The 52600-nt window shown below is 39.4% G+C and carries 53 protein-coding genes, 6 tRNA genes, 1 other RNA gene and 1 riboswitch (1 of these 61 only partly in view); of the genes, 28 read left to right on the top strand and 32 right to left on the bottom strand.

Going from position 1 to position 52600, the window contains the following annotated elements; genetic code table 11:
• From AC1PJ9_RS02630 to AC1PJ9_RS02610, 5 genes are all read right to left on the bottom strand, one after another.
• The coding region (locus AC1PJ9_RS02630; protein ID WP_479761706.1) for a GTP-binding protein at positions 1-709 on the bottom strand (709 nt) is incomplete at its 3' end.
• A 94-nt stretch (positions 710-803) separates the two neighbouring features.
• Complete coding sequence (gene fusA, locus AC1PJ9_RS02625; RefSeq protein WP_263613080.1) at positions 804-2942, bottom strand: elongation factor G; 2139 nt, start codon at positions 2940-2942, stop codon at positions 804-806.
• 178 nt (positions 2943-3120) lie between these two features.
• Complete coding sequence (gene rpsG, locus AC1PJ9_RS02620) at positions 3121-3591, bottom strand: 30S ribosomal protein S7 (RefSeq protein WP_001138055.1); 471 nt, start codon at positions 3589-3591, stop codon at positions 3121-3123.
• Positions 3592-3750: 159 nt separating this feature from the next.
• The gene (rpsL, locus tag AC1PJ9_RS02615; RefSeq protein WP_002050319.1) at positions 3751-4125 is read right to left on the bottom strand and encodes a 30S ribosomal protein S12; all 375 of its coding nucleotides are present in this window, start codon (positions 4123-4125) and stop codon (positions 3751-3753) included.
• 200 nt (positions 4126-4325) lie between these two features.
• A complete protein-coding gene (locus AC1PJ9_RS02610) occupies positions 4326-5642 on the bottom strand; it encodes an EcsC family protein (protein WP_311087068.1) in 1317 nt (438 codons plus the stop codon).
• 296 nt (positions 5643-5938) lie between these two features.
• Between AC1PJ9_RS02610 and AC1PJ9_RS02605 the strand changes: the two genes are divergently transcribed.
• The 6 genes from AC1PJ9_RS02605 to AC1PJ9_RS02580 all read left to right on the top strand — a co-directional run bounded on the left by AC1PJ9_RS02605 (position 5939) and on the right by AC1PJ9_RS02580 (position 12354).
• Positions 5939-7168: a beta-ketoacyl-ACP synthase II gene (locus AC1PJ9_RS02605; RefSeq protein WP_004738399.1), complete on the top strand. Its 1230-nt coding sequence runs from the start codon at positions 5939-5941 to the stop codon at positions 7166-7168.
• An 18-nt stretch (positions 7169-7186) separates the two neighbouring features.
• Positions 7187-7639, top strand: a complete 453-nt coding sequence (gene hemJ / locus AC1PJ9_RS02600; protein ID WP_311087067.1) for a protoporphyrinogen oxidase HemJ — start codon at positions 7187-7189, stop codon at positions 7637-7639.
• A gap of 170 nt (positions 7640-7809) precedes the next feature.
• Complete coding sequence (locus AC1PJ9_RS02595) at positions 7810-8670, top strand: pirin family protein (protein ID WP_311087066.1); 861 nt, start codon at positions 7810-7812, stop codon at positions 8668-8670.
• A 90-nt stretch (positions 8671-8760) separates the two neighbouring features.
• On the top strand, positions 8761-9321 hold the full coding sequence (locus AC1PJ9_RS02590; protein ID WP_311087065.1) for a hypothetical protein: 561 nt from the start codon (positions 8761-8763) through the stop codon (positions 9319-9321).
• A gap of 386 nt (positions 9322-9707) precedes the next feature.
• Entirely contained in the window at positions 9708-11333 is a 1626-nt protein-coding gene (locus AC1PJ9_RS02585) for an NAD+ synthase (protein ID WP_022575859.1), read from the top strand.
• Positions 11326-12354 carry a hypothetical protein gene (locus AC1PJ9_RS02580; protein WP_311087064.1) on the top strand — a complete coding sequence of 343 codons (1029 nt, stop codon included), beginning with the start codon at positions 11326-11328 and terminating at the stop codon, positions 12352-12354. Before AC1PJ9_RS02585 ends, AC1PJ9_RS02580 begins: the two co-directional genes overlap by 8 nt.
• A gap of 43 nt (positions 12355-12397) precedes the next feature.
• Here the strand turns inward: AC1PJ9_RS02580 and AC1PJ9_RS02575 are convergent.
• The 7 genes from AC1PJ9_RS02575 to AC1PJ9_RS02545 form a co-directional block, all read right to left on the bottom strand.
• Positions 12398-12474, bottom strand: a tRNA-Met gene (locus AC1PJ9_RS02575).
• 157 nt (positions 12475-12631) lie between these two features.
• Positions 12632-13588 carry a carnitine monooxygenase, reductase subunit CntB gene (gene cntB, locus AC1PJ9_RS02570; RefSeq protein WP_311087063.1) on the bottom strand — a complete coding sequence of 319 codons (957 nt, stop codon included), beginning with the start codon at positions 13586-13588 and terminating at the stop codon, positions 12632-12634.
• A 47-nt stretch (positions 13589-13635) separates the two neighbouring features.
• On the bottom strand, positions 13636-15087 hold the full coding sequence (locus AC1PJ9_RS02565) for an NAD-dependent succinate-semialdehyde dehydrogenase (protein WP_311087062.1): 1452 nt from the start codon (positions 15085-15087) through the stop codon (positions 13636-13638).
• Between the two features lie 64 nt (positions 15088-15151).
• Positions 15152-16267, bottom strand: coding sequence for a carnitine monooxygenase subunit alpha (gene cntA / locus AC1PJ9_RS02560; RefSeq protein ID WP_199985201.1), 1116 nt, complete (start codon positions 16265-16267; stop codon positions 15152-15154).
• A 42-nt stretch (positions 16268-16309) separates the two neighbouring features.
• Positions 16310-17284: an alpha/beta hydrolase gene (locus AC1PJ9_RS02555; protein WP_311087061.1), complete on the bottom strand. Its 975-nt coding sequence runs from the start codon at positions 17282-17284 to the stop codon at positions 16310-16312.
• A gap of 11 nt (positions 17285-17295) precedes the next feature.
• Entirely contained in the window at positions 17296-18948 is a 1653-nt protein-coding gene (locus AC1PJ9_RS02550) for a BCCT family carnitine transporter (protein ID WP_001984224.1), read from the bottom strand.
• A 20-nt stretch (positions 18949-18968) separates the two neighbouring features.
• Positions 18969-20081: a tartrate dehydrogenase gene (locus AC1PJ9_RS02545; protein ID WP_001129656.1), complete on the bottom strand. Its 1113-nt coding sequence runs from the start codon at positions 20079-20081 to the stop codon at positions 18969-18971.
• 103 nt (positions 20082-20184) lie between these two features.
• Between AC1PJ9_RS02545 and AC1PJ9_RS02540 the strand changes: the two genes are divergently transcribed.
• Complete coding sequence (locus AC1PJ9_RS02540; RefSeq protein ID WP_057076700.1) at positions 20185-21165, top strand: LysR family transcriptional regulator; 981 nt, start codon at positions 20185-20187, stop codon at positions 21163-21165.
• Between the two features lie 52 nt (positions 21166-21217).
• Here AC1PJ9_RS02540 and AC1PJ9_RS02535 read toward each other — a convergent pair whose 3' ends face one another.
• From AC1PJ9_RS02535 to coaD, 5 genes are all read right to left on the bottom strand, one after another.
• Entirely contained in the window at positions 21218-22402 is a 1185-nt protein-coding gene (locus AC1PJ9_RS02535) for a porin family protein (RefSeq protein WP_311087060.1), read from the bottom strand.
• Positions 22403-22550: 148 nt separating this feature from the next.
• Positions 22551-22627 (bottom strand) — tRNA-Met (locus tag AC1PJ9_RS02530).
• A 64-nt stretch (positions 22628-22691) separates the two neighbouring features.
• Positions 22692-23046: RNase P RNA component class A (gene rnpB, locus AC1PJ9_RS02525), an RNA gene on the bottom strand.
• Positions 23047-23073: 27 nt separating this feature from the next.
• Positions 23074-23337, bottom strand: a complete 264-nt coding sequence (locus AC1PJ9_RS02520) for a YfhL family 4Fe-4S dicluster ferredoxin (protein WP_004703368.1) — start codon at positions 23335-23337, stop codon at positions 23074-23076.
• Between the two features lies 1 nt (position 23338).
• Positions 23339-23830 (bottom strand): pantetheine-phosphate adenylyltransferase, encoded by a 492-nt coding sequence (gene coaD, locus AC1PJ9_RS02515; RefSeq protein ID WP_000047853.1) that lies wholly within the window; start codon positions 23828-23830, stop codon positions 23339-23341.
• 135 nt (positions 23831-23965) lie between these two features.
• Between coaD and smpB the strand changes: the two genes are divergently transcribed.
• Positions 23966-24442: an SsrA-binding protein SmpB gene (smpB, locus tag AC1PJ9_RS02510; RefSeq protein ID WP_263613070.1), complete on the top strand. Its 477-nt coding sequence runs from the start codon at positions 23966-23968 to the stop codon at positions 24440-24442.
• A 51-nt stretch (positions 24443-24493) separates the two neighbouring features.
• Here the strand turns inward: smpB and AC1PJ9_RS02505 are convergent, their stop codons facing one another.
• The 4 genes from AC1PJ9_RS02505 to rluD form a co-directional block, all read right to left on the bottom strand.
• Positions 24494-25765, bottom strand: a complete 1272-nt coding sequence (locus AC1PJ9_RS02505; protein ID WP_311087059.1) for a hypothetical protein — start codon at positions 25763-25765, stop codon at positions 24494-24496.
• Between the two features lie 152 nt (positions 25766-25917).
• The gene (locus tag AC1PJ9_RS02500) at positions 25918-26469 is read right to left on the bottom strand and encodes a flavodoxin family protein (protein WP_263613068.1); all 552 of its coding nucleotides are present in this window, start codon (positions 26467-26469) and stop codon (positions 25918-25920) included.
• A 221-nt stretch (positions 26470-26690) separates the two neighbouring features.
• The gene (gene pgeF / locus AC1PJ9_RS02495) at positions 26691-27428 is read right to left on the bottom strand and encodes a peptidoglycan editing factor PgeF (protein ID WP_311087058.1); all 738 of its coding nucleotides are present in this window, start codon (positions 27426-27428) and stop codon (positions 26691-26693) included.
• A 10-nt stretch (positions 27429-27438) separates the two neighbouring features.
• The gene (gene rluD, locus AC1PJ9_RS02490; protein WP_311087057.1) at positions 27439-28491 is read right to left on the bottom strand and encodes a 23S rRNA pseudouridine(1911/1915/1917) synthase RluD; all 1053 of its coding nucleotides are present in this window, start codon (positions 28489-28491) and stop codon (positions 27439-27441) included.
• Positions 28492-28562: 71 nt separating this feature from the next.
• On the opposite strand from rluD, the gene AC1PJ9_RS02485 reads away from it, so the two are divergent.
• A complete protein-coding gene (locus AC1PJ9_RS02485; RefSeq protein ID WP_311087056.1) occupies positions 28563-29684 on the top strand; it encodes an outer membrane protein assembly factor BamD in 1122 nt (373 codons plus the stop codon).
• 158 nt (positions 29685-29842) lie between these two features.
• Positions 29843-31708, top strand: a complete 1866-nt coding sequence (locus tag AC1PJ9_RS02480) for a DNA primase (protein ID WP_311087055.1) — start codon at positions 29843-29845, stop codon at positions 31706-31708.
• Here AC1PJ9_RS02480 and hemA read toward each other — a convergent pair.
• Positions 31705-32988, bottom strand: a complete 1284-nt coding sequence (hemA, locus tag AC1PJ9_RS02475) for a glutamyl-tRNA reductase (RefSeq protein ID WP_311087054.1) — start codon at positions 32986-32988, stop codon at positions 31705-31707. The two genes, AC1PJ9_RS02480 and hemA, sit on opposite strands and share 4 nt — an antisense overlap.
• An 88-nt stretch (positions 32989-33076) precedes the next feature.
• Between hemA and AC1PJ9_RS02470 the strand changes: the two genes are divergently transcribed.
• From AC1PJ9_RS02470 to panD, 11 genes are all read left to right on the top strand, one after another.
• Positions 33077-34786, top strand: a complete 1710-nt coding sequence (locus AC1PJ9_RS02470) for a tetratricopeptide repeat protein (protein WP_311087053.1) — start codon at positions 33077-33079, stop codon at positions 34784-34786.
• Between the two features lie 4 nt (positions 34787-34790).
• Entirely contained in the window at positions 34791-35369 is a 579-nt protein-coding gene (gene lolB / locus AC1PJ9_RS02465; protein WP_311087052.1) for a lipoprotein insertase outer membrane protein LolB, read from the top strand.
• 18 nt (positions 35370-35387) lie between these two features.
• Entirely contained in the window at positions 35388-36221 is an 834-nt protein-coding gene (gene ispE / locus AC1PJ9_RS02460; protein WP_311087051.1) for a 4-(cytidine 5'-diphospho)-2-C-methyl-D-erythritol kinase, read from the top strand.
• Positions 36220-36294 (top strand) — tRNA-Gln (locus AC1PJ9_RS02455). The genes ispE and AC1PJ9_RS02455 overlap by 2 nt, the downstream gene beginning before the upstream one ends.
• Before the next feature lie 26 nt (positions 36295-36320).
• Positions 36321-36395: transfer RNA gene (locus tag AC1PJ9_RS02450), tRNA-Gln, on the top strand.
• Positions 36396-36415: 20 nt separating this feature from the next.
• Positions 36416-36490, top strand: a tRNA-Gln gene (locus AC1PJ9_RS02445).
• Positions 36491-36581: 91 nt separating this feature from the next.
• Positions 36582-36656 (top strand) — tRNA-Gln (locus tag AC1PJ9_RS02440).
• A gap of 36 nt (positions 36657-36692) precedes the next feature.
• Positions 36693-37643 carry a ribose-phosphate pyrophosphokinase gene (locus AC1PJ9_RS02435; protein ID WP_002120445.1) on the top strand — a complete coding sequence of 317 codons (951 nt, stop codon included), beginning with the start codon at positions 36693-36695 and terminating at the stop codon, positions 37641-37643.
• A 98-nt stretch (positions 37644-37741) separates the two neighbouring features.
• Positions 37742-38038 carry a 50S ribosomal protein L25 gene (gene rplY, locus AC1PJ9_RS02430; protein WP_263613059.1) on the top strand — a complete coding sequence of 99 codons (297 nt, stop codon included), beginning with the start codon at positions 37742-37744 and terminating at the stop codon, positions 38036-38038.
• Positions 38039-38058: 20 nt separating this feature from the next.
• Positions 38059-38640, top strand: coding sequence for an aminoacyl-tRNA hydrolase (pth, locus tag AC1PJ9_RS02425; RefSeq protein ID WP_002050315.1), 582 nt, complete (start codon positions 38059-38061; stop codon positions 38638-38640).
• Between the two features lie 130 nt (positions 38641-38770).
• Positions 38771-39151 carry an aspartate 1-decarboxylase gene (gene panD / locus AC1PJ9_RS02420; protein WP_016142035.1) on the top strand — a complete coding sequence of 127 codons (381 nt, stop codon included), beginning with the start codon at positions 38771-38773 and terminating at the stop codon, positions 39149-39151.
• 52 nt (positions 39152-39203) lie between these two features.
• On the opposite strand, the gene AC1PJ9_RS02415 is transcribed toward panD, so the two are convergent.
• Both AC1PJ9_RS02415 and AC1PJ9_RS02410 read right to left on the bottom strand, forming a co-directional pair.
• Positions 39204-39764, bottom strand: coding sequence for a GDYXXLXY domain-containing protein (locus tag AC1PJ9_RS02415; protein WP_311086660.1), 561 nt, complete (start codon positions 39762-39764; stop codon positions 39204-39206).
• A complete protein-coding gene (locus AC1PJ9_RS02410) occupies positions 39764-41545 on the bottom strand; it encodes a DUF2157 domain-containing protein (RefSeq protein ID WP_311070142.1) in 1782 nt (593 codons plus the stop codon). The genes AC1PJ9_RS02415 and AC1PJ9_RS02410 overlap by 1 nt, the downstream gene beginning before the upstream one ends.
• Before the next feature lie 176 nt (positions 41546-41721).
• Positions 41722-41871: riboswitch (FMN riboswitch) on the top strand.
• Positions 41872-41961: 90 nt separating this feature from the next.
• Here AC1PJ9_RS02410 and ribB point away from each other — a divergent pair.
• Complete coding sequence (gene ribB, locus AC1PJ9_RS02405) at positions 41962-42621, top strand: 3,4-dihydroxy-2-butanone-4-phosphate synthase (RefSeq protein ID WP_311070143.1); 660 nt, start codon at positions 41962-41964, stop codon at positions 42619-42621.
• Positions 42622-42679: 58 nt separating this feature from the next.
• Here the strand turns inward: ribB and AC1PJ9_RS02400 are convergent, their stop codons facing one another.
• Complete coding sequence (locus tag AC1PJ9_RS02400; protein ID WP_311070144.1) at positions 42680-43354, bottom strand: HAD-IA family hydrolase; 675 nt, start codon at positions 43352-43354, stop codon at positions 42680-42682.
• 97 nt (positions 43355-43451) lie between these two features.
• Between AC1PJ9_RS02400 and AC1PJ9_RS02395 the strand changes: the two genes are divergently transcribed.
• The gene (locus tag AC1PJ9_RS02395) at positions 43452-44219 is read left to right on the top strand and encodes a hydroxymethylpyrimidine/phosphomethylpyrimidine kinase (RefSeq protein ID WP_311070145.1); all 768 of its coding nucleotides are present in this window, start codon (positions 43452-43454) and stop codon (positions 44217-44219) included.
• Between the two features lie 45 nt (positions 44220-44264).
• Here AC1PJ9_RS02395 and lysM read toward each other — a convergent pair whose 3' ends face one another.
• The 6 genes from lysM to AC1PJ9_RS02365 all read right to left on the bottom strand — a co-directional run bounded on the left by lysM (position 44265) and on the right by AC1PJ9_RS02365 (position 47939).
• Positions 44265-44738 (bottom strand): peptidoglycan-binding protein LysM, encoded by a 474-nt coding sequence (lysM, locus tag AC1PJ9_RS02390; protein WP_263613054.1) that lies wholly within the window; start codon positions 44736-44738, stop codon positions 44265-44267.
• 189 nt (positions 44739-44927) lie between these two features.
• Complete coding sequence (gene acpP / locus AC1PJ9_RS02385; RefSeq protein WP_001279871.1) at positions 44928-45164, bottom strand: acyl carrier protein; 237 nt, start codon at positions 45162-45164, stop codon at positions 44928-44930.
• 84 nt (positions 45165-45248) lie between these two features.
• A complete protein-coding gene (gene fabG, locus AC1PJ9_RS02380; protein WP_000191300.1) occupies positions 45249-45983 on the bottom strand; it encodes a 3-oxoacyl-ACP reductase FabG in 735 nt (244 codons plus the stop codon).
• On the bottom strand, positions 45980-46966 hold the full coding sequence (gene fabD / locus AC1PJ9_RS02375) for an ACP S-malonyltransferase (RefSeq protein ID WP_151687833.1): 987 nt from the start codon (positions 46964-46966) through the stop codon (positions 45980-45982). Before fabD ends, fabG begins: the two co-directional genes overlap by 4 nt.
• A 152-nt stretch (positions 46967-47118) precedes the next feature.
• Positions 47119-47304 carry a 50S ribosomal protein L32 gene (rpmF, locus tag AC1PJ9_RS02370; protein WP_000290730.1) on the bottom strand — a complete coding sequence of 62 codons (186 nt, stop codon included), beginning with the start codon at positions 47302-47304 and terminating at the stop codon, positions 47119-47121.
• 74 nt (positions 47305-47378) lie between these two features.
• Positions 47379-47939, bottom strand: coding sequence for a YceD family protein (locus AC1PJ9_RS02365; protein ID WP_002050389.1), 561 nt, complete (start codon positions 47937-47939; stop codon positions 47379-47381).
• A gap of 96 nt (positions 47940-48035) precedes the next feature.
• Here AC1PJ9_RS02365 and AC1PJ9_RS02360 point away from each other — a divergent pair, with 96 nt between their 5' ends.
• The 5 genes from AC1PJ9_RS02360 to rluB all read left to right on the top strand — a co-directional run bounded on the left by AC1PJ9_RS02360 (position 48036) and on the right by rluB (position 51977).
• Complete coding sequence (locus AC1PJ9_RS02360; protein WP_311086659.1) at positions 48036-48698, top strand: elongation factor P hydroxylase; 663 nt, start codon at positions 48036-48038, stop codon at positions 48696-48698.
• Between the two features lie 89 nt (positions 48699-48787).
• Positions 48788-49405: an L-threonylcarbamoyladenylate synthase gene (locus tag AC1PJ9_RS02355; protein ID WP_151761909.1), complete on the top strand. Its 618-nt coding sequence runs from the start codon at positions 48788-48790 to the stop codon at positions 49403-49405.
• Positions 49406-49630: 225 nt separating this feature from the next.
• Positions 49631-50422, top strand: coding sequence for a segregation and condensation protein A (locus tag AC1PJ9_RS02350; RefSeq protein WP_212285592.1), 792 nt, complete (start codon positions 49631-49633; stop codon positions 50420-50422).
• Positions 50419-51012 (top strand): SMC-Scp complex subunit ScpB, encoded by a 594-nt coding sequence (gene scpB / locus AC1PJ9_RS02345; RefSeq protein WP_004703403.1) that lies wholly within the window; start codon positions 50419-50421, stop codon positions 51010-51012. The genes AC1PJ9_RS02350 and scpB overlap by 4 nt, the downstream gene beginning before the upstream one ends.
• A gap of 41 nt (positions 51013-51053) precedes the next feature.
• Complete coding sequence (rluB, locus tag AC1PJ9_RS02340) at positions 51054-51977, top strand: 23S rRNA pseudouridine(2605) synthase RluB (protein WP_263613051.1); 924 nt, start codon at positions 51054-51056, stop codon at positions 51975-51977.
• A 62-nt stretch (positions 51978-52039) separates the two neighbouring features.
• Here the strand turns inward: rluB and bioD are convergent, their stop codons facing one another.
• Positions 52040-52600: the 3' portion of a dethiobiotin synthase gene (gene bioD, locus AC1PJ9_RS02335; protein WP_216985618.1), read on the bottom strand. The gene runs 84 nt beyond the window's last position; only the last 561 of its 645 coding nucleotides appear in the window; its start codon lies beyond the right edge, outside the window; it ends in the stop codon at positions 52040-52042.

Here is a 52600-nt window from a genome sequence, read left to right as displayed (position 1 = left end):
CAGATTCTACACGGCCTGTTACTACTGTACCACGACCTGAGATTGAGAATACGTCTTCGATTGGCATTAAGAATGCTTTGTCGATAGCACGTTCTGGTTCTGGGATGTAAGAGTCAAGAGCTGCTACAAGAGCAAGAACTGATTCTTCACCGTAAGGACCTGCTTCACCGTTAAGAGCAGCAAGAGCTGAACCACGGATTACTGGAGTGTCATCACCCGGGAAGTCGTAAGTAGAAAGAAGTTCACGAACTTCCATTTCTACTAATTCAAGTAATTCTTCGTCGTCAACAAGGTCGCATTTGTTTAAGAATACGATGATGTAAGGTACACCAACCTGACGAGAAAGAAGGATGTGTTCACGAGTTTGTGGCATTGGACCGTCAGTCGCAGCACATACAAGGATCGCGCCGTCCATCTGAGCAGCACCAGTGATCATGTTTTTAACGTAATCGGCGTGGCCCGGGCAGTCAACGTGTGCGTAGTGACGAATTGGAGAATCGTATTCTACGTGTGAAGTATTAATTGTAATACCACGTGCTTTTTCTTCAGGTGCTGAGTCGATTTGTGAGTAATCTTTCGCTTCACCGCCGTAAGTTTTTGCACAAATAGTTGCAATCGCAGCAGTTAAAGTTGTTTTACCATGGTCAACGTGACCGATTGTACCCACGTTTACGTGTGGTTTATTACGTTCAAACTTGGCTTTAGCCATGATGATCTTCCTTTATTAACTACTCATGGAGGGTCACCCCATGAGCACTTGGTTTTCAACTAAGAATTAGTTAGGGCTTATAGTAATCGAAAGATTACTCGTCGTCACCTTTTTTACCGCCAGCTTGGAATTTAGCAATGATGCCTTCAGCCACGTTACGTGGAGTTTCAGCATATTTAGCAAATTCCATTGAGTAAGTCGCACGACCTTGAGACATAGAACGCATTTGAGTCGCGTAACCAAACATCTCAGCAAGAGGAACTTCTGCTTTAATTGCTTTTGTTCCACCAGGAAGATCGTCCATACCTTGAACCATACCACGACGACGGTTTAAGTCACCCATGATATCGCCCATGTAGTCTTCTGGAGTTTCTACTTCAACTTTCATGATAGGTTCAAGAAGGATAGGATCCGCTTTCATGAAACCATCACGGAAGGCATAAGAACCAGCCATTTTGAACGACAATTCGTCAGAGTCGACATCGTGGTAAGAACCGTCGAAAAGAACAGCTTTAACGCCTACAACTGGGTAACCAGCCAAGACACCATTCTTCATACGTTCTTGAATACCTTTATCAACTGCACCGAAGAATTCTTTAGGTACTACACCACCAACAACTTCTTCAGCGAATTCGTATTCTTTACCAGCAGCTTCAACGTCAAGCGGTTCTAAACGAACATATACGTGACCGAATTTACCTTTACCACCAGTTTGACGTACGAATTTACCTTCTTGCTCAACAGTTTTCTTAATCGTTTCACGATAAGCAACCATTGGTTTACCGATATTCGCTTCAACACCGAATTCACGCTTCATACGGTCAACGATGATGTCAAGGTGAAGCTCACCCATACCAGCAATAATTGTTTGACCAGATTCTTCATCAGTACGTACACGGAACGATGGATCTTCTTTCGCCAAACGACCTAAAGCGATAGACATTTTTTCTTGGTCTGCTTTAGTTTTTGGTTCAACAGCCAATGAAATTACTGGCTCTGGGAATTCCATACGCTCAAGAGTAATGATGTTTTTCTCATCACATAATGTATCACCAGTTGTAACGTCTTTAAGACCTACACACGCTGCGATATCACCTGCACGGATTTCTTCAAGATCTTGACGCTCGTTCGCGTGCATTTGCACGATACGGCCGATACGTTCACGCTTAGATTTAACTGGGTTATAAACCGGATCACCTTGTTTAAGAACACCAGAGTAAACACGTACGAATGTTAAGTTACCTACGAATTTGTCGTTCATGATTTTGAACGCAAGCGCAGAGAACGGAGCTTCGTCAGATGCTTCACGAGACGCTTTAGTTTCGTCTTTGTCGTCAAGGATACCTTCGATCGCTTTAACTTCTGTAGGTGATGGTAAGAATTCAATTACAGCGTCCAACATACGTTGAACACCTTTGTTCTTGAACGCAGAACCACAAAGCATTACTTGAATTTCAGAAGCTAATGTACGAGCACGTAAACCAGCGATGATGTCTTCTTTAGAAAGATCACCTTCTTCTAGGTACTTGTCCATTAATTCTTCAGAAGCTTCAGCAGCTGCTTCAACCATGTTAGTACGCCATTCTTGAGCAGTATCAACTAGGTCAGCAGGAATATCACCGTATTCAAACTTCATACCTTGAGAAGCTTCATCCCAGATGATTGCCTTCATTTCGATAAGGTCAACAACACCTTGGAATGTGTCTTCAGCACCGATTGGCACAACGATTGGCACAGGGTTACCGCCCAAACGTGTTTTCATTTGTTCAACAACACGGAAGAAGTTTGCACCAGTACGGTCCATCTTGTTCACGAATGCTAAACGAGGCACTTTATATTTGTTTGCTTGACGCCATACAGTTTCAGACTGAGGCTGTACACCACCAACTGCACAGTAAACCATGCACGCACCGTCAAGAACACGCATAGAACGTTCAACTTCGATTGTGAAGTCTACGTGTCCCGGTGTATCAATTACGTTGATACGGTGTTGTTGGAATTGGTTAGCCATACCAGACCAGAAACAAGTTGTAGCAGCAGAGGTAATTGTAATACCACGCTCTTGCTCTTGTTCCATCCAGTCCATTGTTGCTGCACCGTCGTGTACTTCACCAATTTTGTGAGATACACCTGTGTAGAACAAAATACGTTCAGTTGTAGTTGTTTTACCTGCGTCAATGTGCGCAGAGATACCGATGTTACGGTAACGAGTAATTGGGGTTTGGCGAGCCATGATGTCTACATTCCTAAATGTTATCTTTAAAACAGGACGCATCAATTAAATTGATGCGCACGAATACTCAAACGGGGCAACTTAAATACCCGCAAAGCCCCCACTTTGGTAGAGAGCAATGTTGAATCTAGCTACTGTATGCATGAGTATTCTCCTGATTAGGGACTGTTTTATCCGCTTAGAAACGGTAGTGAGAGAAGGCTTTGTTAGCTTCTGCCATACGATGCACGTCTTCACGTTTTTTGATCGCGGCACCTTTGCCTTCAGCTGCATCAAGCAACTCGCCAGCAAGACGTAAAGCCATAGTTTTTTCAGAACGCTTAGCAGCAGCATCTACTAACCAACGCATTGCTAAGGCAGTACGACGGGATGGGCGTACTTCCATAGGTACTTGATAAGTAGCACCACCAACACGGCGTGCTTTTACTTCGACCATAGGACGAACTTTCTCAAGAGTAGTCTCGAAAAATTCAACTGGGTCTACTTTGTTTTTTTCTTGAACGCGTTCTAAAGCACCGTAAACGATACTTTCAGCAATAGATTTTTTACCATCTTGCATTACGTGGTTCATGAATTTAGCGATTGTTTGGCTGCTAAATTTTGGATCTGGAAGGATCTCACGAGCAGCGACTACGCGACGTCTTGGCATTTTAATACACCTAATAATATGACACTTCAGGATAATCCAGCAGTTTGTACAAGTGTCATGTACACGACGCTGGCCTTACTATACGTCGCTTGAATTACAAATCTATGAAGAATTCAAACAAGCGAAACGCTAAAGGGCTTTTAGACTAGTTTCCTAGAATTACTTCTTAGGACGCTTAGTACCGTATTTAGAACGTGATTGATTACGATCTTTAACGCCAGCACAGTCCAAAGAACCACGAACGGTATGGTAACGTACACCTGGTAAGTCTTTAACACGACCACCACGGATAAGAACAACACTGTGCTCTTGTAAGTTATGACCTTCACCACCGATGTAGCTAGATACTTCAAAACCTGAAGTTAAGCGAACACGGCAAACCTTACGCATAGCTGAGTTAGGTTTTTTAGGTGTAGTTGTATAAACACGTGTACAAACACCACGACGTTGTGGACAAGCCTTCAACGCAGGAACTTTGGATTTTTCAACCAAAGTCGTACGACCCTTACGGATCAACTGATTCGTTGTTGCCATATGGCAATTCTCCCGTTATTAAAAAACCTTAAAAAGAAAACACCTCTTTTTAAGGGCACATAATTGTAAGCCAAGATGCAAAAATGGTCAACATGGCAATACTTACCAAATGTTGACCATATCAATGTTTGACAGGATGATTTACAAATTTAAATAAGGGTGAAACTTAATTTTCAAACCCTATCTTTGTAATTGTATTGTTAAGAGTACTTCTGATCCTCTACAACATCATCATTTTCAATTTCTAATGCTGGTTTTTGTTCACTGTGCTCATGCTCGACGACATGTTTTTCTGCAAGCTGTTCGATACCTTGATGAACATTTTCTTGCACTTTTTCTTCACTTTTTTCAGAAGTATTCGACTTAACCACAACAGATACTTTTGAAATTACATCATGATTTTCAATTTTATGATGTTGCGCTGCATGAACACTGCCATTTTCTCCAACATTTAACAGACGAGGACTCGCCTTTTGCATGAGAGTTACCGCAGCATAGTAAGCTTGTAATGGTGATAAATGTTCACTTGGGTGCTCATTTAAATAATGGCGTGCTGCACCAAAAATAGCTTGTGCTTTATGGCCTACATCTTCTTGTAACTTCCAGCTATAAACAGCACTAAGTACTGCACCGGCCACTGGAGTAAACTTGCCAACCGCGGCAAGTTGAGGAACTTTATTTAACCAGCTCCATTTGAACTCACCATTTTCATCGACTAACCAGCTTTTTAAAGTCTCAATATCATTTGAAGACCCAAGTACTTGCTGAAACTGTTGAATATCTTGTGTCTCTAACATATTACGTAAAGCTTTAAGTGCTAAAAGCACCGTCTGCTTCTCTGCAATCAGGCTGATATCAACTTCTTTAAAAATAAATTCAACGACATCTTGGTCAGTGGCTTCAGTTAAATCAAAACCGTGTGATCTGCCTGTTTGATAAATTGTTCTTAAAACCAATACTAAAGAAACTGGAATATCTACGGCTGCACCAACCATACCCGATACACCAGTAATCGCACCTTGAATACTTGCAATTAGTTTATTTTGTTCAATTAAAGCCTGACTTAAACGTTGTGAACGTGAAGTGTCTTTAGTCAGCTCAAATAGGTCTTTTGCACCCGCCTCTTCTAAGATTTTTTCAGTCAGCGTACTTTTTGAACTAAAGTCATTCAGCCAATCAAATAAATAGCCCGATATTTTTTCATTCCAGTCAGGCGAAATAAATGTCGCAATACCATTGACCTTTCTAAAATGACGACCAAACACCTGACGAGTAACTTTAGGTAAATGTTCACGTAACATTTGTTGTGGACTTTCATACTGTTCCACTTCAAACGGACTTTTACTTCTAGCATTACCTTCTACTGTTTTACCACTTGCAAGTGGTTCAACTAACTTACTAACCTCACCTATTTGGCTTTGCTGCAAGATGTTTAAACCAGTAGAACTGAGCTTTTTAGCCACTCCGAAGACCTGAGAAAACAAATTGTCAGATTGATTATTATTAAATTTTGTCATCCAGTACCTCGATTTTTTAATTTATCTAATTAGAGATAAATACTAGGTGGAATGTGGATTTATCTCAACTTGAATGTGTGTATTTTAGTTAACCCTAAATGCAACATACTATGTATTTGGTTATTTTTTTTAAATGCAAAATTGACATAAAGATTTGCCATAAGAAATAAAAAACCTTTCTGCTATCATGGTAACAACGAAAACATATGTCTAATGTTCTTACAGCTATATTCTCCTATCATTTAATAGCTGCTCATGTTCATAGACTTTAAATATCACCATAAAGGGACCTGTAGATGAAACGTGTTGTAATCACTGGTATGGGTATTAACTCATGTATCGGTAACTCTTTAGAAGCAGTTACTCACTCACTTCAAAATGGAATCTCCGGGACACGTTTTAACCCAACTTATGCTGAACTCAATTTTAAGAGTCATGTCAGCGCTGCTGCAGAACAAGATTTTGACAATATTGATCGTAAATTAAAACGATTCATGGGCGTATGTGCAATGTACGCTTATAACTCTGCTGTTGCCGCTGTTGAACATGCTGGCTTAAAAGCAGAAGATTTAGCAGATAATCCACGTTATGGTATTGCTGGCGGTTCAGGTGGTGGTTCAACTGCTTCTGTTGTAGAAATGACTGAGCTTTTAGAAACTAAAGGCGCTCGTAAAGTTGGTCCTTTCTTCGTTCCACGTAACATGACGAACACAATTACTGCAAACGTTGGTGTTGCATTTAAACTTCAAGGTATTGCTCACTCAATCGCAAGTGCTTGTGCAACTTCTGCAGATGCAATTGGTTATGCATATAACCTTATCGCATTAGGTAAACAAGATCTTATGCTTGCTGGTGGTGGTGAAGAAGATCACTGGTCTCAAAGCTTATTGTTTGATGCTATGGGTGCTTTATGTTCTAAATACAACGACACACCTGAAACTGCATCTCGTCCATATTCAAAAGACCGTGACGGTTTCGTTATTGCTGGTGGTGGCGGTTTCGTTGTTCTTGAATCTCTTGAACACGCTCAAGCACGTGGTGCAAAAATTCTTGCTGAAGTTGTTGCCTATGCTGCTAACAGTGACGGTGCAGACATGGTTGCTCCAAGCGGTGAAGGTGCGACTCGTTGTATCTTGATGGCTCTCGAAGAAGCTAAACAACACGGCGTAGAAAAAATTGACTATGTAAATACACATGGTACTTCTACACCAGCTGGTGACGTTACTGAACTTAAAGCAATGGAACGTGCTTTTGGTGAAGGTAAAGTACCACCTTTAAGCTCAACTAAATCTATGACTGGTCACAGCTTGGGTGCTGCTGGTGTTCATGAAGCAATTTACTCTGTATTAATGCTTCAAAATGACTTTATTGCTCCAAACATTAACGTGACTGAGCTTGATGAAGGTACTGAAGGCTTTGATATTGTGCTTGAAAAACGTGATGCAAAATTGAATACTGTAATGAGTAACAGTTTTGGCTTTGGCGGTGTAAACGCTTGCCTAATTTTCAAGAAGTGGGATGCATAATCCCACCTAGGATTAACAATGGATGCACCTTCTGATGCTTTTTTGTGGGTAAAAGCATTACATATTATTGCTGTGGTTTGTTGGTTCGCTGCTTTGTTCTACTTACCACGTCTTTATGTTTACCATGCAATGAGTGACGATGTGGCAACTCATCAACGCTTTGAAGTGATGGAGCGTAAGTTGTATCGAGGTATTATGTGGCCATCTATGATTGCCACATTAATTACTGCACACTTTCTTGTAGACTGGGGCGATGCAACTCGACATTACCATGAAGCCACTTGGTTTTATCTAAAAGTTGGATTAGTGGCTTTATTAGTGGTTTACCATTTTGTTTGTGGTTACTATCGCAAAAAGCTTATTGGAAATGCTCACTATAAATCACATAAGTTCTGGCGCTTCTTCAATGAAATGCCAACCTTAATTTTATTTGCTGTTGTGATTTTAGTTGTTGTAAAACCTCAGTTTTAACTGGGGTTTTTTATTATCTAGTACTATCACCTCCTTCTCTTATTCGTTTTACTGACTCAACCTATTCATAATTTATTATTCAGAGCAAAAGACTTTTACACCAGCCTTAATACATTCTTATAAAAACATCTGATCTTTTTTATAAATTCAATCAACAGAAAGGATAAAGCATGAAAAGTCTGGCTTTTATTCATCGTAACGATACTCGCTTTGCTGTCGGTGATTTTTACCCAGTTCTTTCTGTTTTTTCCTACCATGAGTTAGGCAATACCCTCTCACCCTTCTTACTACTCGACCATTTAGGCCCCGGAAAAATTGCACCCTCTATAAAACGTAGAGGAGTTAATGATCATCCCCATCGTGGATTTGAAACGGTAACACTTGTTTATGCAGGTGAATTGGAACACAAAGATTCATCTGGTGGAGGTGGGTTTATAAGTGCTGGCGATGTGCAATGGATGACTGCAGCTTCTGGTGTGATTCATCGGGAATTGTTTAGTGAAGAGTTTTCTCGATCTGGTGGTGCTTTTGAAATGATTCAGCTTTGGGTCAATTTACCAGCAGCAGATAAAATGAACTCCCCTCGCTATCAAAGTTTAAAGAAAGGTGAAATACCAGTGGTGAAACTGGAAAATGAAGCTGGCTTTGTACGTATTATTGCAGGGCAGTTTAACCATGTTATGGGTCCTGCACTTACCCACACTCCTATTACCGTATTAGATGTAGAGCTCCATGCAGGTCAGCAAGCCACCTTCCCTGCTCAATCAGGTGAAACAGCTTTAGTTTATTTACGTTCAGGTCGGGCACAATTTCAAAAAGATGAAGAGATCTTAGAAGAACAAGGCCTAGCAGTCATGTCAAACCAAGGAGAGCTCTTTTCTATTACTGCCCTGCAAAGTTGCAAATTACTTATTTTGACAGGACAACCCATCACAGAGCCGATTAATGGTCATGGTCCATTTGTAATGAATACTTATGATGAGATTTTACAAGCCTATGATGATATTAAAAATGGAAGATTTACCAAGTAAAACAGCCTAACTGCCGCATGATAAACGAATGACAGTTATTTGTGTCTGTCTTTCAACATAGTTGATCTATGTTATGCTACAAATCAATAGATGAACTTATTTACTAGCAAAACTATGTTCACTCTCAACGCTTTTAAACTTGTCATATATCGAAAATTTATTATTTTCACCCTTTTCATTTTTCGTCACTTAAAAAGCTATCCAATTCGATTACTTACACCTGAAGAAAAGGTTTTGGCGCAAAGAGTTTTTGGAGATTTGCTAGATTGTGAACGACCTAAAATTATTGCTACTCGTTACTTACCTTGGCAATCTCATGGAATTTTGATGGCGCCAAATGGAAATATTTATGTCAATATTTCTGACTACAGTAGTAATTACGCGCTAGAATCTAAATTCATTCAGGGCATTTTTATTCATGAGTTGGCTCATGTCATGCAATACCAACGAGGTATTCATGTACTACTAAAAGGTGCCTTACTGCAAACGGCCTACTATCTGAGTTTTAAATATTACAATCCATATAAATACACTTACCATCCTCAGAAAGCTTTTAGCTCTTACAATATTGAGCAGCAAGGAGAAATTGCTAGAGATATCTGCTCAGGTAAACTGCCAAATATTATTTGTTCACCTCACTTTGATTTGTAACTAAATAATCAAGATCGTCTTCTACGTAATTTTTTTTGCTAACTTACTGGTAGAAAATTTATAAACAAAAAAATATGAAAATAAAGTTGAGATCTAATTTTATTAATGTCAAATTATTGAAAATAAGTATAAAAACTTATTCCAAATTTTGGAGTGTTAAGGCAGTATACAAACAATAAAAATAATGAAGCTTGTTTCTATTGTATACAGAAAATCTCGTTATTTTTACGCAGAAAATATGTGATTGGTATATATTATTGATCTTGACATTTTTGTTTACTATTTTACTTGTTTATTATCGTGCTATACACATCGTTGAAAAATTATATTCATAAAAATCAACACTATGTGTATTTATATTCGTTATGATCTAGGATTAGGTTTGAATGAAAAGTTTTAAAGTTGCCCTTGCTCAGTTTTCTCCGCATATTGGCAATATTGACTCAAACACCCAAAAGATGATTGAGCAAGCAAATCAGGCGAAAAAACAAGACGCTGACCTGATTATTTTTCCTGAGCTTTCTGTAATTGGTTATCCAGCTGAAGACTTATTGTTACGTCCAAATTTAAATAAACGTATGCAAAAAGCTTTTGCTCAACTTAGTGAAGTTAAAGATATTGTCATGGTTTTCGGCTTCGTAAACCAAACAGAAGACGGCGAACGTTATAATTCAGCTGCTGTCATGAAAGACGGTCAGGTTTTAGGTGTCTTCAATAAGCACAACTTGCCAAACTATGGCGTTTTTGATGAAAAACGTTATTTCCAAAAAGGCCATCAGCACTTGGTGTTTGAATACTTAGGCCATAAGTTTGGTGTACTTATTTGTGAAGATATCTGGTCAATCAATACAGTTAAACAATTAAGCCAATTAAATGTTGATACTGTACTTGTGCTTAATTCGTCGCCATATGAAGTGGGCAAACCACAGCATCGTATACAAACATTAAGTGAACTTGCAAAACAGCTTCATTTAAACATTGTTTATGTCAACCAAGTTGGTGGACAAGATGATTTAATTTTTGATGGTACAAGCTTCGTCAGCAACCAAAATGGTGAAATTGCTTTACAAGCTCCAAGCTTTAAAGAAGATCTCTACATTGCTGAATTTGACCGTGACACAAAACTCTATAAAGTTACCGAGTCTGCACCTGCATTAGAAACTTTTGCAGAGATCTATCAAGGCTTAGTTATGGCAACGCGTGACTATGTAGAGCGTTCAGGTTTCCCTGGTGTGATCTTAGGTCTTTCTGGTGGTATTGACTCTGCCCTCACACTTGCAATTGCGGTTGATGCAATTGGTGCAGAAAAAGTACAAGCTGTAATGATGCCATATACTTACACTTCTCAAATTAGTGTAGAAGATGCAGCTGAACAAGCTCGTCGTATGGGCGTGACTTTCGGTATTGCTGAAATTCACTCAATCGTAAATAGCTTCATGCAAACGCTCTATCCGTTCTTTGGTAATTCACCAGCCGATGCAACTGAAGAAAATTTACAAGCACGTGCTCGTGGCACATTGCTTATGGGCTTATCTAACAAGTTTGGTAATTTAGTACTCGCTACTGGTAACAAGTCTGAACTTTCAGTTGGCTACTGTACGCTTTATGGCGATATGGTTGGTGGCTTTGCGGTTCTAAAAGATGTTTATAAAACTATCGTGTTTGAATTAGCAAAATACCGTAATAGCTTAAGTGAAACTCCGGTTATTCCTGAGCGTGTGATTACGCGACCACCTTCAGCAGAACTTCGTCCAGATCAAAAAGACCAAGATTCTTTACCAGCTTATGATGTATTGGATGCCATCCTTTACGCATACATTGAAGAAGATTTAGGTCAGGCCGACATTATTGCCAAAGGTTTTGATAAAGAAGTTGTTGAAAAAGTCATCCGTTTAGTTGATCGTAATGAATACAAACGTCGTCAAGGTGCGATTGGCCCGAGAATTACCTCTCGTGCATTTAGTCGCGAACGACGTTATCCGATTGTCAACGGTTGGACAGCGAATGACTGAGCAGAAAAACTCATCAAAAACTACAGCACTTGCTCAAGCACTTTTGCTTGAGCAGGTGGAATTTTTCAAAAAACAATTATCTATAGAAAACTCACCTATTTATTTCCAGCAGTTCATTCAGTTGTTTATGCAACATGCTGACGAAATTAAACTTCATGAAGTTGTAGATTTAGAACAATTACAAGCTGTTGTGAAACGCTATGCTTTTGAAATGCAGCTAGGTGCTGGTTTACTTGAGTTTATTGGGGAAATCGCGCAGCGTATTTATTTATCTGCTATGAAGTCTCCAATTCAGTTACAAGATCTGGTCTCTGACCACCAATTTGAAATGTGGCTTTCTAAATTTTTAGAAATGGAACATATTCCTCATTATCTTAATCAGTTTTTAAGAACTAGCCCTTCTGTACAACAGCTTTGCCAATATATTGCAACCTCGACTCTAGAACAAAAATTACCAAAATTTTTAACTGCCTCGACAGTAAATGACTACCATTTTGAATGGCAACATAAACTCAAAAAATTCTCTTTTTTACAACAGCAACGTCTCGAACATAAACTTGAAACGTGGATTGCCAGTTTTATTCATGAACAACTTACAGAATTAAGCCTTTTATCGGCTGAAGATTTAGAAAGCCTAGTACGTCATGTCTGGGAAGACATTAGACATAAAAAAATGTATGAGTTTATGAAACAGCTCACTCCTCTCGATGTTGAGGAGTTCTTTGTTTTAATTTATGAGTACTGGAAAGAGCTACGCCAGTCGCAATTTATGCAAGATCTTATTTTGTATGGCGTCGAAGTCTTTTATGACTTTTATAAAGACCAAAGTCTATTTGAAGTGTTAAGTGAGATTGGTTTAACCGAAACCGATTTACAAACTGAAGCTTTACGTTTTTATCCGAAGGTTATGGATGGCTTTAATGAGCACGGTATTTTAGAACCATTACTTCAAGCGCTCTTAGCTCCTTTTTATCAAAGCTCAAAAACACTCGATATGATTGAAAAACATTTTAATGAGTAAAAAATAGATAAAAAGAAACCACGCAGGAGCGTGGTTTTTAAAATGGTGGCTATGACGAGACTTGAACTTGTGACCCCCGCATTATGAGTGCGGTGCTCTAACCAACTGAGCTACATAGCCGTAAACTGTGTGCGCATTATCTATAGTTCTGTATAGCAGGTCAATACTTCAAAACTCTTAATGCCTACCAAATGAACAAATATGATTCACACCACCATTATTTGTTCATTTTTTAGCAAATTCTTACTTTAAGCAATTGATCGGCCACAGAAATATATTAGAGATCTAATACTAGTTTTTTACCTTTAGCTCGCGATACACAAATCATCATGCTCTTCTGTGAAGCCTTTTCGGCATCACTTAAGTATTGATCGAAGTGCTCTGCTTCACCTTCTAAAATAGCAGTTTCACATGTACCGCAAACCCCTTCTCGGCATAAACATTCCACATTGATATTTAATGTCTCAATGGCTTGTAAAATAGTCTGGTTACTTTGTACTTCAATTTCCTGATTAGACTTGGCAAGTACTACCGTAAAAGCTTCCCCATCTTCTGGAACTGTTGAGGCAAATTGTTCCCAATGAATATATTCATCTCGGTAACGGTGCTTATTACAACAATCAATCACTGCATCAATCATAGGTTTAGGACCACATACATAAACATGTGTGCCTTTTGGTTGTGATGAAATGAGTTGATCTAAGTTAAGTGTACAGCCTTCTGAGTCAACATAACTAAATACACGCTCTGCATGTTTCTGCTTTAACTCATCAAGTAAAGCCGCATGTTCAGGTGAACGATAAGCATAATGTAGCTCAAAGTCTGCCCCACGTGCTGCAAGCTCATCCATTTGTGGCAAGAATGGTGTAATACCAATACCACCTGCAATTAAAATATGTTTATTGCCTGTTTCCGCTAATGGAAATAAATTTTTTGGTTCTGAAATCTGAATTTCACAGCCTTCATTACATTGATCATGCATGAAAACCGAACCGCCCTTACCTTCCACATCTTTACGAACACAGACTTGGTAAGTCGATAGATCTTGCGTACAACTCATCAATGAGTAGGCATTGGAAAGTTGTTCATTCATTTTGACAATAATATGGCTTCCCCCACTAAATCGAGGAAAGTTCTGCCCATCTTGACGTTTGAACGTAAACCGTTTGATTAAAGGGGTTAGCTGTTCCACACGAGTAACAACCGCTGGGAACATTTCATAATGACTCGCCATATTAGAATCCTTCTTTTACCGCATATTTTTGTTGTTAGGGCTTATCCTTAAAGCCCTAAACACATGTATTTAATGGTCATGAATTCTTCAAGACCATATTTTGAGCCTTCACGCCCAACACCTGATTGTTTCACACCGCCAAATGGTACAACTTCATTTGAAATTGCAGTGGCATTCATACCGACCATTCCATATTCAAGCTGTTCTGACACTCGCCATAAACGTGAAATATTTTCGCTATAAATATACGCAGCCAAACCGAAGATAGTGTCATTTGCTTGAGCAACCACATCTGCTTCATCTGTAAAGCGAATGAGCGGCGCAACTGGACCAAAAATTTCTTCTTGGACAATTTCCATTGTACGGTCAACGTTAGTTAAAACTGATGGTTCGTAAAAGGTTTGTCCTAAAGCATGCTGCTTACCACCACAGGCAATCTTAGCGCCTTTGCTCACTGCATCATCAATTAACTGCTGTGCTTTCAAAACTGCTTTTTCATTAATTAATGGGCCAATTTGTACGCCATCTTCAAGTCCATTACCGACTTTAAACTTTTGTACTTCTTGTACAAACTTCTCGGCAAAAGCTTGATAAATATTGTCATGTACATAAATGCGGTTAGCACAAACACAGGTTTGGCCTGCATTACGGAACTTGGCAAAAATCGCACCTTGTACAGCTTTATCTAAATCGGCGTCATCAAACACAATCAGAGGAGCATTTCCGCCTAACTCAAGCGCCAATTTTTTAATGGTACTTGAGCACTGCTGCATCAGTAGGCGTCCCACTGGGGTTGAGCCAGTGAAAGTCAGTTTTTTCACTTTTTCATGTGAAGTAAATACCGAACCAATTTCCTGAGATTTACCAGTAACGACGTTAATCACACCAGCCGGAATACCTGCTTTTTCTGCAAGTTTCGCAATCGCTAAAGCACAATAAGGCGTTTCATTCGCTGGCTTAATCACGACCGTACATCCAGCTGCTAAAGCTGGTGCTGCTTTACGAGTAATCATGGCAATTGGGAAATTCCACGGCGTAATGGCAGCCACAACACCCACAGGTTCTTTACTGATAATAAAACGCTGCTGGTTATTTACGGTTGGAATCACATCACCATAAATACGCTTGCCTTCTTCGGCAAACCATTGAATAAATGATGCAGCATAACGCACCTCACCTTTCGCTTCTGCTAAAGGCTTGCCTTGCTCAATAGTCATAATGAGAGCAAGTTCATCAGTATGATCGAGAACCAGTTTATGCCAAGCCAATAAAATATCTGCACGGTTTTGAGCCGTTAAAGCTTTCCAACTTTGTAAAGCAGTATAAGCAGCTTCAACTGCTTGTGTAGCTTCAGCCGCTCCCATATTTGGAATTGTGCCAATTTCTTCGCCTGTAGCTGGGTTAGTTACCGGAACCGTTGCATTTGACTGTGCAGCTAACCATTGTCCATTAATATAGGCTTGTTGCTGAAATAGTTCAGTACTTTGTAAACTCGACATATCATCTTCCTAACTGAAGAATCAGGTGTAAGTCATCTTTACACCTGAATAAATCCCTTTGTTTTTATTGATGGTACTGCGCCACAAGATGTTGGAAGTAAGCAATACCATGCTCACTGATACCAGAACGTTGCTTGTCAGTCATGATACGGCCTTGACCACGATAACCACGTGATTTCAAACCACGTTGTACGCTCTCTACCAAGTTCAAATCTTCCGGACGGAATACATTGCGATACCACTCAATCAAATCTTTTTGATCTTGAGTCAGTTCTTCGTTCGTGAAGTAAATATCGTAATGCTGCAAAGTTGTTTCTGCATCAACAGGGAATTCATAAATAACTGTCATGAAGTTGCTGCCTGGTGGTACATTGAACATGGTGCAAGGCCAAGTCCAGAAACCATGAAACTCAGGATCTGTTACTGATGGATCAAGTTTGAATGACTTCTCAGATGAACGTGCAAAGCCATATTGCAGTGTCCAGTTTTGATGTGTTGTATGCCAGTATTTATCGACTTGTACAGAGTCAGCAAAGCCTGGATGTGCAGGTCCACAGTGGTAGCATTCCATGTAGTTATCAACAATCACTTTCCAGTTTGCTGGTGTTTCTGTCACAAAGCGTGCTGCCAATTTTAAATCTTTAATCACACCACATGCTTGATTTAAACGCTCTGCAAAGCCCGGAAGTTGGTCTTCGACGCAAGTCGCATTTTCATCCATATTAATGAAAACAAAACCAGCATATTCCTCGACTTTTAAAGGCACCATACTTGAGTTTTCTTTATCGAAAGATTCAACATGGTCACAGTTACGTGCCAATGCCAAGCTACCGTCTAGCTTGAAAGTCCATGCATGATATGGGCAAGTAATCACATTTTTTGCTTTACCACTACCACTTAAAAGTTCGTGACCACGATGCGGACACACATTATAAAACGCACGTAAAACGCTATCTTTACCACGAATGATGACAATATTTTCACCAATTACTTTACGGGTAATATAATCATTCGGTTGTGCCAATTCACTGCCATGTGCAACACAAATCCAGCTTTTAGCAAAGATTGATTCTTTCTCATGCTCAAAAACTTGCGATGAAGTATAGAAAACTTTAGGAAAAGTCCATGCAACATCTGGGTTTGCACAAAAATCTTCAGGTAATTTTTCAACTGCACTCATGTTATTACTCCATTAAATTCTTTTCGTCCAAATGACTCGATATTAAATTGATGTCTTTTCGGTACTGCTCAACATGCGGTGTATTGCACTTAGCATGTTTTGATATAAATGTTGAACTTCCGGACAGTCACGCATCAGACGTAAACTGCCATGTAATAAACCTTTACCTAAATGAAACTCGTTAGGGATGCCTGCTTGTTCCAGTTTTTGGGTAAAGAGATAACCGTCATCACTTAAAGGGTCATATTCTGCAACAGCCACAAAACTGGCAGGCATATCTGAAAAGTCCGTCGCCAATAAAGGGGCTAGACGTAAATCCTGCCAATCTTGTGAGTTCGGAGCATATTCCTTTAAATAAAAATGCATATCTTCTGTCGTTAACAACGGCGCATGGGCGTGCTTTTGTGCGGATGGGGTATCAAATGCTGTCGTTAAACATGGATAAACCAATGCCAGCCCTTGAGCTTGTAAACCACTATGTTGTAGTTCCACTGCAAGGGCAGCTGCTAAATTACCACCCGCGCTATCGCCTGCTAGCACAATATTTTCACTATCGATTTGCCAAGCTGAACCATGCTGTTTAAGCCAGTGATACACTGCTAAACAATCTTCAAAGGCTGCTGGAAAGCGATGCTCTGGTGCCAAGCGGTAATCCACACTAATAACAACTGCATTTAAGTCCTTACACAAATAACTAGTAATAAACTCATGTGAATCGAGTCCACCCACCATCCAACCACCGCCATGTAGATACAACACACATGGCCAACCAGACTCAGGTCGATTTGTTTTTGGTAAATACACACGAACAGGCACAGGATGCTTTTCATTTGCAATCACTCGATCTTCTACATCTAACTTGTCATCACGTGGCAAAGTGTAGTGTCGGCACATGGCATCATATGCTGCACGGACTGAGTCAATATCTGTATCTGCTGGTGAATAAATGCTGCTCCAATACACAAGGCTTTGCATTTCTTCACTTAAGGCATAAGTAGCCTGTTCATATGTCGTCATTACCGTTCCCTCTAGCTGGTTTTTCTATCCAGTTTGATTGAGCTTGCAAGCTCAAGCTGCATCCGTTTTGCATGTTCATCTTGAGTCTGGTTTAAACCAATTTCCTGATCATCATAACCTTGTTGCTCAATCAAATGTGATGGGACTTTGGCATAATCCTGTATGAGCCATTTCACTAAGCCATAGGTTTGAATCAGAATAATCACGATGAATGGTAAAGCCGTCACAATAGTTGCCGTTTTCATGGTGTCTAATGGTGCTTTACTAAAGATCATGGCAATTGGAACTAAGGTCAGCATGACACACCAGAACAGACGTGCATTTGGCGATGGGTCTTGCCCTTCACTTAAACCGCGTGTACATGTTGCTGAAACTGCATACCCAACTGCATCCATATGCGCTGCCAAGAACACCACCATAATGCCGAGGAAAATCCACATCATCAGCTTTCCAGCAGGTAATAGGCTAAGCAATTGACCAATCGCAACCTCACCACCTTGTTGGCTTAAGATTTGTGGCACATTTACAGCCCCATGAATAAAGCTATAAACACTATAGTTTTCAAACACACCAAAGATGAACCAAAGACCGACACTGCCACCAATCACCATGGCAAAGATCACTTCTTTAATAGTACGGCCTTTAGAAACACGCGTTACAAAGAGTGCTACACCCGGTGCATATGAAATCCACCATAACCAGTAGAAAACAGTCCATTCACGAGTAAACTTGCCGTCACCCATTGGGTCGGTAAACAAACTCATATCAACAAAGTTGGTTGCCATTAACCCGAAACTCATTAATGAATTATTCAAAATGAATTGAGTCGGGCCAAAGCAAAGTACATAAATTGCAAATAACACTACACCCAAGCACACCATATGGCTTAAACGCTGCATGCCCTTGTCCATACCTACATATGAACTGAGTGCGAACAGAACTGAAACTGCCAAAATAATGATGACCTTGGTCATAAAGGTATTTGGAATACCTGTGAGCTGAGACAAAATATTGGTAAATGTCACGGCAGTGAGTACCAATGAAATCGTCAATGCACCGAACATGCAAAGCAAGAACATTAAGTCGACTAAACGACCAACCACGCCGGTTGATTTAAAGCCTGTCACAGCCTCAATCACTGAAGCTAAACTTAAACCCTTGTTTTTTCTCACATGATAGCTGTAGCACAAAGAAATTGATGCCAAAGCATAAATTGCCCATGCACTTAAACCTGAGTGAAAAAATGAATAAGCCACGCTATATTTCAATGCTTCTGCTGACTCAGGCGGTAAGCTCAAACCCGGAGTTTGATAATAGTAGGCCCAGTCCAAAAAGCCCCAGTACAATGTAGAAGACCCAATACCCGACAAGATGAACATAAAAATCCATGACATTGTGCTGTATTGAGGTTTTCCTTCTCCAAGCTTAATTTTTCCGTATTTACTAAAGGCAAGACCAAAAGTAAAAATAATGGCTAAAAAAGCAAACAGTAATACTGGGGTTGTAAATACCGATGTCGTCCACTGCATCCATGTTGCAGCAATCTTTATCGATTCTTGCGAATAAATCGCCAAACCAGCAACTGAAATAAATACAAACAGTAAGCTGGTTACGGCAAGAAATTTATCCGTATAAATTTTTGTGTTTTGATTATCCATATCCATACATCCATTTTTGGATGGCGTTATTCCATAGCGAATACGTCCATTTTAGTTTGGGCTACACATGATGCAATTGCATCTCCTACCTCATAAGTCTTTGCCTGACCGCCGATATCGGCTGTTTTTGGGCCATTAATTAATACATTCTCAATCGCCTGCATAATATCTTGACCCGCTTGGATACAGCGCTCGTCTTCTTCACCAAAGAATTCGAACATCATGGCACCCGACCAGATCGCAGCGATTGGGTTGGCAATTTGTTTACCGTAAATATCTGGTGCTGAACCATGGACAGGTTCAAACAGTGATGGAAATTTTCTTTCTGGGTTTAAATTTGCCGATGCCGCTAAACCAATGGTTCCCGTACATGCAGGACCTAAATCGGAAAGAATATCGCCAAATAAATTTGATGCCACAACCACATCAAAGCGTTCAGGTTGTAAAACAAAACGAGCCGCTAAAATATCAACATGCTGTTTATCAGCTTGAATTTGTGGATACTGTTTTGCCATCGCATCAACGCGCTCATCCCAGTACGGCATGCTCACTGCAATGCCATTTGACTTGGTCGCTGCGGTAATTTTTTTCGCATCTCGCTGATTTGCAAACTCAAATGCATAACGCAAAATTCGGTCTACACCATGACGTGTAAATACGGCTTCTTGTAAAACAAACTCGCGGTCTGTACCTTCAAAAGCTTTACCACCAATCGCTGAGTATTCACCTTCACTATTTTCACGAACCACGTAGAAGTCGATATCGCCTGGTTTTTTACCTACTAATGGACATTTCACCCCTGGCATTAAACGCACTGGACGTAAATTTACATATTGGTCAAAACCACGACGGAACTGGAGCAGCGAACCCCAAAGCGAAATATGGTCAGGCACTTTATCTGGCCAGCCTACAGCGCCAAAATAAATTGCATCGTAGCCCTGCAAAGTTTCAAACCAGTCATCTGGCATCATTTTGCCGTGCTCAAGATAGTAATCGCAGCTTGCCCAATCGAAAGCATCTAACTGAAGATCAATGCCGTACTTCTCTGCTGCTGCCTTTACAACCTTAATACCTTCTGGTAGAACTTCTAAACCAATGCCATCGCCTGCAATCGTGGCAACTTTATATCTTTTTGCCATAAGCTTCCTTCACACCTTCGACTAATATCCTTGTATGGCTTAAACATGATGTTTTAAGCAAAAATGATCAACAACAGAACTATCACTCCAATGGACACGGATCGTGAATAATCTACCTAACCTATCGGATTTAAAGGTTTTTTGCACAGTCGCCAAACTAAAAAGTTTTGTCGAATCTGCTGAGGAACTCGGGACTTCGCCAGCTTTTATTAGCAAGCGAATTAATATTTTAGAAAACACGTTAAGCTGCAAACTTTTTCATCGCAGCACGCGTCATGTCAGCCTAACGGAAGATGGCAAACTTATTCTTGAAAGAGTTTCAAATATTCTTGAAGAATTTGATGAAGTCTGTGAACTAGTGAATAACCCGCTGAGTACACCCACGGGTCGTATGGATATTATTAGTAGCTTTGGTTTTGGCAGAAAGCATATCGCACCAATTTTGTCTAAATTAATGATGCTCTATCCAAAACTTCAGATTCATTTTGACACCATCGACAATACCAAGGACTTGATTCAACACAGTATTGATTTGGATATTAGAATTGGTAATGAAATTGCGCCAAACATGATTGCGAAGAAGTTAGCTTCTAATTTTCGAATTTTATGTGCAGCACCGAGCTATTTACTTAAACACGGCGTACCAGACAGCATTGAAGACTTGCAAACACATGATTGTTTGACGATTAGTGAGCGTGATCAATCGTCTGTGCTATGGAAATTTAGGCATGCTTCTGAAGATGTCTCAGTGCATATCAAACCACGTTTTGTTTCGAATAACGGCGAAATTATTCATCAACTTGCCATAGAAGGCCACGGGATTATTTTCCGATCAATTTGGGATGTTGCAGATGAATTAATTACAGGTCAACTCCAACACATTTTACCCGAATATTGGCAAGATGCAGATGTTTGGGCAGTTTATCCATCACGACTCAAAAGCTCATCTAAATTACAAACCTGCATTTTGTTTATTCAAAATGAATTGCTCAATCGTTTACAGCATGTACAAAACCTAAGTCGTGGACAACTCATTTCACCAGCCGTCAAACGAGATCCACCACCTGAAAAAGTCTTTCTATAAAAAAGCCCTAAGTGAAGTGTATTCACTTAGGGCAATAAATCGCTTTTAAATTTTAAAAATAATATCCGATTGAAAGATAAAATAATTTATCCCAATCATTACTGCTACCTTGTGCAAGGCCATCAGCCCCACCACCAACCATTGGATCATTTTTACTCATAATGTATTCACCCTGAATACCAATGGCTTTGTAATTAAAATAAACCCCTGCAATTAAGCGTTCAGAGTCTTTATAGCCATCCTCATCTTTAAAAAAGCGGCTATGAGAGATATAAGGTTTAATATTTTCAAGTTTGTGAAATGGCTGAGCAAAGGTGTAATTAATTTCATTTACTAAATATTTACCTTTATTGGCGACTTGATACGGATAGTCGAATGCACCAATCGTTGAACTATTTGGAAATAAATCATCCCCATTGGTGACATCTTGCTTACCTGCCAAGAACATCCATTGCCATGCTTGATATTGGGTTTGAGCAAAAACGTTCCATGACTTACGATGTCCATCTATGTTTGTTCTTTTATTTTCTAAATCAGAGTACCAAAACGAACCACCCAATTCTGTTGAAAAATTTTGAGCTTTATCAATTTCAAATTTTCTAGATGCTCGACCAATCCACATATTTTTTTCTTCAATATTAGTGCCATTCGACAAGTCATCAGCTTCAACAAAATTTCCGCTATATCGACTTGAGTCTTTTGATGTCCCCTTATAATTGCCTCCATCAGTTGGATAGAAACCTAAAGTCAAATTGTATTTGTCATCTGCAAATTTATATTTAATACCTAAATTATCAATATCTTCTAAACCAACGGTATTTAAAAGCGTCTCGTAATAACTACTTCCCCAAAATTCTCCAAAGCCAAAATCAACTGGTTGTAAACCTGCCGTGATTCTCTGCTGGTCAGATAACTTATAACCTCCCCATGCTTTTTTTAGAAAAATTGCATCGCATAAGCGATCATATTGATAACAACGAGCATCCGCCCCTGCAATCCAATCTGGATTTTCGTAACCCAACACTAATTTAATATCTGTGAGTCGCCAGTCATCATTTTGAGCACCTTCATTGGCCCCAACCACATAGTTCTTATGTAAATAACGGGAACGTACCGCACCAGACACTTTAAATTGACCCGAATCTAAAGTTGGATCACCCCAACTCAAATCAGCCGCAGAGACTTGTAATCCCGCAGATAAACTCAGAATTCCTAAAAATAATAATGACCTTTTCATGTCTTCAACATCCTTGTTAAGTGTTATAAGAACATGAAGAAATTGGGTTAGACAAACAATGCCAGAACTATAAAGTCGGTCTTTACAAACTGTGTTTAATCAAAAAATAAGCATAAAAAAAGACCACGCAGGAGCGTGGTCTGTAAAATGGTGGCTATGACGAGACTTGAACTTGTGACCCCCGCATTATGAGTGCGGTGCTCTAACCAACTGAGCTACATAGCCGTAAACTGTGCGCGCATTATCTTAGCTTCTTTACCGCGCGTCAAGAAAAATTTTAAATAAAATGAGGTGAAGTGAGCCTATAAGCCGGGTTCTGTCGAGGATGGTCATTCCTCTAGGCGTACAATCACTCATACGCTCAAGCGACCTACCCGAATCCAGTACGGGCCGCACCTAGGATTCCTATTTGGTCTTGCTTCTGGTGGGGTTTGCCATGCCGTGAACTGTTACCAGACACGCGGTGCGCTCTTACCGCACCCTTTCACCCTTACCTCACGAATGAGGCGGTCTACTCTCTGCTGCACTTTCCGTCGGCTTTCACCGCCCAGGCGTTACCTGGCACCCTGCCCTATGAAGCCCGGACTTTCCTCTCCTGCTTCAGTCACGAAGACCTCCACAGCAGCGACCATCCAGCTCACTTCAGGGGCGCATATTAACAAATTTATTCACTAATTGCTTGTGCTTTTTTGAGCAATTAATCTTTTATATTTGTCTAATAGCTGTTCTTCCGTTTCCTCATGCTGCGGATCTTTAGGAATACAGTCTACTGGACAAAATAATTGACATTGTGGCTGGTCATGGTGACCAACGCACTCTGTACATAAATCTGGATGAATTTCATAAATCACTTCACCCATAAAAATAGCTTCATTTGGGCAAACTGGTTCACAAACATCACAGTTTATGCACTCATCGGTGATATATAATGACACTTTACCAACCTTGTTGATGTTTACGTTCAAAAGCTTCAACCACAGCTTGCGGAACAAACTTGGTTACATCACCTTTTAAGCGTGCAATTTCTCGAATCAACGTCGAAGAAATAAAAGAATACTGTTCAGAAGGTGTTAAAAACACTGCTTCAAAATGTGGGTCCAACTGGCGGTTCATATTAGCCAATTGGAACTCATATTCAAAATCAGAGACTGCTCTTAAACCACGTAGTACTGCTGTGGCCTTTTGTTCTTTGAAAAAATTAACCAGTAAACCATCGAAACCTACAAATTCGACATTTGATAGGTGACCTAATGATGATTGTGCCAGTGCAACTCTTTCTTCTAGACTGAACAAAGGATTTTTATGATGTCCAATTGCAATCGCTACTACGACCTCATCAAACATTCTTGATGCTCTAGTAACTAAATCAACGTGCCCATTTGTGATAGGGTCAAATGTTCCAGGATAAATTACACGCGTTTTAGACATCCGCTAGTACTCTAATTGTATTGTGCGCCTATTTTAGCAAAAGTTATACAAGAGACGAAATATTGATATGTGGGAAAAAACTTCACCTTAGCATCACTTTACGGCACAATAGGGACAATTGTGGAAGTTTGAATTATGGCGAAAGCAACAGTAGTAAAGAAACATAATGGCGGAACCATCGCACAAAATAAACGTGCCCGTCATGATTATTTTATCGAAGAAAAATTTGAAGCTGGCATGTCTTTACTCGGCTGGGAAGTAAAGTCTTTACGTGCTGGTCGTATGAGTTTGACAGAAAGTTATGTCATTTTTAAAAACGGTGAAGCATTCTTATTTGGTGCACAAATTCAACCGCTCCTTTCTGCATCTACACATATCGTGCCGGAAGCTACACGTACACGTAAATTATTATTATCTCGCCGTGAACTTGAAAAGCTAACAGGTTCAGTAAACCAAAAAGGTTATTCATGCGTTCCATTAGCATGTTACTGGAAAGGTCATCTGGTTAAACTTGAAATTGCGCTTGTGAAAGGTAAACAGCTTCATGACAAACGTGCGACTGAAAAAGATCGTGACTGGCAACGTGATAAAGCTCGTATATTTCATAAATAATAAAAAAACCTTTAAAGCTCGCTTTAAAGGTTTTTTTATTTCATCTTAAATTTAGCAGAATTTCAAACTACCATGACAGTTTGGTGCAAAAGCCTGGTTTTTAAGTTGCAAGTCTTTTAATGGAAAATTTACGATAGTATTGGGTAACTTCACCTCTCCCACCGCTAAATCTTCGCCAAATAAACAGTTAAGTACATTACACCTTACTGGATTTGCAGTTAAATAATTACTAATTGGGTCAACTACCTGCTTTAAAACATCATTGGTAATTTCAATTTGCTTACTTGGCGTAACGTTTCCAATATCAATTTCATCATCAAAAGCCATCCACCATCCTCTCTCAGCTGCTGCATCTGCACCTGGCCAGAATATTTTTTGTGCTTGTAAAGAAAGAGAGAATGGATTATTTAACTCAATTTTATGAATAAATCCTAAATTTTGATCAACCGTAAGAGCTGCTCTTAACCCTGTAATACTACCCGTTACATTTTTTTGTAAATTTAGTAGCCCTAATGCCGCATTGATCGATGCTTTCAAATCTCCAGAAAAGTTAAGTTGATCAATATTTGCAATACCATTGAGCATGACATTATTCATTCTTGAACCAGATATGACTTGTCCATTGATTACTATAGGCGCAGTAGTCTGTTGTAATTGTAAATTATAATCAGATGAGTTAAATCCTAGAGGCAAGCATACTAAAAGACATGCATTAACAGTACCATCTATTGTCTTACCTGTATCTTGATAAGACATATTTCTAGCTGCAGTATATGCTAAGCCAGTTGTATCTTTAATTTTTAAATAACCACTTAAACTATTAATTCCATTTGGTGTTTCCGAGTTTTCAAGCCCAAGGGTCAATAATCCCATCACTTTTTCTGCACTTAAACGAAAACCTTTAATTTCTCTTAATGCTGCACTGTCTGGATTTTTAATCGCAAATTCAATAAATGGATTACTGAAAACAGCAGAAGAAGAAGCTCGGCCATCATTCGTATCACTTAAACCACTTAAACTTAAATTATCAATATCAATATCACACCCAGCTAAACCATTTACACCACCGCAACCCAACTGCAATTTATTAATATTGGCATTTAATTCAAGATCAGCTTCTAAACCTAATTTATAAAAACCAATATTTTGTTGGGCCATAGAAGCATCTGTTTGTTTTGGATCGGTATAGGTAAATGAAAATAAAGCCTGCGCTTCGACTTTAGAAAGTTCTGTATCATTTAGTGGAATAAGATTCGCAGATTCTAAATTAGCATAGCTCAAAGTACTCCATGTTATACAAAGAGCTGTTAACAAATTTTTCATAATTATTCCATTTTTTTATTTATTAGTATTTAGACATCATTGTCCAAATAGACCATTTGGTAAAAAATAATCAAAAAAGAACAAAAAAGACACAACTTTTTTGTAATTAAAACAAAATATAAAATTTATTTATTTTTAATCAAAAACTTATTTCAACCCAATCGGTGAAGCAATCCAGCAATATACTCACCGAACCATTTTGCAGTATCTAAATCACCTTGTGGCGGTGTAATTTCAACAGGTGCATTATCTGACTGAGTCATTAAACCTAAACAGCTCGATAAACGGTTTAAATCGGTTTCGGTATGACCTGTTGTCATTAAAGGTAACCCTGACCACAGCATGCCATGCTGCATCGCAAAAATATTAATCTGCTGCAAAACTGCAAGTTTATCACCGCTCAAACCACCCGAATTAGCAAAACCTGCTGCTAACTTGCCTTGCCATAAACGATTTTTCCAACGTTTAGATGTACTATCCATAAACTTTTTAAAATCGGCAGTTACGCTTCCCATATACGTTGGCGAGCCAAAAATAATACCCTGTGAGGCATCTAAAACATCCCAGTCAATGTGCTCAATATTCATCACATGTACTTTAATACCCATCACCTCTGCACCAGCAGCAATAGCAGATGCTACCTTTGCGGTATGACCATAGGGGCTGTGATAGACAATAGAGAGATGTTTTTCAGGCAAAGACATAAGCTTAATTTTTTGAGCGATTTTTTGTATTTTATCATTTTATTAAAACTTGCTAAACCATGATCTATAAATATCAAAGACTAGCTTTTTAACGAATTATTTTAGTAAGTACTGAAAATACAAAAATAAAAAACTCTCTTATATCATTTTAAAGTCTAAATAATATAAGAGAGTGATAACACAACAATCGTACTTCTAAAATGAAATACGATTTTTATAAACTAAATAAAAACAAAAGTTGCCATACGTCCCGTTTTAGCATCACGGCGATAAGAGAAGTACTCTTCTTGCTGTTGATATGAGCATTGATCGCCGCCTAAAACTTGCTTAACACCCAGTCTTTGCAAAATAAAACGAGCAATCGCGTATAAATCTGCGTGAAATTTATTTGGAGCCGCTCCATCAATAAATGCAGTTTCCAATTCAGGATATTTATCACAAAAAGCAGTTTTTACTTCAGATCCAATTTCAAAGCAAGGTTGACTAATCGCCGCCCCTAACCAAGCCCAAGTTGGAGGGCTCTGCATCGCAGCAACTGCATTTTCAATAATACCACCCGCCAAACCACGCCATCCTGCATGTAAGTTGGCAACTTCAGTGCCCTCAGCATTACCAAGTACCACAGGTAAACAGTCGGCAGTCATCATCATTAGCGCATGACCTTTGGTTTGAGTAACCAAGCCATCGCCGATTAAAGCTTTAAAGGGAATTTGTTCATTTACCGTATGACAAATCGTACTATGCGTTTGGGTCATCCACGTCATTTTCTTAACGCCAAACTGAGCAAACTCTTCTAGCAGCATCATTCGATGCTGCTGAACGCGACCAGCTTCATCGTTAACATGTAAAGCAAGATTAAAACCTGTTAATTCGGTTTGATCCGTTGGCAAAGCCAAAGGATGTTGAACACGTGTCTGCCCTACAAATACGCCTTGAGGTAAACCTTGAACAAATTCCATATACATGTCCTTAATATGCAGCGTTTTCTGAACGTAACACATTAACCAACTGAGTAAAATCTTCAGGCCATGGTGCTTCAAATAACATTTCTTCACCAGTACGCGGATGTTTTAAGCCCAACTTAGCTGCGTGCAATGCTTGGCGTTTAAAACCACGTAAAGTTTCAATCAGTAATTCAGATGCACCTGCAGGCACACGTACACGGCTCATATAAACCTGATCACCAATTAAGCCGTAGCCAATATAACTAAAATGCACACGAATCTGATGAGTTCGGCCTGTTTCTAGACGCGCTTGCACACGAGTAAAATCTTTAAAACGCTCTTTTACATTATAGTGAGTCACCGCATCACGCCCGCCCGGTAAAATCGCCATTTTTACACGGTCAACTGGGTGACGTTTAATTGGCTCATCAATCGTACCGCCAGCAATAATATTTCCATAAACAACCAAGTCATATACACGATAAACCGACTTATTTGCCAATTGTTTACTTAAAGAAAATTGCGCTTCTAACGTTTTAGCAACAACCAGTAAACCGCTGGTATCTTTATCGATACGATGCACTAAACCAGCACGAGAAAGTTCCGCCAATTTTGGAGAATGGTAAAGCAACGCATTTACTAAAGTTCCAGAAGTATTACCTGCTCCTGGATGTACTACCATCCCTACTGGTTTATTAATGACTAAAATATCATCATCTTCATAAACAATGTTGAGTGGAATGTTTTCAGGTTGACTCGTCGTCTGAGCTTCAAGCTCAACTTCGAGTGTAAGGAGCTCTGTGCCTTCACAACGGTGCTTAGGTTTGACAATGTTACCATTCACCAACAGATGGCCATCCTTCAACCATTGCTTGAGCTTTTCACGCGAAAACTCACTCCACACCATAGCTGCAACTTGGTCGATGCGTTGCCCTAAGTAGCTTTCATCTAGCTGAACTTGCAACGATAAACGTGTTGCAGTTGTATCAGAAGTATGGTTATCTGCATCCTCAGAATCTTCAAGTAAATTGAAGTCGGTTTCAGAGAAGTTTGTGTTTGAAGATTGTGCTGAAGTCATTTGATCATTGAGATAAAAGTGGTTTAATAGCGCAATTGTAGCTCATTGCCCAACATAACAGAGGAGTTTTTATGTCGCTACCACGTTATAAAATTACGATGCTTGCCTTATCTCTAGGTGTAGCGTCTGCATTTGTGGGCTGTAGCAGCAATCCAAGTAAAAAAGAAGTGGTCGATACTGGACCTCAATCTAGCGAACAGGCATATTTTGAAAAGGCCCAAAAATCTCTTGATCGTGGTCAATATCTTGACGCTGCCAAATCTTTAGAGGCGATTGATACCTATTATCCAACTGGACAATACGCACAACAAGCACAACTTGAACTTCTCTATTCAAAATTTAAACAAAAAGATTATGAAGGGGCGATTGCTCTAGCTGAACGCTTTATTCGTTTAAATCCTCAGCATCCAAATGTAGATTATGCCTACTATGTACGCGGCGTATCTAATATGGAGATGAATTACGACAGCTTATTGCGTTACACATCTTTGCAACAATCACACCGTGACATCAGTTATTTAAAACTTGCTTATCAAAACTTCGTTGATTTGATTCGTCGCTTCCCAAGTAGCCAATACTCTGTCGATGCAGCACAGCGTATGAAGTTTATTGGTCAAGAGCTTGCTGAAAGTGAAATGAATACGGCACGTTTTAACGTTAAGCGTAAAGCATGGGTTGCTGCAGCTGAGCGTTCACAATGGGTAATTGAACACTACCCACAAACACCTCAAGTACCAGAAGCACTAGCAACTTTGGCATACAGCTATGACCAGCTGGGCGATAAGGCAACTTCACAACAATATATCGAAGTTTTAAAGCTTAATTATCCTAGTCTGGTTAATAAAAATGGCACAGTAAACATGCGTGCTGCCCGTAAAGAAGGCAACTGGATTAACCGTGCTACCTTGGGTATTCTTGGCCGTGAATCTAAGTCTACAACACCAGATACTACAACTACTGAAACAGAACCTAAACGTAGTCTACTTAACCGTGTAAGCTTTGGTTTAATTGGTAATTCTGGCAAAGAAGAAACTCAAGAAACAACAAAAGCACCTGTTGAGACTCCAAAAACTGAACGTAGTTGGACTAACCGTTTAAGCTTCGGTTTACTTGATAAACCAGAAAAAGCAGCAGAAGGTGAAACAACTGCACCTGCAGCATCTTCATCTGAACCAGATGATGCTGCTCAATAAGCAATAACAGCTTAAAAATAACCAACAAACAGGCAAGTGATATCACTTGCCTGTTTGTTTTTATAAAATAGTAAAATATTTATCGGGCATATCTCGGTTCATCATGTCAGAATAATCTGACCTATCGCATCATTAGTTTAAACACGGTTATCTGAATTATGGCAATTCCACAGCATACGATTGATCAGATTCTAGATCGGACAGATATTGTCGATCTGATTGGTCAACGTGTGAAATTGAAAAAGACCGGACGAACATATTCTGGTTGTTGCCCTTTTCATCAAGAGAAAACCCCCTCTTTCCATGTTTATCGCGATAAACAGTACTATCACTGCTTCGGCTGTCAGGCAAACGGAAATGCTATCCGCTTCTTAATGGACATTGATAACCGAAACTTTATCGATGTCATGAAAGAGTTATCAAGTAATGCGGGGGTCGAATTACCCAAAGATAATACTGATAATAAAAAACTGTCTTATACCCGCCAAGTTACTAAGCCACCCGTTCCGCAAAAAACGGTTGTAGAACCAAATGCCCAAGCACCAATAGATGATCAGTACAATACGCTTGAACCAGTATATTTTGATGATCCATTTGCACAGTTTGAACAGCCATTTAGTTTTGATGAACCTGTACAAGAAGGTAATTTATATGACTTACTGGAAAATGTTGCTCAGTTTTATGAACATCAATTACCAACAAGTCAGAAAGCTAAAAATTACTTTAAACAGCGTGGTTTAACTGACCAGACGATTCAATTCTGGCGTTTAGGTTATGCCCCAGAAGACTGGCAACATTTAGAAAAAGCTTTTCCTTACGACATCGATGGTTTAAAACAACTTGGACTCATCCGTTCAAGTGACAGTGGTCGTGAATTTGACCTTTTACGTGACCGTGTCATTTTTCCAATTCGAGACCCTAAGGGCCGTGTAGTTGGCTTTGGTGGTCGTGCACTCAATGACGAAATTAAACCTAAGTACATTAACTCGCCAGACTCGGAAGTTTTCCATAAAAACCAATTACTTTATGGCCTCTATGAAGGTCGAAAATTAAAGTCTAATGACTGGTTAATGGTTGAAGGATATATGGATGTCATTGCTTTACAGCAATATGGCATTACAGGTGCTGTCGCGACTTTGGGAACGGCGAGTAATACTGAACACCTTAATATTTTATTTAAGCAAAATAATCGAATTACCATTGCCTTTGATGGCGATATCGCAGGTCAAAAAGCAGCACGTCGAACTTTAGAAATAGCATTACCTCTCTTAAATGATGGCCGTGAGCTTAAGTTCTTTGTATTGCCAAATGACCACGACCCAGACTCCCTAATCCGACGTGAAGGTCTCGAAAACTTCCAAAGGCTGTTAGATCAAGCTCCCCTGCTCTCTGATTTTGTTTTTGCCCATCTTACGGGTCAACATGACATTAGTACACCTGAAGGCAAGAGTCTTGTTATGGGTGAATTAAGGGAGCTCACCGAATTATTGCCAAAACAAGGTTCCTTCCGTTATCTATTAACCCAATCTTTCCGTGAAAAATTAGGTTTAGGTAAGCGTTTTACCCCACAAGTTAGTCACGATGCATCGTTATCCTTTAATATTCAAACGAAAGATGAAGACTTTGCTGTCGCAATTTTGATGCACCATCCATTTCTTTATATTCATTTTGAAGGATTACGCGCCTATATTCCGCAAGATGAATTATTGGCTAAAATATTAGCAATTTTAAACCGTATATTTGATGAATTGCCTGATGACCAAGAGCTAGCGACTTATTATGTTTTAGGTGCGTGCAGCAGTTATTGCCATGAAATTGCAGATATTATGCAAAGAACCAATATTCAGGCATTAACTCAAGCACCTGAAGTGGCCGATAAACTCGCTAAAGAATATGCGTTAGGCTTACAAGAAAGATATTTACGTCAAAAACTGAAATCTAAAATTTCATTAGTAGAGTCAAGAAACTTAAGACAACAACTCAATGAGCTCACCAAACAAATCAGTTTAAGACTACTGTCTTAACGTTTTGGTTTTCGCTCATGATCAAATACATCCTGTAAATGCTGTTGTAGCCATTCGAAATGATCAGGGTTTTCTGCTTTAGCAGCTTCACGTAACAACATAGATGTTGGATGCATTAACTTTTGTGTCAAACGATGGGCTAACTGCTGTAGAACTTGCTCTGGATCTCCACCGTGATGCAAAGCTTCTAACGCATGAGCAAGCTCGTGTTGACTAATTTCTTCACTATGTTGGCGATAAGCATGAATGGTGCTACCCGCTTCTTTGACTTTTTGATGTGTGATCAGTTGGGTTGCTAACTGATTCACCATCACTTCCGCTTCAACAGCTGCTTGACGACGTTGAGCCAAGTTTTCATCAATTACACTTTGTAGATCATCCACACCATATAAATACACACCATCAAGTGATTCCACTTTCGGGTCAATATCACGCGGTACAGCTAAATCAACCATCAACATCTGTTGATAACGGCGTTTTTTTAATGCACTTTTGACATCTGCATATGCAATAACTTGATGCAAACTTCCTGTACAACTTGAAACAACATCAGCACGATATAAATTTTCTGATAACGCTGAAAAATCAATTATCTCAACTTCAACTCGATGGGCAATTTCTTGTGCTAACTGATCAGCACGCTCACGGCTACGGTTACAGATAATAATCTTGGCTACACCCATTTCCGCTAAGTGTTTGGCCACCAGACTATTCATTTCACCTGCCGCAACCACCATCACTGTGAGTTTTTCAGGTTTACTAAAAACCTGTAAAGCCAATTGTGCAACCGCATAACCCATTGAAACCGCATGGCTACCTACAGCTGTTTCTGAACGAACACGCTTAGCTGCATAAAAAGCATACTCAAATACACTATTTAATTCAGGAGATACCGTCTGCGCCTCTTTAGATAATGCTAGAGCACTTTTCACCTGCCCTAAAATTTGAGGTTCACCCAACATGAGTGAGTCCAAACCACTTGCAACCCGCATTAAGTGTGTGATGGCTTGAGCATTCTCGTAACGATAAACATGATGAATTAACTGCTTTACATCAATATTATTGGCATCGGCTAACCATTTCAGAAGGCTTTCGGCATCTTCCGCCATGGCGTAGACTTCTGTACGGTTACAGGTTGAGACAACCACCAAGTCTTTTAAAGACTCGTGATAACGTTGCTCGGCAAGCAAAGTACTTAATCGCTCTGCATTGAAAGCAATTTGCTCGCGGAGTTCTACAGAAGCTGTTTGATGGTTGACACCCAATGCAAAGAAAGACATATCAGATCATCATTTCGCTAAATTTATGCTATTGTGCAACATCGGTGTCATAAAAAGCATTACTTTGGATCAATAAAAATTGCGTCAAATGAATAGCCGTATAAATTTTAACGGTGCTTCGATAAGACAGTATTCTACCACATTCTTATTGTTAGGTAGCATGTCCTCATATGTCTATGCACGTCCGTTGCAAGAGACCTATGCCGTGCATTCATTTGATCAGGCTCTACAACAGAGTATGGTCGCTGAATTTGCCTTAGCTTACGACGATATTCCTACAGCACTACACAATTACACCGTGCTTGCAATTAGAAGCAACTCAACAACAATTAAGCAGCGCGCCTTAGATGTTGCACTTGAATATAACGACTTACAAGCTGCACTGAATATTGCAACACACTGGGTGGTTCAAGAGCCTAAAGACGTCCCTGCTTTGTTTTATTTATCGCATATTGCGTTAAAAACACATGAATATCAGCTTGCTGCCGAAACTTTAGATAAAATTTTAAAAATTGATCCAACTGCCGATCTTGAACAAATTTTGGCAAGTATCGCACCTGAAAATGCACAAGATCGGGAAGTTTTATTAACTGCTTTACGTTCAAGTGCAGAGAAGGAAAATCCTTCTATTTTAGCGCTTATCGCGAACCTAGAAGCACAAAATGGGCAATTAGAACCTGCTTTAAATACCATTAACCGTGCACTACGCCGTCGCCCTAAAGTAACCAGCTTTATCTTAATGAAAGCAAACCTGTTAATTGCCCTCAGTGATCAAGAAGGTGCTTTAAAATGGTATGCAAAATCCAGTCGTAAATATAAGAAAAATATAGATATTCGCTTGGCTGAAGTGCGTTATCTTATCCAAATTAACCAACCTCAGCTTGCTCTTGAAAAATTAGAAAAAATTATTGAGAGTAATCCTCGTGCTGAAGAGGCGCTGTTCATTGCAGGCTTAACTAGTATTGACCTGAAGCAGTATGATAAAGCTGAACAATATTTGGTTGATTTACGCAACTCTGCAAAGTATCAAAATGAAGCGTACTACTACTTAGCCATTAATGCAGAACGAAAACAGCATTATGAAACCGCCAAAGCCTATTACCGTTTAGTAGATGGTAGTCTCTACATTGTTTCAAGGCGTAATCTAATTGCCATCTATGATAAACAAGAAAATTTACACGATGCTTTACGGTTTTTGACTCAAGAGCGAGTTAATTATCCGCAGCATGCAAGTTTTCTCTATCAGGCACAAGCCGAAATTTTAAAGAAAATGGGCAATAAAAAGGCTGCATTAAATTTATTAGATGAAGCAATCAAAAATTTACCGGATGACCCAGAACTCATCTATGCAGAAGTCTTATTATTAGACCCTTATACTGACCGCGATAAACTCGATAAAACGCTCAAGCAATTATTGCAGTTAGAACCCAATAGCCCGACCTATCTGAATGCCTATGCGTATACGCTGGCTTTGCAAAACCGCAGATTAAAAGAAGCACGACAATATGCCGAACAAGCATTGGAATATGCGCCTGAGCAGGCTTCAATTCTTGATACGCTAGGTTATATTGCCTTTTTACAAAATGATTATGAGGGCGCAGCGGAAGCTTTAGGCAAAGCTTATGAGCTTAGTCATAACATAAATATTGGGATTCGTTACGCTAAGGCACTGTATATGCAAGGATCATTAACTGAATTTAGTGCTGTGTTACAACAACTGAAACAAAAACACGCGAATGATCCACAATTACATCAGCTTGATGCGTTAATTTTACCTACATCTGCAAAAAAGAGTTAAATTTATGAGCAAACTTGCCCAACTGTGCACAGCGATCTGTGGATCAAGTGTGTTATTTTTAACCGGTTGTCAGCATTTTACTCAGCCTAGACCCGCAGTTACCCACCAAGTGCAAGATGAAAAACACTTCAATTTACAAGGTAAAATTGGCGTACGTACTCCACAACAAAGTGGTAGTGCCTTCTTCACATGGGTTCAACAGCAAGATAATTTCGATATCGAGTTAAGTGGCATTTTAGGTGTTGGAAAAACACAAATTCAGGGAAAACTGGGTGAAGTCACTTTAAACAGTGCTAAAACTGGCGTTATTACAGCGGCATCCCCTGAAGAACTTTTAGAACGTGCTACTGGTTGGCAAGCGCCGATTACTCATTTAACCAGTTGGATTTTAGCAAAGCCAGCAACTTTAAATGCCCAAATTAGCAAAGATAATGCAAATCGTGTGAGCCAACTCATCGAAGATGGCTGGACGGTTAATTTTAGTTATGATGGCGAACAAACTTTGCCAAATAAATTGGTTTTAAAGCAACCTCTTGCTGAAGATAAAGAAAACCGTATTACAATGGTTATCCAAAACCGCTAAACCTAACTATATAAATCTATGATTCGAGTTCCTTCCCCAGCCAAGCTCAACCTGTTTTTACATATAACGGGACGTCGTGAAAATGGTTACCATGAACTACAAACCATTTTCCAACTCATTGATTTATATGACTGGATGAATTTTTCTCCTATTGAGAAAGATGAAATCCAAATTGAAGGTTTAGGTGAGATTCAACTCGAGCAGAACCTAATTTATCGGGCTGCACAAATACTAAAACCGCATGCAAAAAAGCTCTGTGGTCTACACATCAAAATTGAAAAAAATATTCCAATGGGTGCAGGTCTAGGCGGTGGTTCTTCGAACGCTGCCACAACACTTATCGTTTTAAATCAATTATGGGAATGTGGCCTGACTCAGGCAGAGCTTGCAGACTATGGTGTAAAACTTGGTGCCGATGTTCCTATTTTTATTTATGGTAAAAATGCATGGGCTGAAGGTATTGGTGAACATTTAACATTCATAGACTTAGATCAAAAACAGTTCATTATTTTAAAACCTGATTGTTTTATCAGCACTCAATTGCTTTTTTCACAAAAAACATTGACAAGAGACACTAAGACCACTAAATTTTGCGCCTATCAGTTAGAACCTTCTAATTTTGGAAATAACTTTGAGCCTTTGGCTAGAAAGTTATACCCCGAAGTTGAAGAAGCAATGCAATATCTTGATCAATTTGGTCATGCAAAGCTTACAGGTACAGGTGCTTGTGTTTTTACTGAAGTAACCGATGAAATGAATGTTGATGACATTCTTAAACATGCACCATGTAAAGCTTATTTGGTACATAGTTTAAAAGAATCTCCTTTACACCATTTTAAAGTTGCAAGTTAGGGGCGTCGCCAAGTGGTAAGGCAGCGGGTTTTGATCTCGCCATCCGTTGGTTCGAATCCAGCCGCCCCTGCCAATTTCACCTGTAATGATGATTATATTAGGGGCGTCGCCAAGTGGTAAGGCAGCGGGTTTTGATCTCGCCATCCGTTGGTTCGAATCCAGCCGCCCCTGCCATCATATATATCATCGAATTTAGGGGCGTCGCCAAGTGGTAAGGCAGCGGGTTTTGATCTCGCCATCCGTTGGTTCGAATCCAGCCGCCCCTGCCATTCTCTTATTTTAAAGACAGACTTAATTGCCTTGCTTTTTGTTGATTATTCTTGACATTGCATTGCAAAAATATTAAAGTTCTGCCGCATTAGGGGCGTCGCCAAGTGGTAAGGCACCGGGTTTTGATCTCGGCATCCGTTGGTTCGAATCCAGCCGCCCCTGCCATCTATTTCATTACATACCAACCGCCAAGGGTGCTTCATGCCCAATCTTGTCGTTTTTAGTGGAAATGCTCATCCACAGTTCGCTCAAAAAGTCGTAAGTCACTTACATATCCCTCTAGGTGCTGCATCAGTCGGTCACTTTTCTGATGGAGAAATTTCAGTAGAAATTACTGAAAATGTTCGTGGTAAAGACGTATTTATCGTTCAGCCTACTTGTGCTCCTACCAATGATAACCTTATGGAAATCTTGGTAATGGCAGATGCATTGCGTCGTGCAAGTGCTGGTCGTATTACCGCTGTTATTCCTTATTTTGGTTATGCTCGCCAAGACCGTCGTCCACGTTCTGCACGTGTGCCGATTACAGCTAAAGTTGTTGCAGACATGCTTACCACTGTTGGTATTGACCGTGTCGTGATGATTGACTTACATGCTGACCAAATCCAAGGTTTCTTCGATATTCCAGTCGACAACATCTACGGTACTCCTGCTTTGCTTGCTGACTTACGTCAACAACAACATGATAACCTTATGGTGGTTTCTCCTGACGTTGGTGGTGTAGTACGTGCACGTGCTGTTGCCAAACAGATGGGTGACATCGATTTAGCAATCATCGACAAACGTCGTCAAAAAGCCAATGAGTCGCAAGTTATGCACTTGATTGGTGATGTAAAAGATCGTGATTGCGTTATTGTAGATGACATGGTTGATACAGCTGGTACATTGTGTAAAGCAGCTGATGCACTTAAGCAATTTGGTGCACGTCGTGTTGTTGCTTATGCAACTCACCCTGTACTTTCAGGTAAAGCAATTGAGAACTTACGCAACTCAGTCATTGATGAGTTAGTTGTAACTGACACAATTCCTCTTTCTGAAGAAGCATTGACTTTGGGCAAAATCCGTCAAGTTTCTGTTGCTAGCATGGTTGCTGAAACGATTCGTCGTATTAATAACGAAGAGTCTATCAGCGCGATGTTCGATAGTTTATAATATTGCAGCTTTTTCTTAACCCTGGCTTTGGCTGGGGTTTTCTATCACTAAACTGGTCGCAAGTTTAGTTTATTTAATCTTTAATGAGGATTTATCTCATGGCAAACTTCGTATTCAACGCTCAAGCGCGTGCTGAAGACAAACAAGGGAAAGGTGCGAGCCGCCGCCTTCGTCGCGAATCTTTAGTTCCAGCTATCATCTACGGTGGTAACGCTGAGCCTGTAACTGTTACTTTAGAACTTCGTGAGCTTGTAAAAGCTTTAGAAAACAATGCTTTCTTTGAAGAAGTTGTAGAAATCAAAGTGGGCGACAAAGTTGAAAACGTTAAAATCCAAGCGTTACAACGTCACCCATCTAAAAACACTCCTATGCACGCTGACTTCAAACGCGCATAAGTGTTTAAAGGCGTAAATTAGTGTCAAATATTTCGCTAATTGTTGGTTTGGGCAATCCTGGTTCAGAATATGCCCAAACCCGCCATAATGCAGGCTTCTGGTTCGTTGAACAGCTTGCAGATAAATATGGCATTACATTAAAAAATGATCCAAAATTTCACGGAATCAGTGGTCGTGGTAATATAGAAGGACACGATGTTCGCTTACTTCTACCAACGACTTACATGAATCGTTCTGGACAAAGTGTTGTTCCTTTCTCAAAATTCTATCAAATTGCTCCAGAAGCAATTTTGATTGCTCATGATGAACTTGATATGAACCCTGGTGTAATTCGTCTCAAAACAGGCGGTGGACACGGCGGTCATAACGGTTTACGTGATATTGTCCCACATATTGGTCCAAATTTTCATCGTTTACGAATTGGTATTGGACATCCAGGTTCAAAAGAAAGAGTTTCTGGGCATGTACTCGGAAAAGCACCAAGTAGTGAACAAAGCCTGATGGATGGAGCAATTGATCACGCTCTTTCTAAAGTAAAGCTACTTGTTCAAGGACAAGTATCACAGGCCATGAACCAAATTAATGCGTATAAACCAGCTTAAATTGTTGAACAATCAAGCTTGCTATCTTGCTTTTTTAGGAGCAAAATGCGCATCAGCCACCTTGCCCGAATGGCAAAGGCAAAAGATTTCACTATAAGATCTTCTTAGGTCTACTCAGGAGACGCTAGCCATGCTATCTCGTTTATTAAAATGCAAAATTCACCGTGCAGTTGTAACCCATGCTGAACTTCACTATGAAGGTTCTTGTGCAATTGATGGCGTATTGATGGATTTAGCTGGTATTCGTGAATACGAAGAAATCCACGTTTGGAACGTAACTAATGGCAAGCGCTTCACAACTTACGCGATTCGTGGTGAAGACAACTCTGGCATTATTTCAGTAAACGGTGGTGCTGCTCACCAAGCAGATGTAGGCGATTTAGTTATTATTGCTACATTTGGTGATTTCACAGAAGTTGAAGCAAATGCTCATAAACCACGTTTGGTATATGCAAACCCAGATAATACAGTCAACCACACAGCGAATTGCATTCCTGTACAAGTTGCTTAATTAAAGATTTAAAAATAAAAAAGCCCGTAAATACGGGCTTTTTTATTTGACTTTACAAATTCCTAGCAGTCCCCTTCCACCAGCTTCGCTGCTGCTTACAGTTTAAAGGCTGTAGTTCTTCTCCTCTTAAATCAAATAAAGTCGCCTCGCCTTTTGTATTTACCTTAAATTCAGCATACTTTGCTTTTTCATAGCATTGGGCTAGACCTTCGGCAAATAAAAAACTTCGAGAAGCTGGATATAAAGCCTGCAAACGATTTTCAGGATTTTTTAAAATTAAACTTTGCCCAGCAAATGAATTGTGAGTATCTAAAATTGTACGAACTACTCGATTTTGTGAATCCAAAATAACTTTTGCTAGAATATTGGCATGATTAAGAATCACTTGATCTAAAGCTTCACCTTCGCTTCCTGAAAGTGCTTTAAGAGATTGTAAATTTAATTCATACGCCAGCGCCATGTAGTCCCCTTGTAATATGGAGCGAGGGTCAACGGGCTTAAGCTTAATAAAAATACTTTTACTCTGATGCAGGCGCCATTCATTTTTCGCTACCAAACCTGCAAAAACTAATACAGTGACTATTGCAAGTATAAGAGAGAAATACTTTTTCATTACTTTTCTCCCTCAACAAAATTGTTCTTAGCTTCTTGTAGGAGCAATCCATATAAGGCCAACAATATAATTCCTGACACTAGGATTGATGCACTTTTAGCTAGAAAACTTAATTGTAGACTGTAATAAAGTTGCCAAAGTACAATAGCAAACACAAGAAGTGTAATACCGTAAACAACGCGATCTTTATTTTTTAAGGCCCATGTCAAAATTATAAATAGAATGAATACATCAAAATAGCCGAGTGCAATAAGTACTATGCCAAAAATTAAAAAGGCAAAAAAAGTTATAGCGTGAAGTTGCCTATAGAGATAGAAAAAACTAAAGCACAATAACCATAGACTTGGTAAAACATAGAAAAACCATGATGACTGATCAGCCGAATCAAGCAATGCTAACCCTATAAAATTATCAAAGAATGAGTTCACCAAAATCACAGCAAGTACGCATAAAAAGATACTCCGCTCATACAATATAGCTGCCTTACTCCCTATTAGTAGTACTAAGCTAAAAATTAAATAGTTAAGTAAAGTTAAATTGAAGTAAGTTTGAGTCGGATGTACTGACCACAATGAATGGTCTAGTTGCAGTATGTAGATAAATGCTATGCCATAAGTTGCGAGCATTTGAATTAAAATAAAGAACCAATGAGGCTTAAGAAAATAACTGATACATAGCATAAAAATCTGGGCAATCAACACCCATAAAATTTGATTTGTCTCAGAACCAAGATGGAATAAAAAAGCAGTCTGCCCACTCACAAATAAACAATATGCAAATTGCCGAATGAAATAGCTTTGAGATTTTGTCAGTAATGTTATAGCTATAACAACAAAAATGATTCCAATAATTAAAGAAATAGTCTTCCAAAATACGAGTGTAAATGCTGCAAGTGCTAAACCAGCAAGCCAAGCACCAATTGCTAAAGGAATAACATAAAAACGACTTTGGCGAAAAATTCTTATTAAGAAGTAACTAATGAGTGCAAACCAAATAAAAATAATGCCCGCAATCAATAAAAAAATGAACTCATTAGAATCTTTAAATAAATGATTAATACCATCTACAAGCCATATTGTTGCGGTTACACCGAGAACAGCAGCCATCAAACTGGCACATAGCTGATCATTCTTTTTAAAGAAATAATAGAAAGCAATAACGCCTAGAAAGAAAGCGGAAATTAGATACGGTAAATTTTTATTCGATAAAAATTGGATCATCCCTATTATTGAAATAACAGCAAACCAAGCAATAAAAACAAAACGTAAGGCTGTATATTTCTTTTGACAGATCCAGAACTGGACAAGACTTAATAAATTTAGAGCAAAAAGATAAAGATAAGGAAACTTTTCTGCCCAGAAAGTCTGTTTAAAAAATAAAAAAAGTGTAAGTTGGCTTGTAATACAAATTAAAGCAAAGATTCCAATATTTGGTCGATATAGCCACGGCAATAAAAACAGAGTCCAAATCAAGAAAACTAAATAACTGTCTGCACCAGTTTGATAAACTTGCCCAATTACAGCTAAACTCAAACCGATCATTAAGCCGCAAGTACCATGTAAAGTCTGCCGTATTCCCTCGCTTAAGGTACCGTTTATGCTCACCCAAGCTGTGACAAGCAATATAACAGGTGGAATAATGAGTTGAATGCTATCAGGAAGCATCAACCAGTTAGCAGCAATTAAATAAAGAATACTGAGCGCCATAAATACATAACTAAAAATATGGAGATGCTGAATAAATAAAGTATTCCTAAATGGATAATCGCCTCTAATCTGCATGAAAAACCTGTTTTATTTATAATTTTCTATAAAAAACATAGCATTCACTTTTAAAACCAACAAGTAAGCTCTTGTTAAAAAACCTATTTCGATTTATGAAAATACTTATTCATAATGAGACTTAGCATTCTACAAAAGCATCTAGCCAATTTTGCCAAGCGCGCTATAATAAAACCCATCGCTTCAGGGCGGGGTGGAATTCCCCACCGGTGGTAAAGTTAATTTTATGAATAGATTAACAAGCCCACGAGCTTAAATTGTGTAATTTGAGCAGATTTGGTGAAACTCCAAAGCCGACGGTATAGTCCGGATGAAAGAAGACGACGAACTGGGATAAATCCGTTTTATTTCAGTGCCAGCCTGTTTTTACATCAGTCCTGAAATGTTCAACCGTATTTTTACGAGAGCGTTTCATTATGTCTAGCTTAATTCAACCAGAACTTTTTTTCTCAGCCCTCTCTCCTGCTGAGCAGCGTATTCAACAAGCATTAGAAGATATCCGTCAAGGCAAACCTGTCTTGGTTATGGATGACTTTGATCGTGAAAATGAAGCAGATTTAATCGTTGCAGCAGAAACGCTAACTGTTGAGACCATGGCACGTATGATTCGTGATGGCTCAGGTATTGTATGTTTATGCCTGACAGAAGAATTAGCAGATCACCTTGAACTCCATCCCATGGTTTCTCAAAACTCAAGTCAGTTTCATACTGCTTTTACAGTAACCATTGAAGCTGCTCAAGGCGTTACCACTGGTGTTTCTGCTAAAGACCGTGTAACAACCATTAAAACTGCTATTAAAGATGGTGCTGTTGCAAGTGACTTAAATCGTCCGGGTCACGTTTTCCCATTACGTGCACGTAATGGTGGAGTCCTTACTCGTCGAGGTCATACCGAGGGAACAATTGATCTAGCAAGACTAGCCGGGCTTAAACCCGCTGGCGTATTATGTGAATTAACCAATCCAGATGGCACGATGGCGTCGGGCATTCAAGTTTTAGCATATGCTCAAACTCATCACTTAACGGTGATTACGATTGAAGAACTTGTTCAATACCGCCAGCAACACAGCATTTAAACAAAAAAGGTTTGGCTTTACGACAAAGCCAAACCTATAAATTAAAACTTATTTATATTTAAGAAACTTTCTTTTGTGCTGCCAGTTCTTCAACATAGTCCAAAAGTTCAGAGAACTGATTAATCATTGCTTTTGGCTGTGCTTGAGCAAGTTCCTCTGCTGTTCCATAACCGTAAGTCACAGCTACCGCCTCAATACCATTGTGGCGAGCACCTAAAACATCATATTGACGGTCACCTACCATTAAACACTCTTCTGGGTTTAATTGCTCATGCTCAAGAATATAACGAATGAGTTCAGCTTTATTAGTCCGCTCACCCGTTAACTCACTCCCATAGATATGTACAAAGTATTGGCTTAATTCAAAATGGTCCAAGATACGTTTTGCATAAATCGTTGGTTTAGCAGTTGCAACAAATAAACGATATCCTTCTTTTTTTAAAGCGCTAAGCGTTTTTGCAACAGATGGATATACTTCATTTTCAAATAAACCAATGACCGAGAAACGCTCACGATAAGCCATTAAAGCTTGTTCAGCTAAAGCATCATCTTGAGTAGCTAATAATTTTGCGAGTGAAGGCTTTAAAGGTGGGCCAATTGTCCAGTCAATATCTAAATCGGCAGCCAATGGATAACCTAATTTCTCCATTGCATAGCGAATTGAAGTATGGATTCCAACTTTTGGGTCTGTTAAGGTTCCATCTAAATCAATCAAAATATGTTTTATAGCCATTCAATCACTAACCCAGTAAAGTATTTAATTCAATTGGTCGAGAGTTTAATCAAACTCTCTTATACTAACGTAAATTTAAATTGAAAAGGAAATAACCGTGCGTCCAACCGTACTTTGTTTCTCGGGTTTAGACCCTTCAGGTGGTGCAGGTTTACAAGCCGATATTGAAGCGATTGGACAAAGTGGCGCCCATGCAGCAATTGCATGTACGGCTCTTACCATTCAAAACTCACAACAAGTATTTGGCTTTGAAGCAACCTCAAAAGAACTATTACTAGCTCAAGCTAATGCCGTGGTAGGTGACTTACCCATTAAATGTGTTAAGTCAGGTATGCTGGGCACCACAGATAATATTGCTGCACTCGCTGAATTTTTACGTGCTCATCCTGATTATCAATATGTACTTGACCCTGTTTTAGTTGCAAATAGCGGTGGTTCTTTAGGTGACCAAGCAACCTTAGTTAAAGCATTTGTTGAACTGATTCCCCTAGCGACTCTTATTACCCCCAATACAGTTGAATTACGAGCATTAACAGGTATTGACGACTTAGAGCAAGCAACCAAAAAACTTTTTGAAATGGGTGCTAAAGCTGTATTAGTAAAAGGTGGACACGAAGATACCCCCGACTTCATTAAAAATAGTTTATATATTGATGGTGAACTTGCAGCGAGTAGTAGCTGTCCTCGCCTTGAAGGCGAATATCATGGCTCAGGTTGTTCATTAGCGAGTTTTATTGCAGGTCGCTTAGCTTTAGGTGATTCTCTAAAAATTGCAGTACAACATGCAGAAACATGGTTATTTGGTGTTTTAAAAAATGCCGAAACACCCGTACCTAATGGACAAAAGATTCCAAAACGATTTTAACAACCAAATAAAAAGGCGCTTTAAGCGCCTTTTTATTTATTCCAATTACTGTGGAATACGTAAAACTTGTCCAGGGAAAATCTCATCTGGATCTTTCAACATTGGTTTATTTGCTTCAAAGATTTTCGGATACTGGTTTGCATCGCCATAAAATTCTTTCGCAATTTTTGAAAGATTATCACCAGATTTTACTGTATAAAATTTGCTTTCCGGTTCTGGAGTCACAACAGTCATCTGGTCATCTACATGTGCAACATGATCGATGTTACCAACAATAAGAATAATCTTTTCTTTATCCGCTTGGCTTTGTACTTGACCATTAATAGTCGCAGTATCAGTTGAACCATTATATGTTACAGATAAGCCTTCCACCCCAAGGCCTAAACTTTTAATTAATCCCAATAATTTATTTGCCACTTCTTGTGCAGAAGGTTCTGCTGGCGTTGCTGGAGCTGGTTGTGGTTCTGCTGGTGCGGTATTTTTCTTACCAATACCTTTTACAAAATCAAAAAGACCCATTTTTAGTCCTCATCTTATTGTTTATAGTAAAGTCATTAAACTGACCCTTATTGTTATACTTGAAAAAAGAGGCACCTCTGCTATCAATTAAGGTTGATCTTGTAAAAATATGTATCTCTCTCAATGATTTCACTCAAATAAAAAAAAGCCACCTTACGGTGGCCTTCTTTTTAATCAGCAATATGCGAATTAACCAAGTTTTTTAGTTACATAGTCAATTGCAGATTGAACTGTAGTGATTTCGTTTGAATCTTCATCAGGGATAGTGATGTCGAAGTCATTTTCGAAAGACATAACAAGTTCAACTAAATCTAAAGAGTCAGCACCCAAGTCATCCATGAAAGATGCTTCGTTTTTAATCTCTTCAGCTTTAAGACCAAGTTGTTCTGCAACCGCTTGTTTAACGCGTTGTTCGATATCGCTCACAGGAATTCTCCTCATTGCTTGTGGCGTTTGATTTGCCACTAGTTTAATTGAATATAAAAATTTTTAAAAGTTTATACATCGGCGTTAGGCCATGTATAAACCACCATTTACATGTAATACCGTACCGGTAATGTAACCTGCTTTATCACTTGCAAGGAAACTCACCGCATTTGCGATATCTTGTGGCTCACCTAAGCGATTTAAAGCCACTTGATCACTCATTTTTTTGCGAATGTCTTCACTAAGTGCATCTGTCATTTCTGTTGCAATAAAACCTGGTGCCACACTGTTTACAGTAATTTGGCGGCTACCCATCTCTTTTGCAAGGCTACGGCTGAATGCTTCAATACCTGCTTTAGCAGCAGAGTAGTTTGCTTGGCCTGGGTTTGCAAAATGAGCAACAACAGAACTGATATTAATAATTCGACCAAAACGTGCTTTTGTCATACCCTTAAGTACGCGTTTAGATAAACGATAAACGGCTTTAAGGTGAATATTGAGAATGTCATCCCAATCATCTTCAGACATACGAAGCAACAAATTGTCTTTCGTAATACCTGCATTGTTAACGAGAACAAGCACAGGACCATAGTTCTGTTCAATATGAGACACGACTGCTTCAATCTCATCGAGATTACGCACGTCGAGCGCCAAACCTGCACCTTGTTCACCAAAGCTATCAGTTAGCTTTTGTGCACCAGATTCAGAAGTCGCAGTACCTACGACAAAATAACCGTCTTGAATAAGTTGCTGGGCAATTGCAGCGCCAATGCCCCGACTCGCGCCCGTTACTAATGCAACTTTGCGTTCTTGTGTCATGCAATTTTTCCTTCTGCCACTAAAACAGCATTTAGGGCATCTTCCATTTTGCTTTTACTATCAATAGAAAAAGCTTTTTCAATATTTGGTAAACGCTTTGCGAGATTACTCAATACTGTACCTGGACCACATTCAACAATGTACTGAATACCTTGGTCTTGTAGAGACTGCATGGTACGAGTCCATTGAACAGACTGGTACAATTGTGCCGTTAAAGCCTGACGCAATTGAGCAACATCGGTAGCAATTCCCGCGTTGACATTTTGTATTACAGGAATGGTAGGTAGCTCAATGGCAGTTTGTTCCAAAGCTTCTGCAAATTTCTCTGCAGCAGGTTTCATCAATGAACAATGCGAAGGTACAGAAACTGGTAAAGCAATTGCTTTAGCAGATTGTTCTTTTGCCAATGCCATAACTTGCTGTACAGATGCAGTACTACCCGCAATTACAACCTGACCTTGTGAATTATAATTTGCAGCTTCAACTGAACCTTGACCCAATGCAGTCACGCTCTGGCACAATTCAACTACTTTATCATCGGCCAAACCAAGAATTGCAGCCATCGCACCTTCCCCTTGAGGAACAGCACTTTGCATGAGTTTTCCACGCAAATTAACTAATTTAACTGCATCTGCCAAACTCATTGAACCCGCTGCAACTAAAGCGCTGTATTCACCTAAAGAGTGCCCTGCAAGGTATTTAGGCGCTAAACCACCTAAATCTAACCATAGACGCCATAAAGCGATGCTGGCAGTTAATAATACAGGTTGGGTGTTTTCTGTTTGGTCTAAACCTTCACCACTTTGCGCAATGTGCCAAAGATCAAATCCTAGCGCGTCTGAAGCTTCAGCAAAAGTTTGCCCAACTCCACTAAACTGTTCTGCGAGTTCAGCGAGCATACCAACTTTTTGTGAACCTTGACCCGGAAACACAAATGCAGTTTTTGTGGCTAAAGCTACTTGTTCAAGACGTTTAGCAGACATAAGAAATCCTTTTTGGGTTTTCACTCATTTCTCTGGACCGGAAATTTAACATTTAATTCGTATATTTATAATTGCGAAAAACAACAAAAAAAGGGAGCTTTCGCTCCCATTTTTTCTATACTTAAGCATCACGCTTAATGCATATCATGCAATTATTCAGCATCAGCTGCTTTAGCGAATAATTGGCGACCACGGTAGAAACCGTCTTTAGTCACGTGGTGACGACGATGAGTTTCACCAGTTGCTTGGTCTACTGTTAATGCATTCTCGGTTAAAGCGTCATGTGAACGGCGCATGTCACGGCGAGAGCGACTTTTACGGTTTTGCTGAACGGCCATGATGGCTCCTTACAAAGATCGAAAAAATGGATCAGAACAAATTCAGTTGTCTTATCTCATAATCATAACACAAATTATGAGTTAAGTTTACCCTTCAAACCTGCCAAAACATCAAACGGGTTATCCCGTTTCTCTTCGACAACGTTCTGAATGGTAGGTTGATGTTTATGTTCACAAGCATCATGCTTGGGAGATAAAGGCATCAACAATAACAGTTCATCTTCTAGTAATGCGAGCAAGTTAATCGAAGCAGGTGTATCAAAATCACCTTTTGTCGAAGACTCACTTTCACCTAAAACGATGAAATCAGCATCCTCATCCAAGCGCTCTATCAGTGACTCATCATCTACAAGTGCAATATGAAAGTCAGAAACAATTGGCATTTCGACAGGTTCCAAACAACGTTGGCACTCCATCGGAACTTTTGTTTCCATATGACCATCTAACCACACAATGCGATGATAGGCATCCATTGATAGCTTACAGTCTATGTTGATCAATTGGTTATCAATTGACCCAACAGCTTCACGAGCAATACGAGCAAGACGAGACAATGGCAGTTGACCTGACCATGTAAAGCCTTGTTCAGCCCATTTAAACGGCTCAATCTGTGCCGGAAAGGTATTTGCTGACATAATTAAGGCGGCAATTCTACAAATTCATCGGTACTCTGTCAAAGATTAAGATACAATTTTGTACTTCTTTAGACAGAACTCGGGGTAAATTAAGCAATGCACCTGTTGCAGCCGCAACCTGAAGTTAACACTTCATTACTCGTTTGCACCCATTCAACTCACCAAAACACTCTTTTACCTGACATGGTGCAACTCTCACCATGGCCAAGCTCAAAATTAGAGTCTGAGCAAGTTGATTGGCTTATTTTACACTTTAATCACTGGTTTTCCCACCATAATGTGACATTAGTTCGTGGAGAATTTGAACCAGAATATTTCCCAGCGAATGAACATGAACCAGCTAAAATTCAATTTGCCCATGGTTTTTTCAATAGCGCCTTGCATGAAATTAGCCATTGGACAATTGCAGGTGCAAAACGTCGCCTATTACCCGATTTAGGTTATTGGTATGCGCCAGATGGTCGAACTAAAGAACAGCAGGATTTATTTGAACAAGTAGAAATCAAGCCTCAAGCCATTGAATGGCTATTTGCCCAGTCTTTTGACAGAAAATTTAGAGTATCTCTAGATAACCTGACAGGTGATGGCGGAGATGGCAAAAAGTTTAAAGATAATGTTTATGCCCAAGTACAACGTTACTTTTCTGGTGAAGCTAAACTACCCGTCGATGCAGCAAGATTCATTGAATGTATTTGCCAATGTACACGAGCAGGTACAGCGTTACAATTAGATGAATTTAAACGTGAACTCCTTGATTAAATGACAAAAAAACTACGTAAGTTACTTGCTTCCCAAGTTTGAAAAGTCTAATACTATTTTTAATACTGGCGTGATGGAGTCTCTAAAATATGCTGCATTTACATGTACATCCTGAAAATCCACAGCAACGCCTCATTGATCAAGCGGTTGAGCGTATTCGTGCAGGAGATGTTGTGGTCTACCCTACCGATGCTGCCTATGCAATCGGATGCCAGATTGGTAATAAAAATGCCATGGAACGTATTGCTCAGATTCGTGATTTAGGTCCTAAGCATCAATATGCAATTATGTGTTGCGATTTATCAGATATCGCGACTTATGCAAAAGTTGATAACGCGACTTATAGATTATTAAAGGCAAATACACCTGCCATTACGACTTTCATTTTACCTGCAACCAGCGAAGTTCCACGCAGGTTAATGCACCCTAAAAAGAAAACGATTGGTTTACGTATTCCGAGTAATCCGATTTGCCAGGCTTTATTAAAAGAACTTGGTGAACCTTTACTGACAAGTACATTGATTTTACCAGGGCAAGAAGACCCACTTGATGATCCTTATGATATTGAAAATCAGTTGGCTAAACGTATTGATGTCTTTATCGATGGTGGGTTCGGTACTTTAACAACCACCAGTATTGTTGACTTATCGGGTGAACATCCAGAAATTATCCGTCATGGCGCTGGAGATGTAAGTGCTTTCGAATAAGCACTTATTCTCCTTTTTACCAACAGTTAAAAAAAAAGTATTATCAAGAAAAAAAATACTCTTTATTTAGTTTGGATTTTTTTTACACTTTAGTCGTTAAGCAATTTATTAAAAGTCACAATTCCTTTAGAATGTTTTGCACTATCTGCTGTTCTTCTGCTACAGCTCTTATTGACTTGAAAACAAGTCTCATGCTTTTGAAAATTCGCGTGGCTTATAATCGTAATGAACCAATCACTTCATCAATCCATGGAAGACGTTCCACACATCCGTGTTTTAGATGAGTGGCACGACACGATTCCTGAAGATCTTTATATTCCTCCGGCTGCCTTTGAGATTTTACTCGAACAGTTTGAAGGACCACTCGACTTTTTAATTTATCTAATTCAGAAAAACGGTTTTGATTTAGTTCAGCTCGATATCGCCCCTATTGCCACTCAATATTTAGCTTATATGGATAGCATGAAATCCTTAAATATTGAGTTGACTGCCGACTATATGGTGATGGCTGCTTTATTGGCTGATTTAAAGTCTCGCTTACTCTTACCTAAACCTACGGTAGTGAGTATTGAAAAAGATCCGAAGCAGGATCTTATTGATCGACTAGAAACTTATTTACGCATTAAGCAAGCTGCTGAGCGTTTAGGTCAAATGCCAGTTCTTGACCGTGATACATTTAGTGCCAATGTAAGCTTAGGACATATTGCACCTGTTTATGAAGGTTATGATGTTTCAGCATTACACGATGCTTTATTTTGCGTATTTAACCGTCCAGAACCTGTAACGCACACAATTGCACAAGAGCCTGTACTGTTAGAAGAACGTATTGCTTATATTGAAGAGAAATTAGAGTCAGGCGACGTGTTAAGTTTTAAAGAATTACTGAACCCCCAACAAGGCCGTATGGGAATGGTTGTAACTTTTATGGCTGTTTTAGAATTGACCCGACAACAAAAGATTAAAATTATTGCGACAGGTGTTGAAGCTCCATTAGCTATTCAAGGGTCTGCGGCATGAGTTTTGAACAAAATAATACCGATTTGTCATTAGCTGACATTCATCACGAAGTTTTATTGCAACTTGAAGCGATTATTTTTGCTAGTGAAGCACCTGTTTCGATTGCTCGTTTAAAAGAAGCTTTTAATAATCAATATAACAAACAACAGCTTCGTCAGCTTTTACAACAGCTTGCCCTCTTACAACATGGCCGCTCTATTGAGTTGATTGAAACCGCGCAAGGCTTCCGTTTTCAGGTAAGATCCAAATATCGCAATATTATTGCGCAGATTTGGCCAGAGCGACCAACAAAACTGTCGCCATCTTTACTAGAAACGTTGGCTGTCATTGCGTATCATCAACCAGTCACGCGTGCTGATATTGAACAAATTCGTGGTGTATCTAATAATAGTCAGATTCTCAGAACGCTATTTGACTGGAACTGGATTAAAGAAGCCGGTTTTAGAGATTTACCCGGAAGACCTGCGTTGCTAATTACAACGCCTCAATTTCTGAATGCTTTTGGTCTAGCCTCTTTAGGCCAATTGCCTCCCCTACAGAACGCCAAGGAAGCATTTATGGCTCTCGATGCGAATGCACCGAAATCATAAAGAGGTGGACTGTTGATCATTATGTCTAAGGTTGTGCTGTCATGAGTGAAAAATTGCAAAAAGTATTAGCGCGAATCGGATTAGGTTCCCGTCGATATATGGAAGAGGTTATTGCCGCAGGACGCGTGAGTGTAAACGGCAGCGTTGCCCAGGTGGGTGAGCGCATTGAACCAGGCGATGAATTACGCATTGATGGCCGTAAAGTTCAGTTCCAAATCGAGGACGAAATTCGTCGTCGTGTACTGATTTATTATAAACCTGAGGGTGAGATCTGTTCACGTAATGACCCAGAAAAACGCCCAACCGTATTTGATCATTTGCCACAAATTGCAAATGACCGTTGGGTAATGGTAGGTCGTCTGGATATTAACAGTACAGGTTTATTACTATTTACAAATGATGGTGAGCTTGCTAACCGTTTAATGCACCCATCTAATGAAATTGAACGTGAATACGCTGTACGTGTAATGGGTGAAGTAACCCCACAATTACGTCAAAACATGGTCAATGGTGTAGAGCTTGAAGATGGTCCAGCCAAGTTCGAATCTTTCTCTGAAATTGGTGGTGAAGGTATTAACCGCTGGTATCAAGTTGTAGTGAAAGAAGGCCGTAACCGTGAGGTTCGCCGTATTTTCGAATCACAAGGTCTTAAAGTAAGCCGCTTATTACGTACTCGGTACGGTACTGTTATTTTACCACGTGAGTTACGTACTGGTCGCTGGATGGAGTTAGATAAAACTGACATCGACAACTTGGCCAAATCTGTTGAATTAAAGCCACGTCAAGGTACAGGTTTATTTGGCATGGCAAAACGTCGTACTGACCGTATGACTGAAAAGCCAATGGCAGCACGTCGTGGTGGTTACTTACGCCAACAGCGCCGTGATGATGAAAAAGAAGCGCCAGCTAACACAGGCAATCAGCGCAAATCGACGGGTTTTAACCGTGGATTTAAAAAGTTCTAAGTAAAACTTTTAAATAAGAAAACCGCTCACATTAGAGCGGTTTTTTTATTGCTGGTTTGCACTTAATTCATTTTTGCTAATTCAATCCACTCAGCCTCAGGAAAATGTATGGCTAAATAGTCCTTCAAATAATTTGAAGTATCTTGCGAAATTAATGGATCTTTTGATTCATCTTTTAAGTTATAAACCAAAGCTTTTAATTTCAGGCCGCGTGACTTAAGTGCCTCAAGACTAAGCAAAGTATGGTTAATACTTCCTAGACGACCAGAAGTCACTAAAATAACGGGAAACTGATGCTGAGCTACATAGTCAATAGTGAGTAGACTTGTAGTTAATGGCACCATTAAGCCCCCTGCACCTTCTAACAATACAATTTCAAAACGCTCAGCCAATGTTTGAGTCGCATTTTCAATTTTTTGAAAATCGATTTCTCGATTATCTAAACGTGTTGCCAAATGAGGTGAAGCAGGATAACTAAAGATTTCAGGCATAGTCAGCTTATCATGATCTTCCTGAAACCAACCTTGCCCCATAATTTCACGATGCTTCTCGATATCTTCAGAAATATCAGCATTACCTGTTTGAATGAGTTTTTGGGTAATTACTTTTTTACCCTGCTCAGT

It is taken from the genome of Acinetobacter sp. 70_2 (assembly GCF_056736115.1).
The sequence above is the reverse complement of the archived record's forward strand: the minus strand, read 5'-3'. Positions and strand labels throughout refer to the sequence as shown.

What these genes read in the sequence shown, in the direction of transcription:
- AC1PJ9_RS02400 (WP_311070144.1), bottom strand. Translation starts at nt 43,354, where the DNA reads ATGGCTATAAAACATATTTTGATTGATTTAGATGGAACCTTAACAGAC.
- ribB (WP_311070143.1), top strand. Translation starts at nt 41,962, where the DNA reads ATGTCTAGCTTAATTCAACCAGAACTTTTTTTCTCAGCCCTCTCTCCT.
- fabG (WP_000191300.1), bottom strand. Translation starts at nt 45,983, where the DNA reads ATGACACAAGAACGCAAAGTTGCATTAGTAACGGGCGCGAGTCGGGGC.
- AC1PJ9_RS02545 (WP_001129656.1), bottom strand. Translation starts at nt 20,081, where the DNA reads ATGGCAAAAAGATATAAAGTTGCCACGATTGCAGGCGATGGCATTGGT.
- lolB (WP_311087052.1), top strand. Translation starts at nt 34,791, where the DNA reads ATGAGCAAACTTGCCCAACTGTGCACAGCGATCTGTGGATCAAGTGTG.
- AC1PJ9_RS02550 (WP_001984224.1), bottom strand. Translation starts at nt 18,948, where the DNA reads ATGGATATGGATAATCAAAACACAAAAATTTATACGGATAAATTTCTT.
- AC1PJ9_RS02595 (WP_311087066.1), top strand. Translation starts at nt 7,810, where the DNA reads ATGAAAAGTCTGGCTTTTATTCATCGTAACGATACTCGCTTTGCTGTC.
- AC1PJ9_RS02590 (WP_311087065.1), top strand. Translation starts at nt 8,761, where the DNA reads ATGAACTTATTTACTAGCAAAACTATGTTCACTCTCAACGCTTTTAAA.
- rpsG (WP_001138055.1), bottom strand. Translation starts at nt 3,591, where the DNA reads ATGCCAAGACGTCGCGTAGTCGCTGCTCGTGAGATCCTTCCAGATCCA.
- hemA (WP_311087054.1), bottom strand. Translation starts at nt 32,988, where the DNA reads ATGTCTTTCTTTGCATTGGGTGTCAACCATCAAACAGCTTCTGTAGAA.
- rluD (WP_311087057.1), bottom strand. Translation starts at nt 28,491, where the DNA reads ATGACTTCAGCACAATCTTCAAACACAAACTTCTCTGAAACCGACTTC.
- AC1PJ9_RS02480 (WP_311087055.1), top strand. Translation starts at nt 29,843, where the DNA reads ATGGCAATTCCACAGCATACGATTGATCAGATTCTAGATCGGACAGAT.
- AC1PJ9_RS02565 (WP_311087062.1), bottom strand. Translation starts at nt 15,087, where the DNA reads ATGTCGAGTTTACAAAGTACTGAACTATTTCAGCAACAAGCCTATATT.
- AC1PJ9_RS02485 (WP_311087056.1), top strand. Translation starts at nt 28,563, where the DNA reads ATGTCGCTACCACGTTATAAAATTACGATGCTTGCCTTATCTCTAGGT.
- panD (WP_016142035.1), top strand. Translation starts at nt 38,771, where the DNA reads ATGCTATCTCGTTTATTAAAATGCAAAATTCACCGTGCAGTTGTAACC.
- AC1PJ9_RS02365 (WP_002050389.1), bottom strand. Translation starts at nt 47,939, where the DNA reads ATGTCAGCAAATACCTTTCCGGCACAGATTGAGCCGTTTAAATGGGCT.
- AC1PJ9_RS02505 (WP_311087059.1), bottom strand. Translation starts at nt 25,765, where the DNA reads ATGAAAAATTTGTTAACAGCTCTTTGTATAACATGGAGTACTTTGAGC.
- AC1PJ9_RS02355 (WP_151761909.1), top strand. Translation starts at nt 48,788, where the DNA reads ATGCTGCATTTACATGTACATCCTGAAAATCCACAGCAACGCCTCATT.
- AC1PJ9_RS02415 (WP_311086660.1), bottom strand. Translation starts at nt 39,764, where the DNA reads ATGAAAAAGTATTTCTCTCTTATACTTGCAATAGTCACTGTATTAGTT.
- AC1PJ9_RS02360 (WP_311086659.1), top strand. Translation starts at nt 48,036, where the DNA reads ATGCACCTGTTGCAGCCGCAACCTGAAGTTAACACTTCATTACTCGTT.
- AC1PJ9_RS02535 (WP_311087060.1), bottom strand. Translation starts at nt 22,402, where the DNA reads ATGAAAAGGTCATTATTATTTTTAGGAATTCTGAGTTTATCTGCGGGA.
- fusA (WP_263613080.1), bottom strand. Translation starts at nt 2,942, where the DNA reads ATGGCTCGCCAAACCCCAATTACTCGTTACCGTAACATCGGTATCTCT.
- scpB (WP_004703403.1), top strand. Translation starts at nt 50,419, where the DNA reads ATGAGTTTTGAACAAAATAATACCGATTTGTCATTAGCTGACATTCAT.
- AC1PJ9_RS02500 (WP_263613068.1), bottom strand. Translation starts at nt 26,469, where the DNA reads ATGTCTTTGCCTGAAAAACATCTCTCTATTGTCTATCACAGCCCCTAT.
- coaD (WP_000047853.1), bottom strand. Translation starts at nt 23,830, where the DNA reads ATGTCTAAAACGCGTGTAATTTATCCTGGAACATTTGACCCTATCACA.
- AC1PJ9_RS02585 (WP_022575859.1), top strand. Translation starts at nt 9,708, where the DNA reads ATGAAAAGTTTTAAAGTTGCCCTTGCTCAGTTTTCTCCGCATATTGGC.
- AC1PJ9_RS02410 (WP_311070142.1), bottom strand. Translation starts at nt 41,545, where the DNA reads ATGCAGATTAGAGGCGATTATCCATTTAGGAATACTTTATTTATTCAG.
- AC1PJ9_RS02610 (WP_311087068.1), bottom strand. Translation starts at nt 5,642, where the DNA reads ATGACAAAATTTAATAATAATCAATCTGACAATTTGTTTTCTCAGGTC.
- rplY (WP_263613059.1), top strand. Translation starts at nt 37,742, where the DNA reads ATGGCAAACTTCGTATTCAACGCTCAAGCGCGTGCTGAAGACAAACAA.
- AC1PJ9_RS02605 (WP_004738399.1), top strand. Translation starts at nt 5,939, where the DNA reads ATGAAACGTGTTGTAATCACTGGTATGGGTATTAACTCATGTATCGGT.
- AC1PJ9_RS02470 (WP_311087053.1), top strand. Translation starts at nt 33,077, where the DNA reads ATGAATAGCCGTATAAATTTTAACGGTGCTTCGATAAGACAGTATTCT.
- rluB (WP_263613051.1), top strand. Translation starts at nt 51,054, where the DNA reads ATGAGTGAAAAATTGCAAAAAGTATTAGCGCGAATCGGATTAGGTTCC.
- ispE (WP_311087051.1), top strand. Translation starts at nt 35,388, where the DNA reads ATGATTCGAGTTCCTTCCCCAGCCAAGCTCAACCTGTTTTTACATATA.
- rpsL (WP_002050319.1), bottom strand. Translation starts at nt 4,125, where the DNA reads ATGGCAACAACGAATCAGTTGATCCGTAAGGGTCGTACGACTTTGGTT.
- cntA (WP_199985201.1), bottom strand. Translation starts at nt 16,267, where the DNA reads ATGAGTGCAGTTGAAAAATTACCTGAAGATTTTTGTGCAAACCCAGAT.
- hemJ (WP_311087067.1), top strand. Translation starts at nt 7,187, where the DNA reads ATGGATGCACCTTCTGATGCTTTTTTGTGGGTAAAAGCATTACATATT.
- rpmF (WP_000290730.1), bottom strand. Translation starts at nt 47,304, where the DNA reads ATGGCCGTTCAGCAAAACCGTAAAAGTCGCTCTCGCCGTGACATGCGC.
- AC1PJ9_RS02435 (WP_002120445.1), top strand. Translation starts at nt 36,693, where the DNA reads ATGCCCAATCTTGTCGTTTTTAGTGGAAATGCTCATCCACAGTTCGCT.
- lysM (WP_263613054.1), bottom strand. Translation starts at nt 44,738, where the DNA reads ATGGGTCTTTTTGATTTTGTAAAAGGTATTGGTAAGAAAAATACCGCA.
- AC1PJ9_RS02580 (WP_311087064.1), top strand. Translation starts at nt 11,326, where the DNA reads ATGACTGAGCAGAAAAACTCATCAAAAACTACAGCACTTGCTCAAGCA.
- smpB (WP_263613070.1), top strand. Translation starts at nt 23,966, where the DNA reads ATGGCGAAAGCAACAGTAGTAAAGAAACATAATGGCGGAACCATCGCA.
- fabD (WP_151687833.1), bottom strand. Translation starts at nt 46,966, where the DNA reads ATGTCTGCTAAACGTCTTGAACAAGTAGCTTTAGCCACAAAAACTGCA.
- cntB (WP_311087063.1), bottom strand. Translation starts at nt 13,588, where the DNA reads ATGGCGAGTCATTATGAAATGTTCCCAGCGGTTGTTACTCGTGTGGAA.
- pgeF (WP_311087058.1), bottom strand. Translation starts at nt 27,428, where the DNA reads ATGGAATTTGTTCAAGGTTTACCTCAAGGCGTATTTGTAGGGCAGACA.
- AC1PJ9_RS02555 (WP_311087061.1), bottom strand. Translation starts at nt 17,284, where the DNA reads ATGACGACATATGAACAGGCTACTTATGCCTTAAGTGAAGAAATGCAA.
- AC1PJ9_RS02350 (WP_212285592.1), top strand. Translation starts at nt 49,631, where the DNA reads ATGAACCAATCACTTCATCAATCCATGGAAGACGTTCCACACATCCGT.